The following is a 50,295-nucleotide window of genomic DNA, read 5'->3' as shown; positions in this document are numbered from 1 at the left end:
TTCCGGGGCGGCGCGCCGTCGCCGTTAAGCCCGGCTCCGCCGCCGAAGAGCGAAGTGCCCGCATAGCGGTGACCGTCTTCCCGCTGCTGATTGTGGCCGGCGGACTGGTTGCCCTGTTTTTCCCGCAGCCCTTCACCGGTCTGTCCGCCTACATCAATCCGGGCCTGATGCTGATTATGTTCGGGATGGGCCTGACTCTCACCCTTCCCGACTTCGCCCTGGTGGCCCGTCAGCCGCTCCCCGTCCTGCTGGGGGTGGTGGCCCAGTTCGTGATTATGCCGCTGCTGGGGTTCGGGATTGCGTGGGCGCTTCAACTCAGTCCGGAACTGGCGGCCGGCGTGATCCTGGTCGGCTGTGCCCCCGGAGGCACGGCGTCGAACGTGGTCACATACCTGGCCCGGGGCAACGTGGCGCTGTCCGTGGCCATGACGTCCGTTTCCACGCTGCTGGCCCCGTTGCTGACCCCGTTGCTGGCTCTGTGGCTGGCTGGCCGGTACATGGCCGTCGATGCGGGAAACATGGCCTGGTCCATTGTTCAGATCGTCCTGATCCCGGTGATACTGGGGCTGGTGATCCGGTACCTGGTGCCGAAGCTGGTTGACCGGGTGCTGCCGGTCCTGCCCTGGGTTTCGGTAGCGGCCATCACGTTCGTGGTGATTGCTGTCGTCTCGGGTAGCTCCGAGGCCATCTTCACTGCGGGCTGGCTGATCCTGCTGGCCGTTGTGCTGCATAACGGCCTGGGCCTGGGCCTGGGCTACGGTGCAGCAAAGCTGTTCCGGCAGCCCGTGCCCTCCCGGCGGACCATGGCCATTGAGATCGGTATGCAGAATTCCGGCCTGGCGGCGGGACTTGCCAAACAGTACTTCGCACCGGAAGCAGCTCTGCCGGCGGCCGTGTTCTCGGTCTGGCACAACGTCTCCGGCGCATTGATGGCCGCGATCTGGCAGCGCCGGCCCTCACGCTGACTGCACGCCGGGCAGCAGGTGTGCAGCAACGCAGCAGGCCCCGGGTGGAAACCCGGGGCCTGCTGCGTCGGGAAGCAGTTAGATGCCGGCACCCTGGTCACCCGAGGACGTGGGGCCCCCGGAGGAGGACTGTCCGCCGGAACCCGATCCGCCGGAGCCGCCGCTGGTCTGGCTGAACGAGCCGGGGGAGCCGCTGCCGGAGCCCTGGGACCCGCCACTGCCTGAGCCGCCACTGCCTGAGCCGGAGGACACCGACGCGGGCTCCGACGTCGTCTGGCCGGAGATGGTGTGCCCGTCCTTGTAAGCGGCAGCCACTTCGATCTTGCGCGGCTTGGAACGCTCGCTGACCGGGATGAACACGCTGAGCACACCGTTCTCGTACTTCGCGGAGATGGAGTCAATATCAATGCCCTGGCCCAGGTTCAACTGCCGCAGGAACGTTCCGCTTTCCCGTTCCCGCGTCAGCCAGGTGACTCCCTCGGTGGCGTGGATGGTCCGCTCCGCGCGGATAGTGAGCAGCTGCCCGTCCACATCCACATCGACTGAGCCCGGATCAATGCCGGGAAGATCCGCGTTCATGATGTAGTGGTCGCCCTCGCGGTAGAGGTCAATGGGCATCAGCCGCAGTCGCTGCCGTGGATCAAGGAGCGCCCCTGCCATCCGGTCGAGTTCGCGGAACGGGTCAAACTTCATCGCCATTGTCATCAACTCCTCTTGCGCCGGCGCCCGCCGGGCACCGGTGGTGTTGCCGGTTGTTGGAAAACGGAGAAACAGGCTGAGCCGCAGTGGCCCAACGGTGCAAATCACGCTAGCACTCGCTAATAGTGAGTGCTAGGTCACGGCGATGGATCGCGGCTTGGAAGCCGTAATCCGGCCCCGGGGCCGTTGGGCACCGCGGGTACGGTGCTCACAGCGGCCAGGAGTGCACCGCCGCGTTGCTGTGCATGTTCTCCCAGTACCGCCGGGACAGTTCACTCAGGGCTGCCGGACGGGACAGGCCTGACTCCTCGAGCCGGCGGAGCATGGCGATCTGCCACGCGGCCCCGTTCTGCTCGGTCCGGGCGCGCTCGGTGACCACATTGAGGTACCGGTCAATCAGGGAGGCATCCACCTTCAGGTCCCGCAGTCCCTCTGCGGCCTGGGGGATCAGGTGCCGCACGATCAGTTCCGCCACGGGAATCTCGCCAATGCCGGGCCAGTAGACCGTGGCTTCCAGGCCGTGACGGGCGCAGGTCAGGAAGTTGTCCGAGGCGGTCTTGAATGCCACCCGGCTCCAGAGAGGACGGTCTGCGGTGCGGATGTATTCCACGAGCCCGTAGTAGAACGCAGCGTTGGCCACCACGTCCAGCACGGACGGACCGGCGGGAAGGACCCGGTTCTCCAACCGCAGGTTCGGTGTGCCGCTGCCCGGATCGTAGATGGGCCGGTTCCAACGGTAAACGGTGCCGTTGTGGAGCCGGAGTTCCGGCAGCAGGGGCGCCCCGAACGGGGTGGTTTCCCCGCCGTTGCCGGACAGTTCGGGAAGCAGCGCCGGGAAGTACCGGACATTTTCCTCGAACAGGTCGAAGATGGAGGTGATCCACCGTTCACCGAACCACACACGCGGGCGGACGCCCTGGTTGCGCATTTCCGGCGGCCGGGTGTCAATGGCCTGCTTGAACAGTTCAATCCGGGTCTCATGCCAGAGCAGGTGCTCCATAAAGACCGGCGAATTCGCCGCCAGGGCAACCTGCGGCGCCGCTATCATTTGAGCCGCGTTCCAGGCCGGGGCAAACTCCTCGGGGGAGACCTCCAGGTGCAGCTGCACCGAGGTGCAGGCTGCCTCGGGGGCAATGTTCTGGGCGTAAAAGGACAGCGGCTCCGGCCCCGAGAGGTCCAGCAGAACATCCTCGCTGCGGGCCTGCAGCACTGAGGTGTTAAGGGCTGCATACCGCTGTCCGCTGCTGAGCCACTCCCAGCCGTCCATGAAGCCCGGCGTGAGGGTGGGGAGGATCCCCACCATCATGATGTCCGCGGACTCCTGTGCCGCCCGCTCGTCGGCCCGGTTGAGCTGGGCCCGCAGGCTGTCCTCGAGATCCTTCAGGCCGAACTGCCCCACCGACATGGCCGGGTGGTTCATTTCGATATTGAAGGCGCCGATTTCCGTCTGGAATGCCGGGTCGGCAATGCGCTCGAGGACGGCCTGGTTGCGCAGGGCAGGCGAAAAGTCCCGGTTGGTGAGGTTTAGCTCCAGTTCCAACCCAATACTGGCCGAATCGGCAAACTGCGCCGTCGACAGGTAATGGGCGAAATGGTCCAGGTTCTCCAGCAGGCGCTGGCGGTACGCCGTCCGCTGCGCCCGGCTGAAGGTCCTGCTTGAGACTTCAGCACCCATGGCCGCTACTTCTTCTTCTTCAAGCCCTCGTAGACATTGATGGGACGCTGCATCTCGCCTTGCTGGGCGCCCATCACAACCACGGTGCCCGTGAGGGCCGGAATGCTCCACTGGAGGATTTTAAGCTGGCGCTGAGCGGACTTGAGTTCATCGGAAGCGCCGGCGCGGGGCTCCGTGGCGCCCTGGCTGCCCTGGTCGGAGAGTTTCTCCACCTTGCTTCCGAGGATGCCGGAGTACAGGGTCACCACTGCCGCCAGGGCCGTTACCACCGTCTTGTAGGCGGTTGAGCGCCCAACACCTTCCTGCGCAGCGATGCGGGTCTTGTTGTCGCCGACCAGGGCGAGTCCGGCCAGGAAATGCATGCCAATGGCAGCGGCCTGGATGGGTGCCCATTTTTTCCAGCCCAGTGCGGAAAGACGGGCCCTTTCGGTAGGATCCTTGGCCTCCGCCGTGGCACCGTTGAGGCCAACGGCGCCCATCAGTGAACCGCCGAACCAAGCCGCGGCGGTGAGGTCGTGTACAGAGCGCGTAATCAGGGTTGCAGCCAATGTATTGCTCCTGTGGGTTGTTGGTGCAAAAAAGACAACCACGCGCGGTAAACATTAGCAAGGGCACTTATGATCCTAACACGCTACACATTGAGAACTAAGTGTGCTTAGTATTGGTGAATCCGGAACATCCGATCTTGATCAGCAGTTGGAATGACGAAAGAGAGCGATGATGACAGAGAATTACAGCCCGCGCGATGGAAGCCATGCGGCTACTCCGGCCGGAGGCGCCAGCGATTCGACCGCCTCAGCCAAGGCCGACGCTGCCAAGCAGCAGGCCGGTGACATTGCCCAGCAGGCAAAGGGCAACGCAGCACAGGTGGCTGACACGGCCAAGACCGAGGCGGCAGGCGTCGCCTCTGAAGTCAAGAGCAACGCCAAGGATCTCTTCACGCAGGCCCGCTCGGATCTGACTGAGCAGGCAGGGGTGCAGCAGCAGAAGGTAGCCGAAGGCCTGCGCTCCATGGCCGATGAACTGCACTCCATGGCACAGTCGGGACAGTCCGGCGTCGCCACGGACCTCGTCGGCCAAGCCGCCAACCGCGCCTCCTCCGTGGCCACCTGGCTGGACGGCCGCGAGCCGGGCTCCCTGGTTGACGAAGTGAAGGGCTTTGCCCGCCAGCGTCCCATGGCTTTCCTTGCCATTGCAGCGGGCGCCGGATTCCTTGCCGGCCGCTTGAACAAGAGCATCAGCGCCGGCCGTCCCCAGCAGGGCACCGCAACCGCCGGTTCCTCCGGACAGCACGTGGCGGCGCCGGTTCCGCAGGCCCCTGCCGCACAGCCGACCGTCGGCACCACCGGAACCGCCGGCAGTGCCGGAGCACTGGATGACCCGTTCGGCAGCGAGCCGGTCCGCCCGGCCGGCACCGGCCCCGCCTCGGCACAGACGCTGCCGCCCACGCCGAACACCGGCGTTCCCGCGGCTGATCCCTACAGCGGTGGTCGGCACTGATGAGTACCGAAATGCCCGAAATGCCACCTACTGCGGCACAGGCGAAGGCGGAAACCACCTCCCTGGGTGATCTGCTCGGCCAGGTGACCCAGGACATGTCCACCCTGATGCGTCAGGAAGTGGACCTGGCGAAGGTCGAACTCAAGCAGTCTGCGTCCCGCGCGGGAAAGGGTGCGGGAATGTTCGGCGGAGCGGCCGTCGCCGGGTACTTCGTTCTCCTCTTCCTCTCCGTGGCGCTCTGGTACGCACTGGGCACCACGGCCATCGGCTTCGGCTGGTCCGCAGTGATCGTGGCCGTTATCTGGGCGATCATCGCCGCAGTCCTGGCCAGCCGCGGACGCACTGAGATGAAGAAGATCAACGGTATGCCGCAGACGTCTGAAACACTGCAGGAAATTCCCCAGACCATGAAACCAAGCGAGGAAACACGATGAGTGAAAACCCTGATGAGATCCGCGCCGATATTGAAGCAACCCGCCGGCGCCTGGGTACCAACGTTGACGCTGTGGCGGACAAAGTAACTCCCTCCCACATCGTCCAGCGCCAGACGGACAAGGTGAAGGACAAGGTTTTCGGAGTAAAGGACAAGGTGATGGGTGTGGCTGATTCCATGGGCAACAGCGCGTCAAACGCCGGAGGCAGCGTTTCCGACGGAATGTCCGCTGCCGGTTCGGCCGTTTCCGACGCTCCCGGCCGCGTGGTCAACAAGGCCCAGGGCAACCCGATGGCAGCGGGCCTGATCGCCTTCGGCGCCGGCCTGCTGGCCGCTTCCCTGATCCCCGCCAGCGAGAAGGAACGCGTCGCTGCGGACAACATCAAGACCGCCGCCCAGCCGATGACGGACGAACTGGCTGACGCCGCGAAGGAAATGGCGGAGGGGCTCAAGGAGCCCGCACAGGAAGCGATGGACAACATCAAGTCCACTGCGACCGGCGCCGCGCAAAACGTGAAGTCCGAGGGTCAGGCGGCCGCCGCGGACGTCAAGGATTCTGCAACCGAGGCACCGCAGAACGTCCGCAACGCCTAACCGGTGCCGGATGCAGCCGCTCCCGGGCTGACGGCCGGGGAGAAGGGCAATAACGACGGCGGCGTCGCACCTGCAAGGGTGCGGCGCCGCCGTCGTTTTTAACCCGGTGGACGGAAGGAAAGCCCTACCGGGGGAGCGCGGCTTCGTCGTTGCTGTAAAGCACGCCCATCTGGGCCCGCGCGGCATCAAAGAGCTTCATGGTGCGCAGCGAATCAGCCCAGGTCATGGTGGGGCTCTCCACCAGTCCCTCCTGGATGCACCGCGTGACCTCCCGCAGTTCGTACGTGTAGCCGTTGCCGACCTGCGGGAAGCGCTCCACCCGTGCCTCGCCCGTATGCGGAACTATGGTGAGTTCCACCGGGTTGTGCAGCGGCGAACCGGTGCGAAGCCAGCCCTTGCTGCCGGAAATAAGGGCAGTCCGGGGGCAGGAGGAGACCAGGGAAGAGGTCAGCTGGGCGAACCCGCCGGAAGCGTATCCCAGGGTCAGGGCATTCTGGCTGTCCACCCCCTGGTGATTCAGGGTGCCCACCGCGTGCACGGTCTCCGGGTATCCGAGGGTGCCCAGGGCGAAGGTCAGCGGGTAGACCGTCAGGTCCAGCAGGGCGCCGCCGCCGGCAGCAGGGTCCCATAGCCGGCTGGCCGGATCGTAGGGAGCAGGGAAGCCGAGGTCCGCCTGGACCCAGTTGATGTCCCCGAGTTCCCCGGAAGCTACCAGCTCCCAGATCCGGTTGATGCAGGGCAGGAAGCGGGTCCAGACGGCCTCCATCAGGAACAGGTTGCGGCTGCGGGCCAGCTCAATGAGGTCCTCGGCCTCCCGTGCATTGATGGTCATGGACTTCTCGCACAGCACGTGTTTGCCGGCTTCCAGGGCCCGGCGGGCAATTTCATAGTGCTGGGCATGCGGGGAGGCGATGTAGACCACGTCGACGTCGCCGTCGGCGAAGAGCTGGTCGTACCCCGGGATCCCGTCGGCATCGTAGTAGCTGGCGGCAAAGCCGAAGCGTTCGGCAAAGTCCTCAGCAGTGGCCTGCCGGCGCGAACTGACCGCCTGCAGGACGGCGTCTTCGAGCCGGGCGATGTCTTCGGTGACACGCTCGGCAATGTTGCCGGTGGCAACTACGCCCCAGCGCAGGGTCCGGCCGGTGGACTGGACGGGGCTGGGGGCGCCCGGCTGTACGCAGGGTGGTGTGGGAATGTGTTGAACGGCAGTCATGGTCCTCGTCTTCCGCGTCGTTGAGGGAGTACCCCATACTCTATGGTTGCCGGGTTCCGGGGCCTAGGCCCGGACGGCAGGCAGTCCTCGCGGATGGCCGGCGCCGGCAGATGGAACAGCCCGGGTCCCCTGTAGCGGGGAGCCCGGGCTGTTCCGCCCTAAAGGGGCGGGTTATTACGGCAGCAGTGTACCGGTGATGCTACTTGACCAGCGGGGAAAGCGTCGGGTCATTGGCGTACGCCTCGGCAGCGTTGGCCTTGGTGACGATGACCGGCTCCAGCAGGTAGGCCGGAACAACCTTCTTGCCGTTGTCGTAGCTCTCGTCGTCGTTGACCTCGACGTCTTCACCGGCAGCCAGATCCTTGACCATCTCGATGGAGTGGTTCACCAGGTTGCGGGTGTCCTTGTTGATCGTGGAGTACTGCTTGCCTTCCATGATCAGCTTCACGGACTCAACCTCGGAGTCCTGGCCGGTGATGACGGGCAGGGTCTTGCCGGCGGCCTCAACCGAGGTCAGTGCTGCGCGGGCCAGGGTGTCGTTGGGGGAGAGGACGCCGTCCAGCTCAGCGGAAGCGTAGTTGGCCGAGAGCAGGGTGTCCATGCGCTTCTGGGCGTTCTCAGCCTTCCAGCCCTGGGTTACAACCTGGTTGAACTCGGTCTGGCCCGAAACAACCTTGAGGTTTCCGGATTCGATTTCCGGCTTCAGCACGCTCATGGCGCCGTCGAAGAAGACCTGGGCGTTGGCGTCATCCGGGGATCCGGCGAGAAGCTCGACGTTGTAGGGACCCTCGGGCTTCTTTTCCTTCAGTCCGTCCAGCAGGGCCTGGCCCTGCAGCTCGCCAACCTTGAAGTTGTCGTAGGCCACGTAGTAGTCAACGTTTTCAGTGTTGGTCAGCAGACGGTCATAAGCAATGACGGTGATGCCGGCATCCTTGGCATCCTGCAGCTGGGAGCCGAGCTGCTTGCCGTCGATAGCGCCGACAATCAGGACCTCGACACCGTTGGTGATCATGGAGCTGATCTGGTTCTGCTGCTCGGACACGCCGCCGTTGGCGAACTGGACCTGGCCTTCGAAGCCGGCGTCCTTGAGGCCGTCGTTGAACAGCTTCTCGGCGAGGACCCAGTTTTCGGAGGTCTTCTGCGGCAGGGCAACGCCAATGGCGGCACCTTCGCCGAAGCCGGACTCGGACCCGGAAGCGGATTCTTCTTCGCGGCCGCAGGCGGACAGCGACAGTGCTGCCACCGTTGCGACAACGGCGAAGGACTTTGCGAATTTACGCATGATGTTCTCTTTCTTGATAGCGGTACTGGAGGATATTGCCGGTCAATGGAAAGGATTAGGCGTCGGTGGAGATGACGGTTTTGGTGCCCGTGGGCATTTCCGGGGTGGCGTCGACGACGGCGGGTGCGGGCTTGGGCTTGTTGCCGCCCAGGTTGCGCATCAGCAGGCCGGTGATGGAGGGCTTGCCCTGGGTCTTGTTGTAGACGTCCAGTGCCACGGCGAGCAGCAGGACCAGGCCCTTGATCATGGAGGTCAGGTCAGCGCCAACGCCCAGCAGCTGCAGGCCGTTGTTCAGTACGGCCATGACCAGGCCGCCCACGATGGAACCCACCACGGTACCGACGCCGCCGGAGACGGCTGCACCGCCGATGAAGACGGCCGCGATGGCGTCCAGCTCCCAGTTGGTGCCGTCGAACGGACCCGAGGCGGTGGAGCGGGCAACGAAGATCATGCCGGCCAGGGCGGCCAGGATGGACATGTTCATCATGACCATGAAGTTGACCTTTTTGCCCTGCACGCCGGAGAGCTCGGCTGCGTGCCGGTTACCGCCCACGGCGTAGACGTGGCGGCCCAGGATGGTCTTGTTGGAGACGAAACCGTAGAACAGGACCATGACGCCGAGGATGATGCCGGAGACCGGGAAGGAGGTGCCCGGACGGCCGGTGGCGAAGAGGTACGTGGCGTAGAGGATGACGGCGCAGAGCAGGCCGATCTTGACTACCGGCACCCAGGCCGGCGGGTTGGCCGTGCCGAGCTTGGCATTGCGGCCGCGCTTGCGCATTTCGCCGTAGATAACTGCGGCGCACAGGACCAGGCCGATAAGCAGGGTCAGGTTGTTGTAGCCCGGGATGGGGCCGCCCTCGGGCAGGTACCCGGCGCCGATGAACTGGAATTCGGAGGGGACGGGCACTGTGTTGGACTTGCCGACCCACTGGTTGGCACCGCGGAAGATCAGCATGCCGGCCAGCGTGACGATGAACGCCGGAATGCCGACGTAGGCGACCCAGAAGCCCTGCCAGGCGCCGATCGCGGCACCCACCACCAGACCCAGAATGATGCCGGCGTACCAGGGCAGTCCCCAGTCCCGCATGGCCATGGCGACGACGATGCCGGAGAAGGCGGCCACGGATCCGACGGAGAGGTCGATGTGGCCGGCAATGATCACGAAGACCATGCCCACGGCGAGGATGAGGATGTAGGAGTTGCCGTTGAACAGGTTGATCATGTTCGTGGACGTGAGTGTCTTGCCCCCGGTGAGGAGCTGGAACAGGACAACGAGGATGCCCAGGGCGAAGATCATCCCGAATTGGCGGCCGTTGCCGCCCAGGAGCTGCTTGATGGCGTTCATGAAAGGGTTCCTTGTGCGGCGTAGGTTTTCTTGGCGGGTGAGGTCATGAGCCTCATGAGGTTCTCCTGGTCGGCTTCGTCCTTGGAGAGCTCTCCGGTGATGGCACCTTCGAAGATGGTGTAGATGCGGTCTGACAGGCCCAGCAGTTCGGGCAGCTCCGAGGAGATCACGATGACGCCCTTGCCCTGGTTGGCCAGCTGCTGGATGATCCCGTAAATCTCGTACTTGGCGCCGACGTCGATGCCCCGGGTGGGTTCGTCCAGGATCAGCAGATCCGGGTCGGTGAACATCCACTTGGCCAGGACAACCTTCTGCTGGTTGCCGCCGGAAAGCTTGGAAACGCCTTCGTCCACGGTCGGGGCCTTGGTGCGCAGGGATTTGCGGTACTCCTCGGCCTGGCGGAACTCGGCGTCCTCGTCCACAACCAGCCCGCGGGTGATCTTCTTCAGGTCCGCGGAAACCGTGGTGGCCTTGATGTCGTCCAGCAGGTTCAGGCCGAGGGTCTTGCGGTCCTCGGTGACGTAGGCCAGGCCGTGGTTGATGGCGGAGTGCACGCTCTTGAGCGTGATTTCCTTGCCGTCCTTGATGATCTGGCCGGAAATGTAGTTTCCGTAGGAGCGGCCGAAAATGGACCGGGCCAGCTCGGTGCGGCCGGCCCCCATCAACCCGGCAAAACCGACAATTTCGCCGCGCTTTACGTGGAAGTCCGAACCCTTGCAGACCAGCCGGTCCGCAATGGCCGGGTGGCCGACGGTCCAGCCACGGACCTCGAAGAAGGTCTCGCCGATCTTGGGAGTGTGGTCCGGGAAGCGGGATTCAAGCGAACGCCCCACCATGCCGCGGATGATGCGGTCCTCGTCGGCGCCTTCGACGGCGACGTCGATGCTCTCCACGGACTTGCCGTCGCGGATGATGGTGATCGAGTCGGCAATCTGCTCAATTTCGTTGAGCTTGTGCGAAATCATGATGCAGGAGATGCCCTTGTCGCGCAGCCCGGACATCAGGCCCAGCAGGTGCTGGGAATCGGTTTCGTTGAGCGCGGCGGTGGGCTCGTCGAGGATCAGCAACCTAACGGACTTGCTCAGCGCCTTGGCGATTTCCACGAGCTGCTGCTTGCCCACGCCCAGGTCCTTGATGGGGGTGGTGGGGTCTTCCTTCAGGCCCACCCGCTCCATCAGGTCCAGGGTGTCGAAGTTGACCTTGTCCCAGTCGATGACGCCGAACCGTGTGGGTTCGTTGCCCAGGAAGATGTTTTCCGCGATGGACAGTTCCGGGATCAGCGCCAGTTCCTGGTGGATGATCACAATTCCGGCGGCTTCGCTGGAACGGATATCGCGGAACTGGACGTCGTTGCCGTTGAAGACAATATCGCCGGTGTACGTTCCGTGCGGGTAAACGCCGGAAAGGACTTTCATCAGCGTCGACTTGCCGGCGCCGTTTTCACCGCAGATGGCGTGGATTTCGCCTGCACGGACCTTCAGGGACACATCCGAGAGGGCTTTAACGCCGGGGAATTCCTTGGTGATGGAGCGCATTTCCAGAATGAACGGGTTAGCCGACATGGGCGTTGTTCCCGCCGTTGGGGCAGTGCGCGCTGGGCGCGTTCACTGCCGGAGCTGTTACTGCTCGCATGAGTGCCTCCATGTGACCTCTTTGTCGTGACATGGCCCACAGGTGAGCCGATAACGAAGTTAACAGGGTCACAGGCACTGCCGTCAAGTCTTGAACGCAAAGTGGCGGAATGACGCGGATTTGCTGAGCCCCCAAAACTGCCGGAGCAGGACTAACGGGCCGGGGCGCCCTGTTCCTGCAGGACGAGTGCAGCCGCGCCCAGTGCCTCGGCACGGTCCCCGAGGGAGGACATCTGCACCGCGGTGGTTTCATCCACCAGCGGGACGGCATGGCGGAGCAGGCCGCGGCGGACCGGCTCCAGGAAGCAGTCCCCGAGGTCGGTCAGGGAACCGCCGATAACGATGGTCTCCGGATTCAGGGTGTTGGCCAAATTGGACGCTGCACGCCCCACGGCCACTCCGGCGTCGTCAATGACGCGCAGGGTGGCGGGGTCCTTGGCAGCCGCTCGGGCCAGGATGTCCGCGGTGGTGACGGGGCCGTTGGAGGCGCGGCCCAGCAGTTCGATCATGGTGGACGTGGAGGCAATGGTCTCCAGGCAGCCGCGGTTGCCGCAGCGGCAGATCACGCCCTGTTCGTTGATGGTGGCGTGGCCGATCTCGCCGGTGATTCCCACGTGACCGTAGTACAGGGAGCCGTTGATGATCAGCCCTGCTCCGATGCCGGAGGCGACCTTGATGAAGATGAGGTTTGCCGTGCCTCCGTGCGGACCCCAGGTCACTTCTGCGAGGGCACCGAGGTTCGCGTCGTTGTCGATGAAGACCGGCATGCCGAGGCGGTCCGCCAAGTCCGCGCGCATGTTGATGCCGACCCATTCGGGCAGGATGGCGCCCTGGACCACCGTGCCGGTCCGCCGGTCAATGGGGCCGGGAATCCCGACGCCGGCGCCGAGGACGGCACTGCGGTTCACGCCCTGCCGGCGCAGCAGCCGGGCGAGCAGCGCGGCGGCTGCGTCCATGCCTTCAGCGGCCGAGTGTCCCAGTGGCAGCTGCACGGATTCTTCCTGCAGGATGCGGTACGTGTGTCCCCGGGGCCGCTGCCCGGATTCTTCCTGCAGGATGCGGTAGCCCAGGGAGGCCAGGACCACCCGGACGTGGCGGCGGCCGATGTCGAGGCCCGCCGCCACGGCACCGGTGTCATTCAGCCGCACGGAAAGTGCGCGCCGTCCGGAACTGGTGGTCGGTTCCGTGCTGACCAGATGGTCCTCATGCAGCTGGCGCACGATGTTGGATACGGTGGCGCTGGAGAGTCCGGTCTGCCGGGACAACTCGGCCTGGGTCTGCGGTCCGGAGGCCAGCAGGGCGGTGATGATGCGCTGGCGGTTACGTTCGCGCAGGGCGCTTTGGGAGCCCGGTTTGGAGCTCTCTGAGCCCGTGGTCGGGACAGTCCTCAACGCTGAGGATGGATCGGCTGGCATAAATTAAGAGTGCTACATCACACTCTTGTCGTCAAGAATTGAACGCAATAGTAGGCCGCGGACCCGATTGGCAGCTAGGACTGCCCCGCAACGGCGGTCCGGTGTTCCGCGGCGGTGCGCCGGTAGTTCGCGGCGTTGGCCTGCACCCCGGCAAATTCCTCGTCCGTCAGGCTCCGCCGCACCTTGGCAGGCATACCGGCTACCAGCGAGCGGGGCGGAACCACGGTGCCTTCGAGGACCAGGGCGCCGGCGGCCACGAGTGAACCGGCGCCGATGACGGCCCCGTTCATGATGGTGGCGCTCATGCCGATGAGGCAGTCATCCTCCACCGTGCAGCCGTGGATCACAGCGTTGTGGCCTACGCTCACCCCTGCCCCCACCGACGTCGGGAAGCCCGGATCCGCGTGCAGCACCACGTTGTCCTGCAGGTTGCTGCCGGGCCCTACCCGGATGCTGTTGGAGTCTGCGCGAACGCTGACGCCGTAGAAAGCGCTGGAGTCGGCAGCCATCACCACATCGCCGATCAGGGAGGCGGTGGGCGCTAGGAAAACACTGGGATCAACGGACGGGACAGAGCCCCGGAATTCAATGATGTGTGCCATGGGACCTTAGCGTACTGCCGTGCGGCACGAGCCTAGGTGAAGACGATAGTCCGCTTGCCGTCCAGCAGCACCCGGTGCTCGGCGTGCCACTGCACGGCCTTGGACAGTGCCCGGCCCTCGACGTCGCTGCCCAGGGCAGCGAGCTGGGCAGCGGAGCGGGAGTGGTCCACCCGGATGACTTCCTGCTCGATGATGGGCCCTTCGTCCAGGTCGGCCGTGACGTAATGGGCAGTGGCGCCGATGAGCTTCACGCCGCGCGCGTGGGCCTGGTGGTAGGGGCGGGCACCCTTGAAGGACGGGAGGAAGGAGTGGTGGATGTTGATGGCACGCCCGGCCAGATCCGCGCACAGCCGGTCGCTGAGGATCTGCATGTAGCGGGCCAGGACCACCAGTTCAATGTCCAGCTGATCCATCAGCTCCCGCAGCAGGTCCTCGGCTTCCGGCTTCGTGTCCGCAGTGACCGGGATGTGGTGGAAGGGGACACCGTAGAAATCGGCCAGGGATTCGAGCTCGCGGTGGTTGGACACGATGGCCGGAATGTCGATGGGCAGCGTGCCTGCGCGCTGCTGGAAAAGCAGGTCATTGAGGCAGTGACCTGATGTGGAAGCCATGATGAGGGTGCGGACGCGGCGGCCCGTGGCGTGCAGTTCCCAGGCCATGGCGAACTGGCCGGCCACCGCGGCCAGTTCGGCGCGTACTTCCGCGTAGGAGCGCGGCGAGGTGAATTCGACCCGCATAAAGAACGAACCGGTCTCGGGGCTGCCGTACTGGGCGGACTCGGTGATGTTGCCTTCTGCGGCCACGAGGGCGGCGCTGACCGCGTGGACAATGCCGGGACGGTCTGGGCAGGAAAGCGCCAGCGTGTACGTGCCCGGTGCGGAGCCGGAACCGGTGCCGCCGGGAGAAGTCGGGATCAGGTGCGTCACCCTAGCTAGGTTACCGGCTGGGGCGCGCAGGCTTAGGGTTGGGCACATGGATGTGACGTTCCTGCCGCTTTCCGACAAGGATGAAGAAGAGCTTGTCCGCTTCCTCACCACCAACAGTTTCCCCTACCACCGGATTACGGCACCGTCCGAGGAGCTGGTGCGGCGCCTGCTGATCGAGGGACGGTTCGACGGCGACGGTGTGTGTACCTATTGGGTCTTCGGCGACAACCAGCGCATGGGCCTGGTGATCCTGGAAGATCTGGGCACACCCACGCCGGTGCTGGACCTGCGCCTGGTGGAGCGTTTCCGCGGCCGGGGCAATGCGGTGCCGGTGCTGAAATCGCTGACCGGCAAGGTGTTTGACGAGCACCCCGGGATCCACCGCTTTGCCGGCCGCACACGCGAAGACAACATCGCCATGCGCAAGACCCTGCTGCGGTCCGGTTTCCTCAAGGAAGCCCATTACCGGGAGGACTGGCAGCTCGAGGACGGGCGGTACGTGGCCACCGTGGTTTACGCCATCCTGCGCCGGGACTGGGAACAGGGCACGCTTAGCCGGTTCGAGTGGGAAGAGCTGGAGCAGCCCCGGCAGCCCCGGTAGACCCCGTCTGCGGCGTTTGCCCCGCGGCCAGCAGCCGCGCCGCAGCCAGCGCCGCGGCCCGGCCCGCGCGGGTAGCCCCCAGAGTGGAAGAAGACTCCCCGTAGCCCACCAGGAGCAGCCGCGGTTCGCGCACCACCAGCACCCCGTCCATCCGGACGCCCCCGCCGGGTTCACGCAGGTGCAGGGGCGCCAGATGGTCCAGGGCGGGCCTGAAGCCCGTGGCCCACAGGATGGAGTCCACACCCTCAACCGAACCGTCGGCAAAAACCACGCCGTCTGCGGTCAGCCTGCTGATGGGACCCCGCGAGACGAGCACACCGGCCTCGATGCCGCGCTGGTACTCGGGGGTCAGCGGCAGGCCCGTAGCGGAGACCACGCTCCGCGGCGGAAGGCCGGCGCGGGTGCGTGCACTGACTCGGGCTTCCACCGCCCGGCCCCACTCGGCGTCGAACGCCCGCCGGGTGAATTCCGGCGGCCGGCGGGTTGACCACACTGTGGAGGCCCCCGCCCCGTCCAGCTGCAGCAGGAACTGCACGGCCGAGGTCCCGCCCCCCACCACCAGCACCCGCTGCCCGGTGAACTCATCGGTGCTGCGAAAATCATGGGTATGCAACTGTCGGCCGCGGAAGAGCTCCCGCCCGGGGTAATAGGGCCAGTAGGGGCGGTCCCAGGTCCCGGTGGCATTGATGGCAACACGTGCCTGCCACTGCCGCCCGTCCGCCGCGTGGACGGCCAGCCGCCCGCCGTCGCCCTCCGTCACCGACACCACTCCCACCGGGCGCACGACGCCGAGGCTGAACTCCTGCTCGTACCGCCCGTAATACCGGGTAACCACCGCTGACGCCGGTTCGGCCGGATCCGGAACGCCCAGGGGCATGCCGGGCAAATCGTGCAGGGCATGCGCGGCGCCGAACGTCAGCGAGTCCCAGCGGTGCCGCCAAGCCCCGCCGGGTCCTGGATTGGCGTCCAGCACGGTGAACCCGCTACCGGCCGCCAGCCCGCGCCGGCGCAGGTGGTAGGCGGCACTGAGTCCGGCCTGTCCGGCCCCGATCACCACTACGTCCGTCTGTACCTGGCCCTCAGCGTGCACCTGCGCCTCCAAGTCCATTGCCTCGCTTCCCTGCTGAACCCTAACCTTCGGCTCCTTTCCGGTATTCCGGCCCGCAGCGGCAGAGGGAGGCTAGGATGGGGAGCGTCGCGACTGGCGTCGGGTGGATTACCACCAGGGAGCGGCACGGCACCTTACTGCCCCGGCGTTGCACCGTGGCGGAAGGTGTTTTCAAGACCACGGATCGCACGCCTGGGCCGCGGGTCACGTTGAACTGTTTGCCATGCCCGGCCGGTGCCCACCCACCGACCGCGGCCGTGCCGGCAGGTAGCCTGACCTATAGAGAACCCAGTTCCCAGGAGATCCACGTGAGAGTATCCACCCAGCCCGTCACCAACGCGCCCCTGTCCGATGTCGATCCCGAAATTGCGGCAGTGCTTAATGACGAACTGTCCCGCCAGCGCAGCACCCTCGAGATGATCGCGTCGGAGAACTTCGCTCCGCGTTCCGTCCTTGAAGCCCAGGGGTCGGTGCTCACCAACAAGTACGCCGAGGGCTACCCCGGCCGGCGCTACTACGGCGGCTGCGAGTATGTGGACGTGGCCGAGAACCTGGCCATCGAGCGGGCGAAATCCCTTTTCGGTGCGGAATTTGCCAACGTCCAGCCGCATTCCGGAGCGCAGGCCAATGCCGCAGCGCTCGCGGCCCTGCTGCAGCCGGGCGACAAGCTGATGGGATTGAACCTGGCCCACGGCGGGCACCTGACCCACGGCATGAAACTGAATTTCTCCGGCAAGCTGTATGAAGTTGCGGCTTACGGCGTGGACGAGCAGACCTACCGGGTGGACATGGACAAGGTCCGCGAGCAGGCCCTGGCCGAACGCCCGCAGGTCATTGTTGCCGGCTGGTCCGCCTACCCCCGGCAGCTGGACTTCGACGCGTTCCGGTCCATCGCCGATGAAGCGGGCGCCTACCTGTGGACGGACATGGCCCACTTCGCCGGCCTGGTGGCCGCCGGGCTGCACCCAAACCCGGTCCCGGCGTCCGACGTCGTGACCTCCACTGTGCATAAGACGCTTGCCGGACCTCGGTCGGGCATGATCCTGGCCAAGCAGGAGTACGCCAAAAAGCTGAACTCCGCCGTGTTCCCGGGGCAGCAGGGCGGGCCGCTGATGCACGTTATTGCCGCCAAGGCCGTGGCCTTCAAGATTGCCGGGTCCGAGGAGTTCCGCGAGCGGCAGGAACGGGTGCTTGAAGGCGCGCGGATCATTGCCGACCGCCTCAACGCGCCGGACGTTGCCGGGCACGGCGTGTCCGTGCTGACCGGCGGAACCGATGTGCACCTGATCCTGGTGGACCTGCGGCACTCCGCACTGGACGGCAAGCAGGCCGAAGACCTGCTGCACTCGGTGGGCATCACCGTGAACCGCAACTCCGTCCCGTTCGACCCGCGCCCGCCGATGGTCACGTCCGGGCTGCGGATCGGCACCCCGGCGCTGGCCACCCGCGGCTTTGGCGCCGCCGAATTCACCGAAGTCGCCGAGATCATCGCGGCCGCCCTGATGCCGGCACCCGACGTCGACTCGCTGCGGGCCCGCGTGGCCGCGCTGGCGGAGGACTTTCCGCTCTACCCCGGACAGGAGGAATGGTAACCATGGAGAAAGGAACCAATATGGAGGGCAGCGTCACTAAGGCCGCCGTTTCCGAAAGCCCCGAAGAGACCGGGGTGAACCTCGGCTGGGAGGCCAAGGAAAAAACGGAGTTCGGCACCCCGGTTGCGGCCAGGATCCTCGACGGCCGTGCGGCCGCGCGGGAGATCAAGGAGGAGCTCGCGGGACGGGTGAAGGCGCTGCAGGACGAACACGGCATCACCCCCGGCCTGGGCACCGTCCTGGTGGGCGATGACCCGGCCAGCCATTCCTACGTGGGAGGCAAGCACAAGGACTGCAAGCAGGTGGGCATCAATTCCATCCGCCGCGACCTGCCGGCAGACATCAGCCAGGCGGACCTGGAAAAGGTCATCGACGAACTCAACGGGGATCCGGCCACCACCGGCTACATTGTGCAGCTGCCGCTGCCGGCCCACATCGACACCAACGCGGTGCTGGAGCGGATTGCTCCCGAGAAGGACGCCGACGGCCTGCACCCGGTCAACCTGGGCCGGCTGGTGCTCAACGTCAGCGAGCCGATGACCTCACCGCTGCCGTGCACCCCGCACGGGATTGTGCAGCTACTGGTCCGCAACGGCATTTCACTGACCGGCAAGAACGTGCTGGTGGTGGGACGCGGCGTCACCGTGGGCCGCCCCCTGGGACTGCTGCTGACCCGCCGGCCGATCAACGCCACGGTCACCCTGGCGCACACCGGAACGGTTGACCTGTTCGAGCACCTGCGCGAGGCCGACGTCGTGGTGGCCGCGGCAGGCTTCCCCGAGATGATCAAGGCCGAGGACCTCAAGCCCGGTGCCATTGTCCTGGACGTCGGCGTCACCCGGGTCACCGACCCCGAGACCGGCAAGACCACGCTGACCGGGGACGTGGAGCCGGCAGCGGCCGACGTCGCCGCCTGGATTTCGCCGAACCCGGGCGGGGTGGGGCCCATGACCCGGGCGATGCTCCTGTCCAACGTGGTGGAAGCGGCAGAACGGCAGGCCGGAGTCCTGGCCTAGGGAAGGTTTAAGCGCAGTATGACGGGCCGGTGCAGGCGCAGAGGCACCGGCCCGTGGCGCGTCCACTACACTTTCTCAAGTGCCGCAGATCACAGTAAGCAAAACTGTCCCTGAAACCCGCTCCGACTACGTTATTTCCGCCCGGAACCTGACCAAGTCCTACGGCGACTTCACTGCCGTCAACGGCATCTCCTTCGACGTACCGCCGGGGGAGTCCTTCGGCCTGCTCGGACCCAACGGGGCCGGCAAATCCACCACCATGAAAATGATCGGCGGGGTGTCCCAGCGGACCTCCGGCGAGCTGAGCATCATGGGACTGGACCCCAACACCTACGGCCCGGAGGTCCGCGCGCACTTGGGCGTGGTGCCGCAGCAGGACAACCTGGACGAGGACCTGCGCGTCCGGGACAACCTGCTGGCCTACGGACGGTACTTCGGGCTGCCCAAGAGCTACCTGCAGCCCAAAGCGGACGAACTGCTGGAATTCGCCCAGCTGACCGATAAGGCCAAGGCCCGCGTGGATTCCCTCTCCGGCGGCATGAAGCGGCGGCTGACCATTGCCCGCTCCCTGATCAATGATCCGAAGATCCTGCTGCTGGATGAACCCACCACCGGCCTGGACCCGCAGGCCCGGCACATTCTCTGGGACCGGCTTTTCCGGCTCAAGGAAGCAGGGGTCACGCTGATCCTCACCACCCACTACATGGATGAGGCCGAACAGCTCTGCGACCGGCTCATCGTGGTGGACAAGGGCGCCATCATGGCCGAGGGCTCCCCGGCTGCCCTGATCCGCGAGCATTCCACCCGCGAAGTGGTGGAGCTGCGCTTTGGCTCCGACCGCAACACCACCGTGGCCGCGGATCTGGAAGGCATCGGGGAACGGCTGGAAACCCTTCCGGACCGGGTGCTGATCTACGCCAACGACGGCGAAGACGCCCTGGATGCAGTGACGGCCCGGGGGCTGCGGCCCATCACCTCGCTGGTGCGGCGTTCCTCGCTGGAGGATGTTTTCCTCCGGCTGACCGGCAGGAGCCTCATTGACTAAGCTCCCAGCCGAAGAATCCCGGCACGCCGTGCTGGGGCTGCGTTCCCCGCTGACACCGCTGCAGACCGCAGCGAAGGCGCGCCGTTTCGGTGCCTTCTACTACGCCGACATGTGGATCCGGCGGATGCGCGGCTACCAGTGGACGGTGCTGATGACCGCCGTCGGTACCCCGCTGGTCTACCTGCTGGGCATGGGCACCGGGCTGGCGGTACTGATTGATGCCAACTCCGACGCCGGTTTTCCCGGCGGCAACGGGTCCACTGTCTCCTACCTGGTGTTCCTTGGCCCGGCCCTGGTAGCCACCGCCGCACTGATGGTCTCCAGCGAGGAGAACACCTACACGGTGATGGGCGGGTTCAAATGGCACCGCACCTACTACGGTCCCAACGCCTCGCCGCTTTCCAGCGGGCAGATAGCCTCCGGCCACGTCCTGGGCCTGGCCTTCCGTCTCCTGCTGACCACCGGCATCTACTACCTGTTCCTGCTGCTGTTCGGTGCCGTTCCGCAGCCGGGCACCGGTTGGCTGATGGTCTTCACCGCCCTGCTGGCAGGGCTGGCCTTCGGCCTGCCGCTGCTGGCGTTCAGCGCCACGCTCAAAGAGGACAAGGGCCAGTTCGCCATGGTCCAGCGCTTCATCGTGATGCCGCTGTTCCTGTTCTCGGGAACGTTCTTTCCGCTGGACAACCTTCCGCTCGGGGTGCGGTGGATCGGCTGGATCTCACCGCTGTGGCATTCCACCGAGCTGGGCCGGGTGCTCAGTTACGGGCACCCCGAACCGGCTGCCATGACCGCCCTGCACCTTGCCTATCTGCTGGCCCTGGCCGCCGTCGGCCTGGTCCTGGGCCGGCGCAACTTCACCAGGAGGCTGGACGGATGAGCACGCAGAACTCCACGGCGACCACTTCGCTGGTCCCGCGGGACCGTTTCCTTGGCTCGCTTTACGGCCGCAATACCCGGGCCGTGATTGCACGCGGCCTCAAGGCCACGTGGGGCACCAACTGGAGCATCATGGTCAGCGGCTTCGTGGAGCCGGTGCTCTACTTGGTGGCCATGGGCATTGGGCTGGGCGCACTCGTGGGCACAGTTACCGGGCCCGGGGGAGCGGAGATGGGCTATGCGAACTACATTGCGCCCGCCCTGCTCGCCGTGTCCGCCATGAACGGCGCCGTCTACGACTCCACCATGAATGTGTTCTTCAAGCTCAACTATGCCCGGCTGTACGAGGGGATGCTCTCTACTCCGCTGGGGCCGCTGGATGTGGCCATGGGGGAAATTTTCCTCGCGTTGCTGCGCGGAGCGATGTACGCCACGGGGTTTACTGCCGTAATGGGTGCCATGGGCCTGATTACATCGCCCTGGGCGCTGCTAATGATCCCCGCAGCGGTGGTCATAGCCTTCGGGTTTGCCTCCTTCGGCATGGCGGTGACCAGCTATATGAAGACCTTCCAGCAGCTGGACTGGGTGAACATGATCATGCTGCCCATGTTCCTGCTCTCGGCGACCTTCTATCCGCTGAGTGTCTACCCCGAAGCGATGCAGTCCGTGATCCAGGCGCTGCCGCTGTGGCACGGCGTGGAAATGCTGCGGCAGATCAGCGTGGGCATTTTCAGCTGGGGGACCGCCGGCCACCTGCTGTACTTCGTGGTGATGATTGCCGTTGGACTGACGGCGACGACGGTCCGGCTGCGCGCATTGTTCCTGAAGTAGGGCAGTTCCTGGCTACGCGGTCAGCTGTGCCAGCCGGCGGCGGAAGACTTCCGCCAGGCGTTCGTTGAACAGCACGAACTCTGCGTGCTGCAGGTTCTGCGGCTCGTGGCCGAGGAGCTCCTGAAGGCCGATGTCCGCCACGGTTTCCGGTTCCCAGCCGTAGATTCCGGCACTAACGGCCGGAAAGGCGATGCTTTCGGCGCCGAGCTCCTCCGCCGCGGCCAGAGCCGTGCGGAAACAGGAGCGCAGCAGCTCCGGATCCGTTTCCCCGGCCCCGGCGTTGGGGCCCACGGTGTGGATAACCCACCGCGCCCGGAGGTTGTACCCCGGCGTGGCCACGGACCGGCCCGTGGGCAATCCGTCCCGCAGGGAAGCGGCCCGCAGCTCACGGCAGGCGGCCAGGAGTTCCGGTCCCGCGGCCCGGTGGATGGCGCCGTCCACACCGCCGCCGCCCAGCAGCGAGGAATTGGCTGCGTTGACAATCACATCGGTGTCGCGCTCCGTGATGTCGCCGGTACGGATTTCAATATGCATCGGCCCAGTGTCGCACCGGCGGACGGCAGGCACCAGCCGGGGTCCCAGCTGCGGTGCGGGTTGCCCTGCGGGGCACTGCTTCCCTTGCCGCACCCCGTTTGCGGCGGGACCATGGGGAAACCAAGCAGGACGAGGAACCACCAGAGGAAGAGGCACAGCCATGGCCGGAACTTTCGATGCAAAAACAGCCCTCGTGACCGGTGCAGGGTCCGGGATCGGCATGGCGGCGGCGATAGCCCTTGCCGCCGAGGGAGCGAACGTTGTGGTCAACGACCTCGACCTGCAGGCGGCGCAGGACGTGGTGGAGAAGATCACGGAAAAGGGCGGCAGCGCCGTCGCATCGGCGGGTGATGTGTCCAATCCCGCGGATATTTCCGGGGCAGTCCAACTAGCGGTCAGCGAATTCGGTGCCCTGAACCTGGCCTTCAACAACGCGGGGATCTCGGGACCGCTGGGCCCGCTCGCGGACATCGACATTGAGGGATACCGGCGGGTGATCGACGTCAACCTCAATTCCGTGTTCTACAGCATGTACTACGAGATTCCGCAGATGCTGCAGGCCGGCGGCGGCGCCATAGTCAACAACTCCTCGATCCTGGGCCTGGTGGGGGATGCCAACGCTGTTCCTTATGTCACGGCAAAACACGGCGTAGTGGGTATGACCAAGTCAGCCGCATTGGGATACGCCGACAAAGGCATCCGCATCAACTCCGTCCAGCCCGGTTACATAGACACCCCGCTGCTGGGGAACCTGCCGCGGGAAGTCTACGAGGGCCTCGTTGGCCTGCACCCGGCCGGGCGGCTGGGCACGGTAGAGGAAGTGGCCGCCGTCGTCCTGTTCCTGCTCTCGGACGCGGCGGCCTTTGTCACCGGTTCCCAGTACGCCGTGGACGGGGCGTACACCACGCAGTAAAACCGCTGCTGGCGAAACCGGCACCGGGCACCTGTCCAAGTTTGAGAGAATAAAACCATGCAGTCGATCCGAAACGGCAAGACGCCGTCGTCCCCGTCCACGCCCGGCCGCGGCATCAGCCGCAAGATGGGCACCACAGGCATCACCGTGATGCTCATTATCTTCCTCGTGGCGGTGGTCTTTGCCGCAAACCAGAACGACGTCATCGGCTGGATCGTAGTCATCGTCTCGCTCGGCTGGCTGTTCCTGGCCACCTTCGTGGTCTTCTCCGTACGGGGGGCCACGCGCAAGGCCACGGCGAAGTTCGCCGCTGCCACCGCCCCGCCCCGCGGCGGCGTGCAGGTGGTCGACGAAAGCACCCGTGACTTGAAGCTGGACCACAGCTTCAAGATCATCGAGGTCCAGGCCAAGGTCATCCGCGAGAACCTGGACACGGACCGCGGAATGGTGGACCGCGCCCTTGAGACCATCGACATCACCGCGCACAACGGCCGTGGCATGATCAAGAAGAACGACGGCGGCCCGGTCGAAGGTACAGTCGTCGACTAACAACGGAACGGCCGTCCGCGGCCGCCGGCGCCCTGCGGCATGCCCGCGGCGCCTGTTCGGGTTGAGCAGCTACTGAGGAGTATGGTTATTCGCGTGAGTTCGGCATCAGAGGAAACGGCAACCGTGGAAACCGGTGACCGTCCGGGGACAGCACTGCGCATCGCATCCGTGAACGTGAACGGCATCCGCGCCGCCTACAAGCGCGGGATGGCCGACTGGCTGGCGGAACGGGATGTGGACATCCTGTGCCTGCAGGAAGTCCGTGCCCCGGACGCCGTCCTGCGTGAACTGCTGGGGGACACCTGGCATGTCCAGCACGCCGAATGCCTCGATGCGAAGGGCCGCGCCGGCGTCGCCATCGCTTCCCGGACCGCACCGGTGGCCGTCCGCGAGCACATCGGCGACGAATACTTTGCCCGCTCCGGGCGCTGGGTGGAAGCCGACTACAAGGTCAGCGTGGACGGAGCGGAGAAAATTCTCACCGTCGTCAGCGCCTACGTTCACTCCGGCGAGGTGGATACCCCCAAGCAGATGGACAAATACCGTTTCCTGGACACCATGAGTGTCCGGCTCCCGGCGCTGGCGCAGACCAGCGACTTTGTCCTGGTGGTGGGAGACCTGAACGTGGGCCACACCCCGCTGGACATCAAGAACTGGAAGGGCAACGTCAAGCGTGCCGGTTTCCTGCCCGAGGAACGTGCCTACTTCGACCGGTTCTTCGGCGACGAGATCGGGTACACCGACGTGCACCGCTCGCTGGCCGGAGAGGTAAACGGCCCCTACACCTGGTGGTCCTGGCGCGGACAGGCCTTTGACAACGACTCCGGCTGGCGGATCGACTACCACATGGCCACGCCTGAACTGGCAGCCCGTGCAGCCAATGCCGTGGTTGACCGTGCCGCCACCTACGATGCCCGTTTCTCTGACCACGCCCCCGTCGTGATCGACTACCACTTCTAAGGTTTCCCCATGACTTCGAACTCCTCCACCGGCCGTCAGCGCATCCTTTCCGGGATGCAGCCTTCAGCTGATTCGCTTCACCTGGGCAACTACCTTGGCGCCCTCGTGAACTGGGTGCGGCTCCAGGAAGAGTACGACGCCTACTTCTTCATCCCCGACCTGCACGCCATCACGGTGCCGCAGGACCCCGAGGACCTGCGCAAGCGCACGCGGGTGACGGCGGCGCAGTATATTGCCGGCGGCGTCGACGTGAATAAGGCCACCCTGTTCGTGCAGTCGCAGGTCCCCGAACACGCACAGCTGGCCTGGGTGCTGAACTGCCTCACGGGTTTCGGCGAAGCCTCCCGAATGACGCAGTTCAAGGACAAGCAACAGCGTTTCGGATCCGACGCGGCCAGCGTGGGACTGTTCACCTACCCCGTTCTGCAGGTGGCGGACATCCTGCTCTACCAGCCGCACGGTGTGCCGGTGGGAGAGGACCAGCGCCAGCACGTGGAGTTGAGCCGTGACCTGGCCAAGCGCTTTAACTCGCGGTTCGGTGAGACCTTCGTGGTCCCCGAGGTCTTCATCCAGAAGGCAGCCGCCAAAATCTACGATCTGCAGAATCCAGGCGCAAAGATGTCCAAGTCCGCGGCTTCGCCTGCGGGCCTGATTAACCTGCTGGACGAGGATAAGGTCATCGCCAAGCGGATCAAGTCCGCAGTGACCGACGACGGCAGCGAGATCCGGTTCGACCGGGACGCGAAGCCGGGCATCTCCAACCTGCTGTCCATCTACTCCCTGATCAGTGGACGCAGCGTGGAGACACTGGAAAAGGAGTACGAAGGCAAGATGTACGGACACCTGAAAGTGGACCTCGCAGAGGTAGTGACGGAGCACATCCGGCCCATCCGCGAACGCGCCCTGTACCTGCTGGATGATCCGGCGGAGCTGGACCGCCTGCTGGCAGTCGGAGCGGGGAAGGCCCGGGAGATGGCGTCGGTTACCCTCGCGGATGTGTACAACAAGGTCGGCTTCCTGCCGCTGGGCAGCACGACGGCGTAACCCATGAAGATCTCCGAATCCTTCGGCCACGCCCCGGCCGCCGAGCGCGATGGACACCCCGTTGAGTGCGCCTCGCGTTGCGTGGGTATTGTCATTGCGGTTCCGGAGCCGATGGCAAGTGAACTGCGGGCTGCGCGGGCGTCCTTCGGGGACCCGATGGCTGCCGTGATCCCCGCCCACATCACCTTGGTCACCACCACCGAGACCACCGACTGGGACGCCACCCTGCGTCACGTCCGTGAGGTGGCTACCTGCCAGGAGCCGTTCCGCGTAACGCTGCAGGGGACCTCCTCCTTCCGGCCGGTGTCCCCGGTGGTGTACCTGAACGTGGATGAGGGTTTTGACGAGTGCATCGCCTTGCATAAGGAGTTCCAGAGCGGTCCGCTGGCCCGAAACCTGGCGTTCCCCTTCCACCCGCACGTAACGGTGGCCCACGATGTCAGCGAGCAAAGCATGGATGAAGCAGTCCAGCGGCTGGATGGCTATTCCGCCAGCTTCACCGTGGACTGCGTGGGACTGTACGAGCACGACGCCACGGGGCTGTGGAAGCTGCACGAACACCTGCAGCTCGGCGGGGGCAAAGAAGTCTCCCCGTAGCCCCTAGGACTCGTCCAGGCCGAGGTATGTGCCGGCCCAGGCGGCGATGATGGCCGCGGCACGGCTGGTCTGTGCCCGTTCCACCATCAAATGGTCGCTGCCCTCCAGCGAGATGAAATTGCGGGGGTGGCGCGCGGTCGAGAAAATCTCGCTGGCGTTGTCGATCCCGACCGTGTTGTCCGTGGGGGAGTGCATCACCAACAGCGGCAGGTGCAGTTCGCGGATACTGTCCGTGAGTTCGTGTTTGCGCAGATCCTCGACCAGGTGCCGGCGGATTTCCAGTTCCCCGCCGCCCAGATCCACGGACGCCGAGCCCTGCTCCACGATCTCGTCCAGCTCCTCCTCGAACATGTGGACCACGTGGTCGGGCCGGAAGGGCGCCGCAATGGTCGCCACCGCCTTCAGCCCGGGGATCTGCCCGGCCGCCGCCAGGACGGCCGCTCCGCCCAGCGAATGGCCAATCAGCAGGGAAACAGGACGGCCGGAGGCCGCCATGAACTCCGCCGCGCTGCGGACGTCCGCAACCTTGGTGCTGAAACTGCCGTCCTCCCAGTTGCCGGTGGACCCGCCCAGGCCGGCGGCGTCGTAACGCAGCACGCCAATACCGCGTCCGGCCAGTGCCTTGGAGATGCGGGAAGCGGCAGCACTGTTCTTCCCGAGGGTAAACCCGTGGCAGAAGACCGCCCAGGCGCGGGCACCGCCGTCGGGCACATCCAGCGTGCCGGCAAGGGTGGTCCCGTTCACGCCGGGGAAGGAGACTTTTTCAAATGTTGGCTTGGACTGGGAAAGCATTCTTCCAACTTTACATAGGGACGCAAAAGGCGCCCGTCGGCGGGGAAACCGCCGGCGGGCGCCTTGGGCGCAGGACCGGTTAGAGCGAGCGGGCCAAGATGGCCTGCTTGACCTCTGAAATGGCCTTGGTGACCTGGATGCCGCGGGGGCAGGCTTCCGAGCAGTTGAAGGTGGTGCGGCAGCGCCACACGCCTTCCTTGTCGTTCAGGATCTCCAGGCGCATGTCACCGGCGTCATCGCGGGAATCGAAGATGAAGCGGTGCGCGTTGACAATCGCGGCCGGTCCGAAGTACTGGCCGTCGGTCCAGAAGACCGGGCAGGACGAGGTGCACGCGGCGCACAGGATGCACTTGGTGGTGTCGTCGAAACGCTCGCGGTCCTCGGCGGACTGCAGGCGTTCCTTGGTCGGTTCGTGACCCTTGGTGACCAGGAACGGCATGATCTCGCGGTAGGACTGGAAGAACGGCTCCATGTCCACGATCAGGTCCTTCTCCACCGGCAGGCCCTTGATGGGCTCAACGAGGATGGGCTTGGACGTGTCCAGGTCCTTCAGCAGGGTCTTGCAGGCCAGGCGGTTGCGGCCGTTGATGCGCATGGCATCGGAGCCACATACGCCATGGGCGCAGGAGCGGCGGAACGAAACCGAACCGTCGTGCTCCCACTTGACCTTGTGCAGGGCGTCCAGCACGCGGTCAGTCCCGTACATGGTCAGCTTCCACTCGTCCCAGTAGGCTTCGTCGGAAACCTCGGGGTTGTAGCGGCGGACCTTCAGGGTGATCTCGAAGGAGGGGATTTCTCCGCCGATCGACTCGGGGAGCTCCACCTTGGAGGCCGGCTCGGCGATTTCCGTTGTCATTAGTACTTCCTCACCATCGGCTCGTAGCGCGTGAAAATGACCGGTTTGGTGTCCAGCCGGATGCCGGCGGTGTGCTCGGCATTTTCGGCTTCGTCAACCTTGTAGGCCATTGAATGCTTCATGAAGTTCTCGTCGTCGCGCTCCGGGAAGTCCTCGCGGAAGTGTCCGCCGCGGGATTCGGTGCGGTGCAGGGCGGCTACGCTCATGACCTTCGCCAGTTCCAGGAGGAAGCCCAGCTCCACGGCCTCAAGGAGGTCGAGGTTGAAGCGCTTGCCCTTGTCCTGGACGCTGATCTTCTGGTACCGCTCCTCGAAGGAAGCGATGTCCGTCAGCACCTTTTCAATGGTGTCAGCGGTGCGGAACACCTGCATGTTCATGTCCATGGTGTTCTGCAGGTCCCGGCGGATTTCTGAAACGCGCTCGGTGCCTTCGGAGTTGCGAACGTGGTCCAGCAGGGCCACCGTGTCGGCCTCCGGGTTTTCCGGCAGGTCAACGAAGTCCGCGGTCTGGGCGTATTCAGCGGCGTAGATGCCCGCACGCTTGCCAAAGACGTTGATGTCCAGCAGGGAGTTGGTTCCGAGGCGGTTGGAGCCGTGCACGGACACGCAGGCCACCTCGCCGGCGGCGTACAGGCCGGGGATTACGGTGTCGTTGTCCTGGAGGACCTCGCCCTTGATGTTGGTGGGGATGCCACCCATCACGTAGTGGGCCGTGGGGAAGACGGGAACCGGCTCCGTGTACGGCTCCACGCCAAGATAGGTGCGGGCAAACTCGGTGATGTCCGGAAGCTTGGCATCAATGTGCGCCGGTTCCAGGTGGGTCAGGTCCAGCAGGACGTAGTCCTTGTTCGGACCGCAGCCGCGGCCCTCGCGCACCTCGTTGGCCATGGAACGGGCGACAATGTCACGCGGCGCCAGGTCCTTGATGGTGGGGGCGTAGCGCTCCATGAAGCGCTCACCCTCGGAGTTGCGCAGGATGGCACCCTCGCCGCGGGCTGCTTCGGAAAGCAGGATGCCCAGCCCGGCCAGGCCGGTCGGGTGGAACTGGATGAACTCCATGTCCTCCAGGGGGATGCCGCGGCGGAACGCGATGCCCATGCCGTCACCGGTCAGGGTGTGGGCGTTGGAGGTGGTCTTGAAGACCTTGCCGGCTCCGCCGGAGGCGAAGACCACGGACTTGGCCTGGAAGATGTGCAGCTCGCCGGTAGCCAGGTCATAGGAGATGACGCCGGAAACGCGCTTCTGGCCGTCCGGCTCCGTCACCATGATCAGGTCCAGCACGTAGTACTCGTTGTAGAACTCAACGTTGTGCTTGACGCAGTTTTGGTACAGCGTCTGCAGGATCATGTGGCCGGTGCGGTCTGCCGCGTAGCAGGCACGGCGGACCGGGGCCTTGCCGTGGTCGCGGGTGTGTCCGCCGAAGCGCCGCTGGTCAATGCGTCCTTCGGGCGTCCGGTTGAAAGGGAGGCCCATCTTCTCCAGGTCCAGCACGGCGTCGATGGCTTCCTTCGCCATCACCTCGGCTGCATCCTGATCCACCAGGTAGTCACCGCCCTTGACGGTGTCGAAGGTGTGCCACTCCCAGTTGTCTTCCTCGACATTGGCCAGTGCCGCGCACATGCCGCCCTGCGCCGCGCCTGTGTGGGAGCGGGTGGGGTACAGCTTGGTCAGTACCGCCGTCCGTGCGCGCTGACCGGATTCAATGGCGGCACGCATACCGGCGCCGCCGGCGCCGACAATGACGACGTCGTACTTGTGGACCTGCATACCAGATGCTCTTTCTGTTGAAACTGCTAAAAACTCTTGGACTGCCGCGGTATTGCCGTTAGACGGAGCAGTGCTCCGCCAGGATCTCAGCCGTGGCGCCGTCGAGGCAGGGATCGAAGGTGAAGATCACCAGGGTGCCCAGCAGGATGATGACGAAGGTCGCCACGTACAGCACGCCCTTGAGCCACATCCGCGTGGCCTTCTTGTCCGCGTAGTCGTTGATGATGGTGCGGACGCCGTTGGAGCCGTGCAGCATTGCCAGCCACAGCATGACCAGATCCCAGACCTGCCACAGGGGGCTGGCCCACTTGCCGGCCACAAAACCGAAGTCAACGGCGTGGATGCCGTCGCCGGCCACCAGGTTCATGAACAGGTGGGTGAAAATCAGCACCACCAGCAGGACGCCGGATACACGCATAAACAGCCAGGCGAACATTTCAAAGTTGCCGCGGCTGGAACCGTTCCGGGTGTACCGGGGGGCGATGCGTCCCGAGCGGGGTGCTTCGAGGGCGTGGGCTTCGTTGGTTGAAGTAGTCATTGGTGCTAACCCCCGAAGACGTTGGGAATGTGGCGAATGGAGAAGCCGATGAGCGTCACGGCCCAAAGAGCGACTACGGCCCACAGCATCTGACGCTGGTACTTGGGCCCCTTCTTCCAGAAGTCGATCAGGACAACGCGTACACCGTTGAAGGCGTGGAACACGATGGCGGCGACGAGCCCAAGCTCACCGAGGCCCATTATCGGGTTCTTGTAGGCACCGATCACCAAGTCGTAGGCCTCGGGCGAAACTCGCACCAATGAGGTATCCAGAACATGGACCAAAAGGAAGAAGAAGATCACCACGCCAGTGATGCGGTGGGCTACCCACGACCATTGGCCCTCGCGGCCACGGTAGAGAGTGCCTGCTGGTAACTTCGACACTGAATTTTCCTCCCTGCATCGCAGCGGCGTTAGCGCGTCTTCCACGCAGTGATGACGCCGGTGCGACAGCGCTATAAGCTCTACCATAATCTAGGCGTGCGTGACCGGCGTTTCAATTTAGGATGCCCTTTGGTGTGACCCTTATTACATTGCCCGGCGGCATTAAGAGGTGTACGCAATAGGGCCCAAACCGTGCCGCTTCCGGGACCTGCGGCGTCCGCTCCGCTAATCTGGGCAGTGATGAGTAAGCAAAAGGCACCCGCCACCTCCGAGTCCGCCGTCCTTGACCGTTTCTACGGGGTCATCCCGGCCGGCGGCGTGGGAACGCGGCTGTGGCCCCTGTCCCGGGCTGCTGCGCCGAAGTTCCTCCACGACCTCACCGGTTCCGGGTCCACCCTGATCCGTGCCACCTATGACCGCCTGCGTCCGCTCAGCGGGGACCGGGTCATGGTCGTCACCGGTGCCCTGCACCGGCAGGCCGTGCGGCAGCAGCTGCCGGAAATTGCCAATAAGAACCTCGTGCTCGAACTCGAGCCCAAGGATTCCGCCGCAGCCATCGGCCTGGCAGCGGCCATCCTCTATAAGCGGGACCCGCAGATCATCATGGGCTCCTTTGCCGCCGACCAGGTGATTGCCCCCGTCGACGTTTTCCAGGAAGCCGTCCGGGAAGCCGTGCACACGGCCGCACAGGGATACATTGTCACCATCGGCATCCAGCCCACCCATCCCTCAACCGGGTTCGGCTACATCCGCGCAGGCGAGCCGCTTAAGGTGGCCGGGGCGCCCAGCGCCGCCTCAGTGGTGGAATTCGTGGAAAAGCCCTCCGCCGACGTCGCGCAGACCTATCTGGACAGCGGCAGCTACAGCTGGAATGCGGGGATGTTCGTAGCCCCGGTGGACCTGATGCTCAAGCACCTTGAAGCCAACGAGCCGGTCCTCTACACGGGACTGATGGAAATTGCCGAGGCGTGGGACACCACCCGGCGCCGGGAAGTGGTGCGCCGGATCTGGCCCACCCTGCCCAAGATCGCCATCGACTACGCCGTGGCCGAACCGGCCGCCGCGGCCGGGGATGTCGCCATGATTCCCGGCGCCTTCAGCTGGGATGACGTGGGGGACTTCGCGGCCATCGGCCGGCTTAATCCCGCCGAGGAAAACAGCGATCTCACGGTGATGGGCGAGGGGGCCCGCGTCTACTCTGAGAACGCCTCCGGCATTGTGGTTTCGGATACCAAGCGGGTGATCGCGCTGATCGGCATCGAGGACGTGGTCATTGTGGACACCCCCGATGCCCTGCTGGTCACCACCAAGGAGCACGCCCAGGAAGTCAAGAAGGCCGTGGAGCACCTGAAGGCCAGCGGCGACACCGACGTCCTGTAGGGCCTTTCCGTTCCGGTAAGCGGGCGGCGTCCAGGCGGCTCGGCAAGACCTGGTCATGTGACGACGTTTACGGGCGTGCACATTCCGGTTTTGGGCCCGGAATTGGCTAACCTAGAGGTTGTGCAGACTATCCCACTGAGCAATTCACCAGTCCCCTCCATACGGGGAAGCGTGGCTCCGCTCCTGGGCGAGTTGATCGAGTTCCGGCGGGACCTCCACTCCCATCCCGAGCTGTCCCACAAAGAGTTCCGGACCACGGACCGGATAGTGGAAGCCCTCGAAAACGCAGGGCTGGCAGCAAAGCGGCTCGAAGGCACCGGCGTCGTGGTGGACATCGGTGACGGACCCCTCCGCCTCGCCCTGCGAGCCGACATAGACGCCCTGCCGGTCCTGGAGGAAACGGGGCTGCCGTATTCTTCACTGAACACCGGCATTGCCCACGCCTGCGGCCACGACATCCACACCACTGTCATGCTCGGAGCTGCCCGGGTGCTCGCGAAGTTCGACGCCGCGGGAGAGCTGGGCGGCAGGGTGCGCGTCATCTTCCAGCCGGCAGAGGAAGTGATGCCCGGCGGCGCGCTCTCCGTGATCGAGCAGGGCGTCCTCGACGGCGTGCCCCGCGTCCTGGCCCTGCACTGCGACCCCCGGGTCGACGTTGGCCAGGTGGGCACGCGGATCGGTGCCATCACCTCCGCGTCCGACACCATCCGGATTGAACTCAGCGGGCGGGGCGGGCACACCTCCCGTCCGCACCTGACCGAGGACCTGGTCTTTGCGCTCGCAGAGATTGCCGTGAGCGTTCCCGCCGTGTTGTCCCGCCGCATTGACGTGCGCAGCGGGGTGTCGGTGGTGTGGGGCCAGATGCACGCCGGGTCCGCCCCCAACGCCATCCCCGGCCACGGTTTCATGGCCGGTACCATGCGGTGCCTGGACGCCGAGGCCTGGTATGCCGCCGGTGAACTGCTGGACAAGGTGGTACGGGAGGTCGCGGCACCGTACGGGGTGGACGTGGCCCTGGAGCATACCCGCGGCGTGCCTCCGGTCATCAACGCCGACGCCGAGATCAGCCTGATCGAGGCAGCCGCCCGCACCGAACTGGGGGAGGACGCCGTGGTCCTGGCACCCCAGTCCATGGGCGGGGAGGACTTCGCCTGGATGACCCAGGCGGTGCCCGGCGCGCTGATGCGGCTGGGAACCCGCGCCCCGGGCGGGGAAACCTTCGACCTGCACCGCGGAGACTACAACCCCGATGAACGCGCCGTCAGCTGCGGGGTCAGCGTGATGGCCGCCGCTGCGCTGAGGGCAGCGCGCGGTCTGCGGCACTAGCCGCTGCGCCGGCATGAGCGCCGGCACCGGCACATGAGTACGCCCGGCCGGGAGGACAATATCAGTCCCTCCCGTGCCGGGCGCCGTCATTTGATAACAACATGTAAACAATCTGCCGCCAGCGCCCGAATTGCGCTGAGTGTCGTCTGGGACACATTATGGTTGTCTTGCTGCGGTCCAACGATGGACGGAGCGCTGCACCACACCGGGCACCGGTGCGTTCCTTCCCCGCCGGGGGCCGGGAGAAGCGCCGGCTGCCTTCTTGAGGGTGATACCCATTTCTTTCTGGAGGAACATTGAAGAATTTCCCGCGCAGCTTTAAGCGCAACGCAGGCGTCAGTGCCGCCATGCTCGGCGTTTCGGCGCTTCTGCTCTCCGGCTGCGGCGCGGCCCCCGAAGAAGAAGGCGGTTCCGCCGACGGGGCTACCGATTTCCTGGGCTGCATGGTTTCCGACTCCGGCGGATTCGATGACAACTCGTTCAACGAGTCCACCTACAACGGCATCATGAAGGCCAAGGAAGACCTGGACATCGAGGTCAAGACCGCCGAGTCCCAGTCCGAGACCGACTTCACCCCGAACCTGGACAGCATGATCCAGGCCAACTGCGACATCACGGTTACCGTGGGCTTCCTGCTCGCTGATGCCACCAAGGAAGCAGCTGCCGCCAACCCGGACAGCCACTTCGCCATTGTCGATGACCAGTCCATCGAGGCTGACAACGTCAAGCCGATCATCTACGACACGGCCCAGGCCGCGTTCCTGGCCGGCTACGTTGCCGCAGGCACCTCCCAGACCGGAAAGGTCGCCACGTACGGCGGCCTGGACATCCCCACCGTGACCATCTTCATGGAGGGCTTCGAGCAGGGCGTGGAGTACTACAACGAGCAGAACGGCAAGGACGTCCAGCTTCTCGGCATGGATTCCTTCACGGGCGGCTTCGACGACGTCTCCGCGGGCAAGACCACCACGCAGAACTTCCTGAACGAAGGCGCCGACGTCATCATGCCCGTCGCCGGTCCGGTTGGCGCCGGCACCATTGACGCCGTCGTGGCAGCCAACGCCGCCGGCAAGGACGCCAAGGTTGTATGGGTTGACTCCGATGGCTACGAGTCCGTCACCACGGGCAAGGAAGTTATCCTCACCTCCGTGATGAAGCTGATGGGCGAGGCCGTGGAAGACGTCGTGAACAGCGACGTCAAGGGCGAGTTCGACAACAGCCCGTACGTGGGCACCCTCGAAAACGGCGGTGTCGCACTGGCTCCGTTCCACGATCAGGAAGCCAGCGTTCCGGACGACGTCAAGAAGGCCGTCGAAGACATCCAGGCCAAGATCATCTCCGGCGAAATCAAGGTCGAGTCCGCTTCGAGCCCGAAGTAACAACGCGACCGGTATTACCAGCATTCGGGCCGTTGTCCGGATACTGAAAGCTCCGAATGCACCAAAACGACCGCCGTCTTCCCGGCAGAATTGCATTGCCGGGAAGACGGCGTTTGTGCTGTTTTCGGTAGTGTTCCCCTTTATTTACCCAAAAACAGATTGGTTGGGGTTTTGAAACTCGAACTCAAGGGCATCACCAAGCGTTTCGGCGCGCTGGTCGCCAATGACCACATTGATTTGGTGGTCGAACCGGGGCAGGTCCACAGCCTGCTCGGCGAAAACGGTGCGGGCAAGTCAACACTGATGAACGTGCTGTACGGCCTGTACGAGCCCACCGAGGGTGAAATCCTGGTGGACGGCCGCCCCGTCACCTTCAACGGTCCCGGTGACGCCATGGCCGCGGGCATCGGGATGGTGCACCAGCACTTTATGCTGGTGCCCGTCTTTACCGTGGCGGAAAACGTGGCCCTCGGCGACGAAAAGACCACGTTCGCCGGCATGCTGAACCTTGAACAGACCCGGCGCCGCATCCGTGAAATCTCCAACCAGTACGGGTTCGACGTTGATCCCGATGCCGTGGTGGAGGACCTGCCCGTAGGTGTGCAGCAGCGGGTGGAAATCATCAAGGCACTGATCCGCGAGGCCCGGGTCCTGATCTTGGATGAACCGACGGCGGTGCTGACGCCGCGTGAAACGGACGAACTGCTCGGCATCATGCGCCAGCTGACCGAAGACGGAAAGTCTGTCGTCTTTATTTCGCACAAGCTTCGCGAAGTGAAGGCAGTATCCGACGTCATTACGGTGATCCGCCGCGGCAAGGTGGTCGGCTCCGCCGAACCCACCGCTTCCACCACCGAACTGGCGTCCTTGATGGTCGGCCGGTCCGTGAGCCTGAACCTGAACAAGGAAGCGGCCAAGCCCGGCGAGGAAACCTTTGTGGTGGACAACCTTACGGTTGCTTCCGCCAGCGGACCCGCGGTACTGGACTCGGTCAGCTTCGGCATCCGGCGGGGCGAGATCCTTGCCTTGGCCGGCGTCCAGGGCAACGGCCAGACCGAACTGACCGAAGCGATCATGGGTCTGCAGGAACACGTCTCGGGTTCCATCCGCCTCAACGGTGAGGAACTGGTGGGACGCAAAACCCGCGACATCATCAGCGCCGGCGTCGGGTTTGTGCCCGAAGACCGCAACGTGGACGGCCTGGTGGGAACCTTCTCCGTGGCCGAGAACCTGATCCTGAACCGTTACGATTCGGAGCCCTTTGCACGCGGGCTGTCCCTGCGCCCGGCCGTGATCGAGCAGAACGCGGCCGAAAAGATCACTGAGTTCGACATCCGCACGCAGTCCGCGGATGCGGCAGCCGGCACGCTTTCGGGCGGCAACCAGCAGAAGGTCGTGATGGCGCGGGAACTGTCCCGCCCGCTGCAGCTTTTCATCGCCTCCCAGCCGACCCGCGGCGTGGATGTGGGATCCATCGAGTTCCTGCACCGCCGCATCATTTCCGAGCGCGACGTCGGCACTCCGGTGCTGATCGTGTCCACCGAACTAGATGAAGTCCTTGAACTGGCGGACCGGATTGCCGTGCTCTACGGCGGACGGCTGATGGGCATTGTCCCCGCCAACACCTCGCGTGACGTGCTGGGCCTGATGATGGCCGGCATGGACGCGGAAGAAGCAACAGCGCACCACACAGATTCCAAGGGAGGGGCCCAGTGAGCCCGGAGGATTCCACCACGCAGGACCCGCCGGGAGGCAGCAGCACAGACGCTGCCGTGTCCGCCCGGCTCGAAGCGGCGGCGGACACACCCGCCACGGCGGCAACACCACCCACCGTCCCGGCGAAGTCCCCGCGGGGCGACGACGGCGCAGCGCAGCAGTCGACCCTGCGGCGGGTGCTGTCCTCCCATGCCGTGGTCTCGGTTCTGTCCGTGCTGCTGGCACTGGTGGTGGGCGGCATCCTGATTGCCGCCACCGATGAGGAGGTGGGCGCCGCGGCGTCGTACTTCTTCTCCCGGCCCACGGACCTGCTTGCGGCGGCCTGGTCGGCTGCCTCGGGCGCCTATGTTGCCCTGTTCCAGGGCTCGGTCCTGAACTTCGAGGCAGAAACAACAGCCCGGTTCTTCTACCCGCTCACCCAGACCCTCACCGTGGCAACACCGCTGATCCTGGCCGGACTCGGCGTCGCCGTCGCTTTCCGGACGGGCCTGTTCAACATCGGTGCGCAGGGCCAGATCCTCATCGGCGCGGCCATGGCCGCCTGGGTGGGGTTCACCTTCCACCTGCCCGTTGGCCTGCACCTGCTGCTGGTCATTGTGGCCGGTATGCTCGGCGGGGCCATCTGGGCCGGTATCGCCGGTGCACTGAAGGCCAAAACCGGCGCACACGAAGTGATCGTCACCATCATGCTCAACTACGTGGCAATCAACCTGGTGCTGTTCCTGCTCAGCACGCCCGCTTTCCAGCGCCCCGGGTCCTCTAACCCGATCAGCCCCCAGCTGGATGAGAACGCCATGTTCCCGCCGCTGCTGGGTGCCGGGTTCCGCCTGCACTGGGGTTTTGTCCTGGCTGTCCTGGCCACCGTGTTCATCTGGTGGCTGATGAACCGCTCCACGGTGGGCTTTGAGCTCAAGGCTGTGGGCGCCAATCCGTCTGCTGCCCGCAACGCCGGCATCAGCACCACCAAGGGCTACATCATTGTGATGCTCATTGCCGGTGCACTCTCCGGCCTGGCCGGCGTGGCACAGGTTTCCGGCACCGAGAAGGTACTGACCTCCGGCGTCGCCGCCAGCTTCGGCTTTGATGCCATCACCGTTGCCCTGCTGGGCCGCTCCAGCCCTTGGGGAACCCTCGCAGCCGGCGTGCTGTTCGGGGCCTTCCGGGCCGGCGGCGTGAACATGCAGACCAACACCGGAACCAGCATCGACATTGTCCTGGTGGTGCAGTCCCTGATCGTCCTGTTCATTGCGGCCCCGCCGCTGGTACGGTCCCTGTTCCGCATCCCCGCACCCGGAGCGTTCAAGACCTCCGGCAAGCGCAGAACCCCCAAAACCGAGTCCGCCGGAGGCGCAGCATGAGTACCGCAACAACGCTCCCGGCCCCCGGGACGGCTGCCGTCGCAACCGTCCGCAGCTGGAAGACCCCCATCATCCTGATTGTCCTGGCGCTGCTGGGACTGGCCGTCTTCGCCCTCGGCGCTCCGTCCACTGACGTGACGTTCCGGCTTTCCGATCCAGGGGAAGCCATCGTGCTCCCCTCGGTGGTGGTTTCCGCGCCCCTGGTGGGCTGGCTTACGGCCGTAGTGATGATCGCCGCCGCTGCATGGGCCTTTATGCTCACCCGCCGCGGAGACCGGGTGCCGGTATGGCTGGTCGCCGTCTTCGGCCTGGCTTTCGTCATCGGCTTCCTGACCTGGGTGGTGGGCAGTGCAGACACCCCCAACGTTGCCCTGTACGGCCTGCTCGCAGGCTCCTTCGCCCTGTCCATCCCGCTGATCTTCGGTTCGCTCTCCGGCGTGCTGTGCGAACGCTCCGGCGTGGTAAACATTGCCATTGAAGGCCAGTTGCTCTTCGGCGCCTTCGCTGCCGCCGTGGCGGGATCACTCTCCGGGAGTGCCTTCGTGGGGCTCTTCGCCGCTGCCGTGGCGGGTGCCCTGGTATCGCTGGTGCTGGCAGTGTTCAGCATCAAGTACCTGGTCAACCAGGTCATTGTGGGCGTGGTGCTCAACGTGCTCGTTTCGGGCCTCACGGGCTTCCTGTTCTCCACGCTGCTGTCCTCGGACGCGGCCAAGTGGAACAGCCCGCCGTCGCTGCCGCCCATCCGGATCCCGCTGCTGGCGGATATTCCGATCATCGGGCCGATCCTGTTCAACCAGTCGATCGTCGGCTACCTCATGTACATCGCCCTGGCCGCTGTCTACTTCGGTCTGTTCCACTCCAAGTGGGGCCTGCGGACCCGGGCCGTCGGGGAGCACCCCAAGGCGGCTGACACCCTGGGTGTCAACGTGAACCGCACGCGCTTCCTGAACGTGCTGCTGGCCGGAGTGGTCGCCGGCGTCGGTGGCGCCTTCTTCACCCTGGTCTCGGTCTCCGCCTTCAACCGCGATATGACCGGCGGGCAGGGCTACATTGCGCTGGCCGCCCTCATCCTGGGCCGCTGGAACCCGCTCGGCGCCCTGCTGGCGGCCCTGCTGTTCGGCTTCGCCACCAACCTGCAGTACGTCCTGAGCCTGCTGGGGACCTCGGTTCCCAACCAGTTCCTGGCGATGCTGCCCTACGTGGTGACGATCTTCGCCGTGGCCGGTGTGGTGGGCAAGTCCCGGGCACCCGCGGCCAGCGGCGTGCCGTACGTCAAGGAATAAGAAACAAAAGAGGCGGGCGGTCTGCGGGCCGCCCGCCACTAGCTAGGACCTGTTATGACCACTGAAGAACCCCTGGGCACGGACGTGAACTGGGATGCGCTGCTGGATGCCGCCCGTGCGGCGCTGGCCCATGCCTACGTGCCCTACTCCCAATACCCGGTGGGCGCTGCTGCGCTTACCGACGACGACCGGATTGTTTCCGGCTGCAATGTTGAAAATGCCTCGTACGGGCTGACCCTGTGTGCGGAATGTTCCTTGATCAGCCAGCTGCGCATGACCGGGGGAGGACGCCTTACGGCGTTTGCCTGCGTTGACGGCTCCGGGGCGGTCCTGATGCCCTGCGGACGGTGCCGGCAGCTGCTCTATGAATTCCGGGCGCCGGGCATGGCACTGATGACAGTAAGCGGCATCCGCAGCATGGACGAAGTCCTGCCGGATGCTTTTGGACCGCAGCACCTGGGAGGCCAGCATGAACAGTAACAACTTCGACGCCGTAGATATCATTCGCACCAAACGGGACCGCGGGGTGCTTTCAGCCGAACAGATCGACTGGACCATTGACGCGTACACCCGCGGAACCATTGCCGATGAGCAGATGGCCGCGCTGAACATGGCGATCCTGCTCAACGGCATGAACCGGGAAGAGATTTTCCGCTGGACCGCGGCCATGATCGCCTCCGGGGAACGGATGGACTTCTCCTCCCTGGGCAAACCGACCGCGGACAAGCACTCCACCGGCGGCGTGGGGGATAAGATCACCCTTCCGCTGGCACCGCTGGTTGCCGTGTTCGGCGTGGCCGTTCCGCAGCTCTCCGGCCGCGGACTGGGCCACACCGGCGGCACGCTGGACAAGCTCGAGGCCATCCCCGGCTGGCAGGCATCGCTGAGCAACGGCGCCCTGATGAACCAGCTGCGCGACGTCGGCGCCGTCATCTGCGCTGCCGGCGCAGGCCTGGCCCCTGCCGACAAGAAGCTGTACTCACTGCGCGATGTCACCGGAACCGTGGAGGCCATTCCGCTGATCGCTTCCTCGATCATGAGCAAGAAGATCGCCGAAGGCACCGACTCGCTGGTGCTGGACGTCAAGGTGGGCTCCGGCGCCTTCATGAAGGACGAAGCCATGGCCCGCGAACTGGCCGAGACCATGGTGGCCCTGGGCAAGGACGCCGGGGTTAACACGGTGGCCCTGCTCACCGATATGTCCACGCCGCTGGGCCTCACAGCCGGAAACGCCATTGAGGTTCAGGAGTCCGTGGACGTCCTGGCCGGCGGCGGCCCGGAGGACGTGGTGGAACTGACCATCCGCCTCGCCGAGGAGATGCTCAGTGCCGCCGGAGTGCACGACGCCGATCCCGCCGCCGCACTGCGCGACGGCCGGGCCATGGACGTCTGGCGGAAGATGATCAGCGCCCAGGGCGGGGATCCGGATGCGAAGCTGCCCGTCGCGAAGGAATCCGAGACCGTCTACGCTCCGGCCGACGGCGTGCTGGTGGAACTGGACGCGCTCTCCGTTGGCGTAGCCGCGTGGCGGCTGGGCGCAGGACGGGCACGAAAGGAAGACGTGGTCCAGGCCGGTGCCGGCGTGGTGATGCACGCCAAGCCAGGTGCCGTGGTCCGTGCCGGCGAGCCGCTAATGACGCTGCTGACCGACACCCCGGAGAAGTTCGACCGGGCTAAGGAAGCGCTGGCGGACGCCGTCGTGATTGCGCCGGAAGGCTCCCGCCCGGCGCGCAAGCTGATCCTGGACCGGATCAGCTAGTTTCCCGGGGCCCTGTGGGGCCCTCGCGGGGCCCTCGCGGGGCCCGGAACGGCGGCAACGAAATTTCCTGCTCGCAGAGCTCGCAGAAAATATTAAAGCCGCCTTCCTCCGGACCCCGCGTGGGCCCGCCTTCCTCCGGACCCTCCGGGGCCCGCGTCTCACCAGTTCCAGCCTCTAACAGTGCCCGCGGCGGTTCGCCGCGGGCACTGGTGCGTCCGTGGCATGCTTGTAAGGGACGCCGGACAGTCAACCCAAGGAGCGGCAACTGTTGGAGATTTTTAGTGCCACGGTGGATAACATCAACGCCTTCATCCTCTCCTCTGCGGGGTCGCCTTGGGTCTATGTGGGGCTTTTCGCGTGTTGCCTGATCGACGGGTTTTTCCCGCCGGTGCCCAGCGAATCCCTGGTGGTGGCACTGGCCTCGCTGGCCGCCGGCGGTGCCGGGGCGAACATCTGGCTGGTCATCCCGGCAGCGGCGCTGGGCGCTTTCCTGGGGGACAACCTGGCGTACCTGATTGGACGCTGGATCGGCACCGAACGCTTCGGCTGGATGCGCCGGCCCAAAATGCGGAAGTCCTTCGCCTGGGCCCGATACGAGCTGGACAAGCGCTCCGTGTCCCTGATCCTCGTGGCACGCTTCATCCCCGTAGGCCGGGTAGTAGTTAACCTCACTGCCGGCGCCACCGGATTCCCGCGGCGCCGCTTCGTGACGTTGACCGGCATTTCGGGTGTTGTATGGGCCGCCTACAGCGTCGCCATTGGAGCCATCGCGGGTGCATGGTTCGACGAACACCACCTGCTGGGCGTCGTCGTAGGGGTCTGCGGGGCGCTGGTCCTGGGCCTGATTGTGGACCGGCTCATCAGCATGGTCCGAGGCAAGACCCCGGCTGCCGTCCCTCCCGGCAAGGACGGCTTCTCCGCCGCGGGAGATGACGAAAAGACGCAGAAGGCCGCCTGAAACCCCGTAGAGTGACCGTGTGACTGAGCCTACAAATCCTCCTGCCAACACTTCCCGCCTCGACGTCCGCAGCCTGCCGAAGGTGTCGCTGCATGACCACTTGGACGGCGGACTCCGTCCGGCCACCATCGTGGAACTCGCCGCCGCCGTCGGCCATGCACTGCCGGCCACCGACCCCGCCGAGCTGGGCGAATGGTTCCGTGCCGCAGCCGATTCCGGCTCGCTGCCGCGTTACCTGGAAACCTTCGACCACACCATTGCCGTGATGCAGACGCGCGACGGGCTCTCCCGCGTGGCCCGCGAATTCGTCGAGGACCTGGTGGCCGACGGCGTGGTTTACGCCGAAGTGCGGTGGGCGCCGGAACAGCATGTGCAGGGCGGCCTGAGCCTTGACGACGCCGTGGAGGCCGTGCAGGCCGGAATCGACGAGGCCGTCGCCAACGCTGAGCAAGCAGGCAGCTTCATCCAGGTCGGGCAACTGATCACCGCCATGCGGCATGCCGACCGGGCCATGGAAATTGCCGAACTGGCGCTGCGGCACCGCGACTCGGGGGCCGTGGGCTTCGACATTGCCGGTCCCGAGGACGGCTTCGGCCCCTCACGTTTCAAGGACGCATTCACGTTCCTGGCCGAACACCAGTTCCCCATCACCGTGCACGCAGGCGAGGCGGCCGGCATAGAGAGCATTGTGGATGCACTGGTGCACGGCCGCGCCCTGCGGCTGGGCCACGGCGTGCGGATCGCTGAAGACATTGACGTGGAATTCGACACCGACGCCGGTTCCCCCGAAGAGCCCGAGGTTGGCCTGGTCAGCATGGGCCGGGTGGCTTCCTGGGTCCGGGACCGCGGCATTGCCCTGGAAGTATGCCCGTCCTCGAACCTGCAGACAGGTGCGGTGGCTTCCTTCGGCGAGGACATTGAAACCCACCCCATCGACCTGCTGTACCAGACGGGCTTCGCCGTCACGGTCAACACGGACAACCGGCTGATGAGTTCGGTCACGCTGACCGGCGAGTTCGAGCTGCTGATGGAGACATTCGAGTACGACCTGGATGACATCCTGGAACTGACCATGAACGCCGTCAACGCTGCCTTCCTGCCGCTGGATGAACGCGCCGCGCTGTCCGCCTACGTCACCGAGGGTTTCAACCGCGCCCGTGGCTGAACTTCCCCTTCCCGATGACCTCGGCGAGCGGTTCACCCGCCTCGCCGGGGTCATCGCCGCCCTGCGTGAGCGTTGCCCCTGGACCCGGGAACTGACGCACGAGTCGCTGCTGGAATACCTCGTGGAGGAAACCTACGAGCTCATTGAGGCGGTGGAAGGCGGAACCGCAGGTCCCGTCCGGGCCGCCGAACTGCGCGGGGAACTGGGGGATGTGCTGCTGCAGGTGATGCTGCACGCGCGCCTGCAGCAGGAAACCGGCAGCTTCTCCGTGGCCGACGTGGTGGACGGGCTCGCCGCCAAGATGATCCGCCGCAACCCGCACGTGTTCGCGGCTGACGGCAGCGTCCTGCCCGACACCGGCGGGCAGCCGTCGCTGGCCGCCATTGAACAGGCCTGGGACGATGTTAAAAAGGCCGAAACCCCGGACCGCAGCTCGGCTTTCGAGGGCATTCCGGCCGGCTTGCCCGCCCTGGTGCTGGCCGCAAAAACCCTCTCGCGGGCCCGCCGTGCGGGACTGCCCCTGCCGCCGTCCGGCACTGGAGAAGGATTCTCCGACGACGCCGCGCTGGGCGACGCGCTGCTCTCACTGGTGCGCCGGGCTTCCGGGCAGGGGCTGGACGCCGAGGCTGCGCTGCGGGCCGCAGTGCGGCGCTACACTACCGCCAGCACCGGCGCTGAAACCGGCCTCGAAACGGGCGCCGAAACAGCTTCTGACGGGGAGATTTCGGGCTGATCCGGGACACTGGTTGGGGCATATTGGCCTGCCGGGCCTTACCCGGGGCCGCGATTCTATTAGGCTAAGAGACAGACACTGCGGCGTGCTGCCCACGCAGCACCGCGGTTTTCTCCCCAATCGTTCCAATGAACAGGAGCAATTCAATGGCCATCATCGATGCCATCCACGCCCGCGAAATCCTCGATTCCCGCGGCAACCCCACCGTTGAGGTGGAGGTGCTGCTCGACGACGACACCTTCGGCCGCGCCGCGGTACCCTCCGGTGCCTCCACGGGTGCCTTCGAAGCCAACGAACGCCGCGACGGTGAGAAGAACCGCTACCAGGGCAAGGGCGTGCTGCAGGCCGTCGAAGCCGTGATCGAGCAGATCCAGCCGGCCCTGCTGGGCTTCGACGCCGCGGACCAGCGTGCCATCGACCAGGCCATGATTGACCTGGACGGCACCGAGAACAAGTCCGGGCTCGGCGCCAACGCCATCCTCGGCGTCTCCCTGGCCGTGGCCCGTGCCGCCGCCGAATCCGCTGCCCTGCCGCTGTACCGCTACCTCGGCGGCCCCAACGCGCACATCCTGCCCGTCCCGCTGATGAACATCCTCAACGGCGGCTCGCACGCCGACTCCGACGTCGACATCCAGGAATTCATGATTGTTCCCCTGGGCGCGCAGACCTACTCCGAGGGCCTGCGCTGGGGCGTGGAGGTCTACCACAACCTCAAGTCCGTGCTGAAGGAAAAGAACCTCTCCACCGGCCTGGGCGACGAAGGCGGCTTTGCGCCGAACCTGCCCTCCAACCGCGCTGCACTGGACCTGATCATCGAAGCGATCCAGCGCGCCGGCTACGTACCGGGCACCGACATCGCCCTGGCACTGGACGTGGCAGCCTCCGAGTTCTTCAAGGACGGCGCTTACCTCTTCGAGGGGCAGAACAAGACCGCGGCCGAGATGTCCGCGTACTACGAGGAACTGGTCCGCGACTACCCGCTGGTCTCCATTGAGGATCCGCTGGACGAGGAAGACTGGGACGGCTGGAAGACCCTGACCGCTTCCATCGGCGACAAGGTGCAGATTGTTGGTGACGACCTCTTCGTCACCAACCCCGCCCGCCTGGAAACCGGCATCAAGAACAACGCGGCAAACTCGCTGCTGGTGAAGGTCAACCAGATCGGTACCCTGACCGAGACCCTGGATGCCATCACCATGGCCCAGCGTGCCGGTTACACCACCATCACCTCGCACCGCTCGGGTGAGACGGAAGACACCACCATCGCCGACATCTGCGTCGCCACCAACGCCGGGCAGATCAAGACCGGCGCTCCGGCCCGCTCCGAGCGTGTGGCCAAGTACAACCAGCTGCTGCGCATCGAAGAAGAGCTCGACGACGCCGCACGCTATGCAGGCCGCAGCGCTTTCCCGCGCTTCAACGGCTAGCAGCTGCGCACCAGCCGCCTGAAGACCGGATTCCGGGCCTGCAGGCGTTGCGTGGACGGCCCGGACACTGCGGGTGGGTACCCTCGAAGGAGGAACCCGCCCGCGGTGGTTTCCGGGCCGGTTTTTTATGCTGGCGCAGGATCCGCAGCATCGACATACTCCAAGGACTCAGAACGCATGTCAACGCGACGCCCCCAGGTGCCCAGGCCCCCGGCCCCCGTCCGGACCGCCGGAGCGAAACCTGCTCCTGCAAAGTCTTCAGCCAAACCTGCCGCCGCGAAGGCTGCCGGCTCGAAACCCGCTGCCGGCTCCAAACCTGCCGCCGCGAAGGCTGCCGGCTCGAAACCCGCTGCCGCCAAGCCCGCCGCCTCGAAACCCGCCGCCAAACCTGCAACGCAGCGCAAGCCCTCCGCGTCAGATGCCCGGGCCGCCGCGCGTTCCCAGCTCTCCGGAGCGATCCGCCGTCAGGCCGGGGACGTGCAGAAGGAGAAAAACGCGGCGCCGGTTGCCGCTGACGAAGAGCTGCGGCCGGTCCCGGCCAAGGCCTTCTCCGGCCGGTTGCTGGTGCTGGCCATGGTCATGGTGGCCATCACCGTGCTGCTGGCTCCCTCGGTCCGCACCTATCTGCAGCAGCGTTCAGACATCGCCGCAGCCAGGGCCGAAATTGCCCAGGCGCAGGAAAAGCAGTCGGAGCTGGAAGTCCAGCTGGGCCGATGGGAAGACCCGGCCTACATCAAGCAGCAGGCGAGGGACCGGATTTTCCTGGTGATGCCGGGGGAGAAGCGGTACCTGGTCAAGGGCGAAAACGGCGTGGAGGAAGCTGAAGCGAAAGCGGCCGAGGAGGAGCCTGAAGACCTCCAGTGGGTCGATTCGCTGTGGGACTCGGTCAAGAGATCGGCCACGGCACAGTAATCTGGAGGCTGATAGAACAGCAGCCCGGGGCCCGTCGCGGCCCCCACGGAAGGAACTTCTGAGCATGACGCAGGACCAGCTCGCCCCCACCCAGGAAGACCTGGAAACGCTGAGCAGGCAGCTCGGCCGGCCGGTGCGCGACGTCGTCGAGATCGGTGCCCGCTGCGTCTGCGGCAACCCCCTGGTGGCCACCACCGCGCCGCGGCTGAGCAATGGCATTCCCTTCCCCACCACGTACTACCTCACGCACCCGGTGATCACCGCCGCCGTCTCCCGGCTCGAAGCTGCGGGCCTGATGACGGACATGACCCGCCGGCTCGAAGACGATCCCGAGCTTGCACAGCGCTACCGCCGCGCGCACGAGCACTACCTGCAGGTGCGCAACGAAATCGGCGAACGCACGGGCACCGGACCGGTGCCGGAAATCGACGGGGTTTCCGCCGGCGGGATGCCCACCCGGGTCAAGTGCCTGCACGTGCTGGTGGGGCACTCCCTGGCCGCCGGGCCCGGCGTGAACCCGCTGGGCGATGAGGCGCTGGCCGCCATTTCCGAATGGTGGACAGCTGACCGGTGCTACTGCGAAGGTGCTTGGGACACTGCCGGAGCGGCTCCGGCCCGGGACCTGAGCCGTCACACCAAGACGCAGGGCCTGAGCCCGGAAGCGCTGGAAAGCAAAAAAGCGGCCCGCCGGCTGGGCGGCGGGGCAGCGGAAGAAGCCGCAACGAACGAGGGAGAACTGTGAGCGACCACAACACCACCGGGAGTGTGCGGGTTGCCGCCGTTGACTGCGGCACCAATTCCATCCGCCTGCTGATCGCGGACATCGCCCGGGACGCCGACGGCGCGGCCCGGCTTACCGACGTCGTGCGCCTGATGCGTGTGAACCGTCTGGGACAGGGGGTGGACGCCACCGGCCGGCTGGCCCCCGAAGCGCTGGAACGCACGTTCGCCGCGGCAGACGAATACGCCGCACTCATCCGCGAGCACGGTGCTGCCCGGATCCGTTTTGTGGCCACCTCAGCCAGCCGCGACGCTGAGAACCGGCAGGAATTCGTGGACGGCATCCGGGAGCGGCTCGGCGTGGAACCGGAAGTCATCAGCGGCGACGAGGAAGCCGAGCTCTCCTACACCGGTGCCGCCAGCGTTTTTGCCGGCAGCAACGGCGCCAAGACACTCGTGGTGGACCTGGGCGGCGGCAGCACCGAGTTTGTGCTCGGCGACAGCACCGGTGTCCTGGCGGCCAAGAGCACCAACATGGGCTGCGTGCGGTTCACCGAACGCTACCTGCTTTCCGACCCGCCCACTGAAGCGGAAATCGCCGGTGCGCGGGCCGAGATCCTGGACATGATCGCTTCCGCGCAGGCAACCGTCCCGCTGGCCGAAACCGACCGGCTGGTGGGTGTGGCCGGGACCATCACCACCGTCACCGCCGCAGCGCTGGACCTGGCGGAGTACGCGCCCGAAGCCATCCACGGCACAGAGCTCAGCAGGGAAGAAATCGACCGCACGGCGGATGCGCTGCTGCACCGGGACCGCGCCGCACGTACCGGCCTTCCGTACATGCACCCCGGCCGGGTCGACGTCATCGGGGCCGGTGCCCTGATCTGGCGCACCATTGTGGACCGCGTCGAAGAACTGACGGACGGCCGGGTGTCTTCGGCGTTCGCCAGCGAACACGACATCCTTGACGGCATCGCCCTGAGCGTCGCCGGGTGAGCGCCGCAGCTGGGGCCACCGGCCGACGCAAAGCCGCCCGCCTCCGGACCGCGGCCGCCGTGCTCGTGGCCGCCGTGGCGCTCCCGCTCCTGGCCGCCCCCGCCGCACAGGCCGATGAGTGGCGGGACAAGCAGTACTGGCTTAACGACTATGGCATCACCGAGGCCTGGAAGACCACCAAGGGCGCCGGCGTCAAGGTAGCCGTCATCGACACGGGCGTGGACGCCAGCCATCCGGACCTTGCCGGAGCCGTTGCAGGCGGAACCGATGTTTCCGGAGCCGGCGACCCCAAGGGCGCCAAGGGCCTGGGCACCACGCCCGAGCACGGCACCCTGGTGGCGACGCTGCTGGCGGGGCGGGGCCACGAGAAGCCAGGCGAAGCAAAAGAGGGCGAAAAGAAGGAACGCACCGAAGGCATCATCGGCGTGGCACCGGAAGCCGAGCTCCTTGCGGTTTCCGCCTGGATCGGAGGCACCAATCCCGGCGGCGTCCCCATCGACACGCAAATCCCCAACGCTGTCCGCTGGGCCGTAGACAACGGCGCCAAGGTGATCAACATGTCCCTGGGCAGTACCTCAACTGCCTGGCCGGAAAGCTGGGACAACGCGTTCCTGTATGCCGAACAGCACGACGTCGTAGTGGTTGCGGCTGCCGGTAACCGCGGTGTGGGCATGGTCCAGGTGGGGGCTCCGGCCACCATCCCCGGTGTCCTGACCGTTGCCGGCCTGAACCGGCAGGGCGAGGCCAGTTGGGATTCCTCCTCCGAAGGCATCAGCATCGGCGTGGCCGCTCCGGCCGAGAAACTGATCGGCGGTCTGCCCGAAGGCACTGCGCGGTATGCCGACTGGGAGGGCACCTCCGGAGCGGCTCCGCTGGTTGCCGGTGTTGCGGCACTGATCCGGTCCGCCCATCCCGAGATGAGCGCGGCCGACGTCGTAAACCGGATTGTCAGGACTGCCCGGGACGCAGGAGCGCCGGGCACCGACACCATCTACGGCTACGGCATCCTGGACGCCAACGCCGCGCTGAATGCCGAAGTACCCTCGGTTTCCGTCAACCCCCTGGGCACCATCGCCGAATGGATCCGGGTCCACCGCCGGGTGGCGGACGTGTCGCCGGGCACCGCAGACATTCCTGCCCCCACCGTGCCGGACCTGCCTGAACCGACTGTTCCGGCCGCGGCCGCACCTCCGGCCGAAAACAGTTCACTGCCCGCCGCCGTAGTGCTGGGATTCAGCGGGCTGCTGCTCGCGGTGCTCCTCGCCGGAACCGTACACGTTGCCATTGTCCGGCGCCGGCAAGCACGTTCCGAAGCGGGCGAAGCCACCGAATCCGGTTCCCTTGATGAAGTTGGTGTGAGCTAGCGAAAAACCCGATGTGCCGTTTGTCAAATAGTTCGTGAAGACTTTCACAAACTCGGGTAGGATTGGCGTATGGCATCGAACAAGCAGTTTTCTGATCGTCCCCGCGTTCTGGTGGTCGGCGGTGGTTACGTCGGTCTATACGTAGCCAAAGACCTCCAGAAGAAGGTCAAGGCCCAGGGCGGCATTGTTACGGTAGTGGATCCGCTTCCGTACATGACGTACCAGCCGTTCCTTCCCGAAGTCGCCGCCGGCACCATTGAGGCCCGCGACGCCGTTGTATCCCACCGCATGCACCTGAAGAGCACCGAGCTGATCACCGGCAAGGTCACTTCCATCAACCATGCTGCCCGCACCGCCACGGTAGAGCCCGGCGACGGCAGTGAACCGTTTGAGCTGCCCTACCAGGACGTTGTCCTGGCCGCAGGCTCCATTACCCGCACCTTCCCGATCCCGGGCCTCGCGCAGGCCGGCATCGGCATGAAGAGCATCGAAGAAGCCGTCGGTACCCGCAACCACGTGCTGGAGCGCATTGAAACCGCCTCCCTGATGCCCGTCGGCCCGGAGCGCACACGCGCCCTGACCTTCGTCGTCGTCGGCGGCGGCTTTGCCGGTATCGAAACCCTGACCGAGATCGAAGACATGGCCCGCGACGCGGTCCGCCTCAACGACCGGCTCCGCCGCGAAGACCTCCGTTTCGTCATGATCGAGGCCATGGGCCGCGTTATGCCCGAGGTCAAGCCGGACCAGGCCGAGTGGGTTGTATCCAGCATGCGTGAGCGCGGCATCGAGGTGCTGCTGAACACCTCCCTGGCTTCCGCCGAGGACGGCGTCCTGAAGCTCATCAACATGGCTGACAAGTCCCCGGCCGGCGAATTCGGTACGGACACCCTGATCTGGACCGCCGGTGTGCAGGCCAACCCGATGGTGCGCGCCACCGACTTCCCGATCGACGAGCGCGGCCGTGTCCGCGCCAACGCCGAACTGCGCATCACCGGTGACAACGGACCCATCGACGGCGCCTGGGCTGCCGGCGACGTCTCCGCCGTCCCCGATCTCTCCGGCGGCGGTGTTGGCGGCTTCTGCGTCCCGAACGCACAGCACGCCGTCCGCCAGGCCAAGCTGCTGGCCAAGAACATCATGGCCGCCCGTTACGGCGTCGGCAGCGTCGAGGAATACAACCACAAGAGCCTGGGTGCCGTTGCCGGCCTTGGCCAGTACAAGGGCGTTGCCAACATCATGGGCTTCGGCATGAAGGGCTTCCCGGCCTGGCTGGCCCACCGCGGCTACCACGGCCTGGCCATGCCGATGTTCGAGCGCAAGTTCCGTGTGGTCTCGGGCTGGCTGCTGAACGTGGCCTACGGCCGCGATGTGACCGACCTGCGCAACCTCAAGCACCCGCGCCGGAGCTTCGAGGAAGCAGCAACTCCGGCCAAGAAGCCGGCAGTGAAGGCCTAGCTTTCAGCGTCACTTCATAAACGGCAGCGGGGGGCCCCCCGCGCGGGGGGCGCCCCGGCCCGGTGTGGCCCCCCCCGCCG

48 protein-coding genes and 1 pseudogene are annotated in these 50,295 nt (G+C 65.6%); 32 read left to right on the top strand and 17 right to left on the bottom strand.

All coding sequences use genetic code 11. The annotated features are described in order from the left end of the window. Window positions 1–62 precede the first annotated feature (62 nt). Window positions 63–965 carry a bile acid:sodium symporter family protein gene (locus QNN98_RS13210; protein ID WP_283997739.1) on the top strand — a complete coding sequence of 301 codons (903 nt, stop codon included), beginning with the start codon at window positions 63–65 and terminating at the stop codon, window positions 963–965. A gap of 306 nt (window positions 966–1,271) precedes the next feature. On the opposite strand, the pseudogene QNN98_RS13205 reads toward QNN98_RS13210, so the two are convergent. The 3 genes and pseudogenes from QNN98_RS13205 to QNN98_RS13195 all read right to left on the bottom strand — a co-directional run. Beyond that, window positions 1,272–1,664: pseudogene (locus QNN98_RS13205) on the bottom strand (Hsp20/alpha crystallin family protein); the annotation flags it as partial. Between the two features lie 208 nt (window positions 1,665–1,872). Continuing rightward, window positions 1,873–3,339 (bottom strand): glutamate-cysteine ligase family protein, encoded by a 1,467-nt coding sequence (locus QNN98_RS13200; RefSeq protein WP_283997730.1) that lies wholly within the window; start codon window positions 3,337–3,339, stop codon window positions 1,873–1,875. Between the two features lie 5 nt (window positions 3,340–3,344). Further along, on the bottom strand, window positions 3,345–3,887 hold the full coding sequence (locus QNN98_RS13195; protein ID WP_227926910.1) for a hypothetical protein: 543 nt from the start codon (window positions 3,885–3,887) through the stop codon (window positions 3,345–3,347). Between the two features lie 172 nt (window positions 3,888–4,059). Here QNN98_RS13195 and QNN98_RS13190 point away from each other — a divergent pair, with 172 nt between their 5' ends. The 3 genes from QNN98_RS13190 to QNN98_RS13180 are packed head-to-tail and all read left to right on the top strand — an operon-like array spanning window position 4,060 to window position 5,866. After that, window positions 4,060–4,839, top strand: a complete 780-nt coding sequence (locus QNN98_RS13190) for a hypothetical protein (RefSeq protein ID WP_227926911.1) — start codon at window positions 4,060–4,062, stop codon at window positions 4,837–4,839. Then, window positions 4,839–5,273 carry a phage holin family protein gene (locus tag QNN98_RS13185; protein WP_227914247.1) on the top strand — a complete coding sequence of 145 codons (435 nt, stop codon included), beginning with the start codon at window positions 4,839–4,841 and terminating at the stop codon, window positions 5,271–5,273. The genes QNN98_RS13190 and QNN98_RS13185 overlap by 1 nt, the downstream gene beginning before the upstream one ends. After that, the gene (locus QNN98_RS13180; protein ID WP_283997726.1) at window positions 5,270–5,866 is read left to right on the top strand and encodes a DUF3618 domain-containing protein; all 597 of its coding nucleotides are present in this window, start codon (window positions 5,270–5,272) and stop codon (window positions 5,864–5,866) included. Before QNN98_RS13185 ends, QNN98_RS13180 begins: the two co-directional genes overlap by 4 nt. Window positions 5,867–5,990: 124 nt before the next feature. Here the strand turns inward: QNN98_RS13180 and QNN98_RS13175 are convergent, their stop codons facing one another. The 7 genes from QNN98_RS13175 to purU all read right to left on the bottom strand — a co-directional run bounded on the left by QNN98_RS13175 (window position 5,991) and on the right by purU (window position 14,283). Further along, window positions 5,991–7,079 (bottom strand): Gfo/Idh/MocA family protein, encoded by a 1,089-nt coding sequence (locus QNN98_RS13175; protein WP_227914245.1) that lies wholly within the window; start codon window positions 7,077–7,079, stop codon window positions 5,991–5,993. Window positions 7,080–7,278: 199 nt separating this feature from the next. Beyond that, a complete protein-coding gene (locus QNN98_RS13170; protein WP_227926915.1) occupies window positions 7,279–8,361 on the bottom strand; it encodes a substrate-binding domain-containing protein in 1,083 nt (360 codons plus the stop codon). A gap of 55 nt (window positions 8,362–8,416) precedes the next feature. Then, window positions 8,417–9,709, bottom strand: coding sequence for a multiple monosaccharide ABC transporter permease (gene mmsB, locus QNN98_RS13165; RefSeq protein WP_227914243.1), 1,293 nt, complete (start codon window positions 9,707–9,709; stop codon window positions 8,417–8,419). Then, on the bottom strand, window positions 9,706–11,271 hold the full coding sequence (mmsA, locus tag QNN98_RS13160) for a multiple monosaccharide ABC transporter ATP-binding protein (protein ID WP_283997722.1): 1,566 nt from the start codon (window positions 11,269–11,271) through the stop codon (window positions 9,706–9,708). The genes mmsB and mmsA overlap by 4 nt, the downstream gene beginning before the upstream one ends. A gap of 221 nt (window positions 11,272–11,492) precedes the next feature. Then, window positions 11,493–12,755 carry an ROK family transcriptional regulator gene (locus QNN98_RS13155; RefSeq protein WP_283997720.1) on the bottom strand — a complete coding sequence of 421 codons (1,263 nt, stop codon included), beginning with the start codon at window positions 12,753–12,755 and terminating at the stop codon, window positions 11,493–11,495. A 74-nt stretch (window positions 12,756–12,829) separates the two neighbouring features. Continuing rightward, window positions 12,830–13,357, bottom strand: coding sequence for a gamma carbonic anhydrase family protein (locus tag QNN98_RS13150; RefSeq protein ID WP_227914240.1), 528 nt, complete (start codon window positions 13,355–13,357; stop codon window positions 12,830–12,832). Between the two features lie 32 nt (window positions 13,358–13,389). After that, complete coding sequence (purU, locus tag QNN98_RS13145) at window positions 13,390–14,283, bottom strand: formyltetrahydrofolate deformylase (RefSeq protein WP_442860331.1); 894 nt, start codon at window positions 14,281–14,283, stop codon at window positions 13,390–13,392. A 46-nt stretch (window positions 14,284–14,329) separates the two neighbouring features. Between purU and QNN98_RS13140 the strand changes: the two genes are divergently transcribed. Continuing rightward, the gene (locus QNN98_RS13140) at window positions 14,330–14,884 is read left to right on the top strand and encodes a GNAT family N-acetyltransferase (RefSeq protein ID WP_227926917.1); all 555 of its coding nucleotides are present in this window, start codon (window positions 14,330–14,332) and stop codon (window positions 14,882–14,884) included. Here QNN98_RS13140 and QNN98_RS13135 read toward each other — a convergent pair. Next, window positions 14,835–15,992, bottom strand: a complete 1,158-nt coding sequence (locus QNN98_RS13135; protein ID WP_283997716.1) for an FAD-dependent oxidoreductase — start codon at window positions 15,990–15,992, stop codon at window positions 14,835–14,837. The two genes, QNN98_RS13140 and QNN98_RS13135, sit on opposite strands and share 50 nt — an antisense overlap. A 308-nt stretch (window positions 15,993–16,300) precedes the next feature. On the opposite strand from QNN98_RS13135, the gene glyA reads away from it, so the two are divergent. The 5 genes from glyA to QNN98_RS13110 all read left to right on the top strand — a co-directional run bounded on the left by glyA (window position 16,301) and on the right by QNN98_RS13110 (window position 21,352). After that, entirely contained in the window at window positions 16,301–17,584 is a 1,284-nt protein-coding gene (glyA, locus tag QNN98_RS13130) for a serine hydroxymethyltransferase (protein ID WP_442860199.1), read from the top strand. A gap of 2 nt (window positions 17,585–17,586) precedes the next feature. Beyond that, on the top strand, window positions 17,587–18,600 hold the full coding sequence (locus QNN98_RS13125) for a bifunctional methylenetetrahydrofolate dehydrogenase/methenyltetrahydrofolate cyclohydrolase (protein WP_227914237.1): 1,014 nt from the start codon (window positions 17,587–17,589) through the stop codon (window positions 18,598–18,600). Window positions 18,601–18,679: 79 nt separating this feature from the next. Then, entirely contained in the window at window positions 18,680–19,645 is a 966-nt protein-coding gene (locus tag QNN98_RS13120) for an ABC transporter ATP-binding protein (RefSeq protein WP_227914236.1), read from the top strand. Next, window positions 19,638–20,522 (top strand): ABC transporter permease, encoded by an 885-nt coding sequence (locus tag QNN98_RS13115; RefSeq protein ID WP_229959701.1) that lies wholly within the window; start codon window positions 19,638–19,640, stop codon window positions 20,520–20,522. Before QNN98_RS13120 ends, QNN98_RS13115 begins: the two co-directional genes overlap by 8 nt. Further along, a complete protein-coding gene (locus tag QNN98_RS13110) occupies window positions 20,519–21,352 on the top strand; it encodes an ABC transporter permease (protein WP_227926920.1) in 834 nt (277 codons plus the stop codon). The genes QNN98_RS13115 and QNN98_RS13110 overlap by 4 nt, the downstream gene beginning before the upstream one ends. A 12-nt stretch (window positions 21,353–21,364) precedes the next feature. On the opposite strand, the gene QNN98_RS13105 is transcribed toward QNN98_RS13110, so the two are convergent. After that, entirely contained in the window at window positions 21,365–21,886 is a 522-nt protein-coding gene (locus QNN98_RS13105) for an O-acetyl-ADP-ribose deacetylase (RefSeq protein WP_283997712.1), read from the bottom strand. Between the two features lie 160 nt (window positions 21,887–22,046). On the opposite strand from QNN98_RS13105, the gene QNN98_RS13100 reads away from it, so the two are divergent. The 5 genes from QNN98_RS13100 (at window position 22,047) to QNN98_RS13080 (ending at window position 25,949) form a co-directional block, all read left to right on the top strand. Beyond that, window positions 22,047–22,799, top strand: a complete 753-nt coding sequence (locus QNN98_RS13100) for an SDR family NAD(P)-dependent oxidoreductase (RefSeq protein WP_227914232.1) — start codon at window positions 22,047–22,049, stop codon at window positions 22,797–22,799. A gap of 57 nt (window positions 22,800–22,856) precedes the next feature. Then, the gene (locus QNN98_RS13095) at window positions 22,857–23,348 is read left to right on the top strand and encodes a hypothetical protein (RefSeq protein ID WP_283997710.1); all 492 of its coding nucleotides are present in this window, start codon (window positions 22,857–22,859) and stop codon (window positions 23,346–23,348) included. Window positions 23,349–23,441: 93 nt separating this feature from the next. Next, window positions 23,442–24,308, top strand: coding sequence for an exodeoxyribonuclease III (locus tag QNN98_RS13090; protein WP_229959695.1), 867 nt, complete (start codon window positions 23,442–23,444; stop codon window positions 24,306–24,308). 9 nt (window positions 24,309–24,317) lie between these two features. Then, on the top strand, window positions 24,318–25,352 hold the full coding sequence (gene trpS / locus QNN98_RS13085; RefSeq protein ID WP_283997707.1) for a tryptophan--tRNA ligase: 1,035 nt from the start codon (window positions 24,318–24,320) through the stop codon (window positions 25,350–25,352). A gap of 3 nt (window positions 25,353–25,355) precedes the next feature. Then, entirely contained in the window at window positions 25,356–25,949 is a 594-nt protein-coding gene (locus QNN98_RS13080; protein WP_502864739.1) for a 2'-5' RNA ligase family protein, read from the top strand. Window positions 25,950–25,952: 3 nt separating this feature from the next. On the opposite strand, the gene QNN98_RS13075 is transcribed toward QNN98_RS13080, so the two are convergent. From QNN98_RS13075 to sdhC, 5 genes are all read right to left on the bottom strand, one after another. Further along, a complete protein-coding gene (locus tag QNN98_RS13075; protein ID WP_227926922.1) occupies window positions 25,953–26,741 on the bottom strand; it encodes an alpha/beta hydrolase in 789 nt (262 codons plus the stop codon). 79 nt (window positions 26,742–26,820) lie between these two features. Continuing rightward, the gene (locus QNN98_RS13070) at window positions 26,821–27,597 is read right to left on the bottom strand and encodes a succinate dehydrogenase iron-sulfur subunit (RefSeq protein ID WP_227914227.1); all 777 of its coding nucleotides are present in this window, start codon (window positions 27,595–27,597) and stop codon (window positions 26,821–26,823) included. Next, the gene (sdhA, locus tag QNN98_RS13065) at window positions 27,597–29,363 is read right to left on the bottom strand and encodes a succinate dehydrogenase flavoprotein subunit (protein ID WP_227914226.1); all 1,767 of its coding nucleotides are present in this window, start codon (window positions 29,361–29,363) and stop codon (window positions 27,597–27,599) included. Before sdhA ends, QNN98_RS13070 begins: the two co-directional genes overlap by 1 nt. Before the next feature lie 58 nt (window positions 29,364–29,421). Beyond that, window positions 29,422–29,901, bottom strand: coding sequence for a succinate dehydrogenase hydrophobic membrane anchor subunit (locus tag QNN98_RS13060; RefSeq protein ID WP_227914225.1), 480 nt, complete (start codon window positions 29,899–29,901; stop codon window positions 29,422–29,424). 5 nt (window positions 29,902–29,906) lie between these two features. Beyond that, window positions 29,907–30,284 (bottom strand): succinate dehydrogenase, cytochrome b556 subunit, encoded by a 378-nt coding sequence (gene sdhC / locus QNN98_RS13055; protein WP_227914224.1) that lies wholly within the window; start codon window positions 30,282–30,284, stop codon window positions 29,907–29,909. A 240-nt stretch (window positions 30,285–30,524) separates the two neighbouring features. On the opposite strand from sdhC, the gene QNN98_RS13050 reads away from it, so the two are divergent. The 17 genes from QNN98_RS13050 to QNN98_RS12970 all read left to right on the top strand — a co-directional run bounded on the left by QNN98_RS13050 (window position 30,525) and on the right by QNN98_RS12970 (window position 50,215). Then, window positions 30,525–31,664: a mannose-1-phosphate guanylyltransferase gene (locus QNN98_RS13050; protein WP_227914223.1), complete on the top strand. Its 1,140-nt coding sequence runs from the start codon at window positions 30,525–30,527 to the stop codon at window positions 31,662–31,664. Between the two features lie 171 nt (window positions 31,665–31,835). Next, complete coding sequence (locus QNN98_RS13045; RefSeq protein WP_227914222.1) at window positions 31,836–32,990, top strand: amidohydrolase; 1,155 nt, start codon at window positions 31,836–31,838, stop codon at window positions 32,988–32,990. Window positions 32,991–33,286: 296 nt separating this feature from the next. Continuing rightward, window positions 33,287–34,369: a BMP family lipoprotein gene (locus QNN98_RS13040; RefSeq protein WP_442860198.1), complete on the top strand. Its 1,083-nt coding sequence runs from the start codon at window positions 33,287–33,289 to the stop codon at window positions 34,367–34,369. Between the two features lie 171 nt (window positions 34,370–34,540). After that, window positions 34,541–36,085: an ABC transporter ATP-binding protein gene (locus QNN98_RS13035; RefSeq protein WP_227926923.1), complete on the top strand. Its 1,545-nt coding sequence runs from the start codon at window positions 34,541–34,543 to the stop codon at window positions 36,083–36,085. Next, window positions 36,082–37,443, top strand: a complete 1,362-nt coding sequence (locus QNN98_RS13030) for an ABC transporter permease (protein ID WP_502864738.1) — start codon at window positions 36,082–36,084, stop codon at window positions 37,441–37,443. Before QNN98_RS13035 ends, QNN98_RS13030 begins: the two co-directional genes overlap by 4 nt. Next, window positions 37,440–38,726: an ABC transporter permease gene (locus tag QNN98_RS13025; RefSeq protein ID WP_227914220.1), complete on the top strand. Its 1,287-nt coding sequence runs from the start codon at window positions 37,440–37,442 to the stop codon at window positions 38,724–38,726. Before QNN98_RS13030 ends, QNN98_RS13025 begins: the two co-directional genes overlap by 4 nt. Window positions 38,727–38,780: 54 nt before the next feature. Further along, a complete protein-coding gene (locus QNN98_RS13020) occupies window positions 38,781–39,206 on the top strand; it encodes a cytidine deaminase (RefSeq protein ID WP_283997700.1) in 426 nt (141 codons plus the stop codon). Next, entirely contained in the window at window positions 39,196–40,485 is a 1,290-nt protein-coding gene (locus tag QNN98_RS13015; protein WP_227914218.1) for a thymidine phosphorylase, read from the top strand. Before QNN98_RS13020 ends, QNN98_RS13015 begins: the two co-directional genes overlap by 11 nt. 289 nt (window positions 40,486–40,774) lie before the next feature. After that, a complete protein-coding gene (locus tag QNN98_RS13010; protein ID WP_227926938.1) occupies window positions 40,775–41,443 on the top strand; it encodes a DedA family protein in 669 nt (222 codons plus the stop codon). A 19-nt stretch (window positions 41,444–41,462) separates the two neighbouring features. Further along, window positions 41,463–42,608 (top strand): adenosine deaminase, encoded by a 1,146-nt coding sequence (locus tag QNN98_RS13005; protein WP_227926926.1) that lies wholly within the window; start codon window positions 41,463–41,465, stop codon window positions 42,606–42,608. Continuing rightward, complete coding sequence (locus tag QNN98_RS13000; protein ID WP_283997696.1) at window positions 42,601–43,341, top strand: nucleoside triphosphate pyrophosphohydrolase; 741 nt, start codon at window positions 42,601–42,603, stop codon at window positions 43,339–43,341. Before QNN98_RS13005 ends, QNN98_RS13000 begins: the two co-directional genes overlap by 8 nt. A gap of 146 nt (window positions 43,342–43,487) precedes the next feature. Then, window positions 43,488–44,768, top strand: a complete 1,281-nt coding sequence (gene eno / locus QNN98_RS12995) for a phosphopyruvate hydratase (protein WP_227926928.1) — start codon at window positions 43,488–43,490, stop codon at window positions 44,766–44,768. Window positions 44,769–44,945: 177 nt separating this feature from the next. Continuing rightward, complete coding sequence (locus QNN98_RS12990; RefSeq protein ID WP_283997693.1) at window positions 44,946–45,680, top strand: FtsB family cell division protein; 735 nt, start codon at window positions 44,946–44,948, stop codon at window positions 45,678–45,680. A gap of 64 nt (window positions 45,681–45,744) precedes the next feature. Next, on the top strand, window positions 45,745–46,422 hold the full coding sequence (locus QNN98_RS12985) for a DUF501 domain-containing protein (RefSeq protein WP_227926930.1): 678 nt from the start codon (window positions 45,745–45,747) through the stop codon (window positions 46,420–46,422). Further along, window positions 46,419–47,396: a Ppx/GppA phosphatase family protein gene (locus QNN98_RS12980; protein WP_283997691.1), complete on the top strand. Its 978-nt coding sequence runs from the start codon at window positions 46,419–46,421 to the stop codon at window positions 47,394–47,396. Before QNN98_RS12985 ends, QNN98_RS12980 begins: the two co-directional genes overlap by 4 nt. Next, a complete protein-coding gene (locus QNN98_RS12975) occupies window positions 47,393–48,760 on the top strand; it encodes a S8 family serine peptidase (RefSeq protein ID WP_229959686.1) in 1,368 nt (455 codons plus the stop codon). Before QNN98_RS12980 ends, QNN98_RS12975 begins: the two co-directional genes overlap by 4 nt. Before the next feature lie 69 nt (window positions 48,761–48,829). Next, the gene (locus QNN98_RS12970) at window positions 48,830–50,215 is read left to right on the top strand and encodes an NAD(P)/FAD-dependent oxidoreductase (protein WP_227914212.1); all 1,386 of its coding nucleotides are present in this window, start codon (window positions 48,830–48,832) and stop codon (window positions 50,213–50,215) included. The last annotated feature ends 80 nt before the right edge of the window (window positions 50,216–50,295 follow it).

Source organism: Arthrobacter sp. zg-Y1143, assembly GCF_030125565.1.
Lineage (GTDB): Bacteria > Actinomycetota > Actinomycetes > Actinomycetales > Micrococcaceae > Arthrobacter_B.
Note: the sequence above shows the minus strand (reverse complement) of the source record. Positions and strands in the feature narration are given on the sequence as shown.

Coding starts and splice junctions, on each gene's coding strand:
- QNN98_RS13200 (WP_283997730.1), bottom strand. CDS start 3,339: ATGGGTGCTGAAGTCTCAAGCAGGACCTTCAGCCGGGCGCAGCGGACG.
- QNN98_RS13190 (WP_227926911.1), top strand. CDS start 4,060: ATGACAGAGAATTACAGCCCGCGCGATGGAAGCCATGCGGCTACTCCG.
- QNN98_RS13185 (WP_227914247.1), top strand. CDS start 4,839: ATGAGTACCGAAATGCCCGAAATGCCACCTACTGCGGCACAGGCGAAG.
- QNN98_RS13180 (WP_283997726.1), top strand. CDS start 5,270: ATGAGTGAAAACCCTGATGAGATCCGCGCCGATATTGAAGCAACCCGC.
- QNN98_RS13175 (WP_227914245.1), bottom strand. CDS start 7,079: ATGACTGCCGTTCAACACATTCCCACACCACCCTGCGTACAGCCGGGC.
- QNN98_RS13170 (WP_227926915.1), bottom strand. CDS start 8,361: ATGCGTAAATTCGCAAAGTCCTTCGCCGTTGTCGCAACGGTGGCAGCA.
- mmsB (WP_227914243.1), bottom strand. CDS start 9,709: ATGAACGCCATCAAGCAGCTCCTGGGCGGCAACGGCCGCCAATTCGGG.
- mmsA (WP_283997722.1), bottom strand. CDS start 11,271: ATGTCGGCTAACCCGTTCATTCTGGAAATGCGCTCCATCACCAAGGAA.
- QNN98_RS13155 (WP_283997720.1), bottom strand. CDS start 12,755: ATGCCAGCCGATCCATCCTCAGCGTTGAGGACTGTCCCGACCACGGGC.
- QNN98_RS13150 (WP_227914240.1), bottom strand. CDS start 13,357: ATGGCACACATCATTGAATTCCGGGGCTCTGTCCCGTCCGTTGATCCC.
- QNN98_RS13140 (WP_227926917.1), top strand. CDS start 14,330: ATGGATGTGACGTTCCTGCCGCTTTCCGACAAGGATGAAGAAGAGCTT.
- QNN98_RS13135 (WP_283997716.1), bottom strand. CDS start 15,992: ATGGACTTGGAGGCGCAGGTGCACGCTGAGGGCCAGGTACAGACGGAC.
- QNN98_RS13125 (WP_227914237.1), top strand. CDS start 17,587: ATGGAGAAAGGAACCAATATGGAGGGCAGCGTCACTAAGGCCGCCGTT.
- QNN98_RS13110 (WP_227926920.1), top strand. CDS start 20,519: ATGAGCACGCAGAACTCCACGGCGACCACTTCGCTGGTCCCGCGGGAC.
- QNN98_RS13105 (WP_283997712.1), bottom strand. CDS start 21,886: ATGCATATTGAAATCCGTACCGGCGACATCACGGAGCGCGACACCGAT.
- QNN98_RS13100 (WP_227914232.1), top strand. CDS start 22,047: ATGGCCGGAACTTTCGATGCAAAAACAGCCCTCGTGACCGGTGCAGGG.
- QNN98_RS13095 (WP_283997710.1), top strand. CDS start 22,857: ATGCAGTCGATCCGAAACGGCAAGACGCCGTCGTCCCCGTCCACGCCC.
- trpS (WP_283997707.1), top strand. CDS start 24,318: ATGACTTCGAACTCCTCCACCGGCCGTCAGCGCATCCTTTCCGGGATG.
- QNN98_RS13080 (WP_502864739.1), top strand. CDS start 25,356: ATGAAGATCTCCGAATCCTTCGGCCACGCCCCGGCCGCCGAGCGCGAT.
- QNN98_RS13075 (WP_227926922.1), bottom strand. CDS start 26,741: ATGCTTTCCCAGTCCAAGCCAACATTTGAAAAAGTCTCCTTCCCCGGC.
- QNN98_RS13070 (WP_227914227.1), bottom strand. CDS start 27,597: ATGACAACGGAAATCGCCGAGCCGGCCTCCAAGGTGGAGCTCCCCGAG.
- sdhA (WP_227914226.1), bottom strand. CDS start 29,363: ATGCAGGTCCACAAGTACGACGTCGTCATTGTCGGCGCCGGCGGCGCC.
- QNN98_RS13060 (WP_227914225.1), bottom strand. CDS start 29,901: ATGACTACTTCAACCAACGAAGCCCACGCCCTCGAAGCACCCCGCTCG.
- QNN98_RS13050 (WP_227914223.1), top strand. CDS start 30,525: ATGAGTAAGCAAAAGGCACCCGCCACCTCCGAGTCCGCCGTCCTTGAC.
- QNN98_RS13025 (WP_227914220.1), top strand. CDS start 37,440: ATGAGTACCGCAACAACGCTCCCGGCCCCCGGGACGGCTGCCGTCGCA.
- QNN98_RS13020 (WP_283997700.1), top strand. CDS start 38,781: ATGACCACTGAAGAACCCCTGGGCACGGACGTGAACTGGGATGCGCTG.
- QNN98_RS13015 (WP_227914218.1), top strand. CDS start 39,196: ATGAACAGTAACAACTTCGACGCCGTAGATATCATTCGCACCAAACGG.
- eno (WP_227926928.1), top strand. CDS start 43,488: ATGGCCATCATCGATGCCATCCACGCCCGCGAAATCCTCGATTCCCGC.
- QNN98_RS12990 (WP_283997693.1), top strand. CDS start 44,946: ATGTCAACGCGACGCCCCCAGGTGCCCAGGCCCCCGGCCCCCGTCCGG.
- QNN98_RS12985 (WP_227926930.1), top strand. CDS start 45,745: ATGACGCAGGACCAGCTCGCCCCCACCCAGGAAGACCTGGAAACGCTG.
- QNN98_RS12970 (WP_227914212.1), top strand. CDS start 48,830: ATGGCATCGAACAAGCAGTTTTCTGATCGTCCCCGCGTTCTGGTGGTC.